This window comes from Prevotella dentasini JCM 15908 (genome assembly GCF_000614065.1).
Classification (GTDB): Bacteria; Bacteroidota; Bacteroidia; order Bacteroidales; family Bacteroidaceae; genus Prevotella; species Prevotella dentasini.
In genome coordinates, this window is the sequence record NZ_BAKG01000002.1 from 1 (window position 1) to 57,671 (window position 57,671).

A 57,671-nucleotide genomic window follows, 5' to 3' on the forward strand; every position below is an offset into this window, starting at 1 on the left:
AGTTCGTTCTATGACGGCTCTCTTCCTGGGCGGCAGTTTGCCGGAGACGCTCACCAATGCTCCTTTCATAAGGGTATCATAGTCAGCATGACTTCTGCCTCCGGCATGGTGGATTCACTGTGATATTCCCCCCTTGTTGGCCGGTTTGGCGTATATTTTGCCATCATCGCATCGAAAAACTTGCAGAAATCGTCTGCCATACAGAAAATTTCCGTAACTTTGTCCTTGGTGAACATTGCGATTTTTGCTTGTAACCCTTTGTGTTTCAGCACTATAAAGATACGACAAATTTCGTTAGTCATCAAATTTACAAGGACTTATAATTCATAGAACTCATATTTGAGTTAAACCAATGGACATACTACTGGAAGTGTATAATAAAAGAATATCATCTTCTCAAGCTTATGAAATGATTGATAAAATAAGAGATGATATAGATGATGGTGTGTATGGTAATTTATTGAAAATGAATAGAATAGATTTTGCATCTATTTTGGGAATGGATGAATATGAATATACTGCATATTGTCAAGGTGCACCTTTATCCATAATATCACAATGGAGATATTGTGGTTGGCCATGCAAATGTTGTAAAACGAACCTTCCCATAGATTATAAGCAATATCATTGGTTTGTTCAGGAACTTAATAATGGGGATTATGGATTAATAAAGATTTAGCAATAGATTTCATTGAGGGTGTGTTAGATTTGTTGAGACCTTGAACGACGAGTTGAAGAACATCTGTCAGATAGAACATACAAGACACCAATCCGTGGACTGATTCGTAACTAACCTTCTCACCGGGTTCATTGCTTATAACCTGCTGCCAAAGAAGTCATCCATAGACATTGACATTATAGGCAAAAGTAGGATAATTACATAAGAATTAGACCGAACTCATAGTATATAAACGTGCAAAGGGCATTGTACACATAGGCTTTGGTATTCTAAATTCGTTGAACTTACGTTATTTACTTTGTTCCTTAATGAGCCATTTCTCATAATCAGCATATAAAGGATTGGAATTGTACTTCCTTATAGTTTCATATATTTTGAATGCTATTCCAAAGGTATCATATCCATCGGTATTGTAACAAGTTGTTGCAAAAGAATACGGCACAAATTTATGATAACATACTGACTTTGGATTTACAATAATATCAAGTATTTCTCTGATTCTTGTATCATCTAAAAAGATTTTCCTTCCTAAGACTACATACTTGATGCAACCGTCAATGCTAAACTTGCCATTGTAATCCATAATGAATAATCTATGCTCATCCTCGTTCGCCCAATCCTTATGCTTCAAGAAAAACAGCTTTTTCCAGTTGTTTCTTATAAATTCCTCTGGCGTCTCTGCCTCATAGTTGATGTCTTTATCATCTGGTGTATTGAAGAGACTATATTCTACATCCTCAAATTTGTAAAAATGTCGGGACAAGATATCTTTGTTATTAGCAATGAAAGCCTCCTTGTCTATCACTATACAAACTCCGTTTGAATTATCTGCATAGTGAGTCCACATAGCAGGATGGTTACTACCTTCAAATTCATAACCTTGAATGTCATAGTTCTGAGAGAAGCTGATGATATGGCACTTCTCATTGATATATCTTTCTGTAGTGACCATTACCATAATGTTATTGTCCATACACATATTATTCACATTGCCTTCGTTCATATCGTTGAGCCTTGCAAAAGAAGATGGTTTTAGAGTCAAATCCTCCATTATCTTCTTAAAAGAGTATAGACTAGTGTAATGAAACAATGCCCCGTCAGACTTATGTGGAAACTCTTCTTGTCCGTAGAGATACGCTGGAAGTTTAGTAAGTAACATTCTTATTATCCTTAATTAACGTGAGTTCGACGAACTATAAGTTCTTGTAAATTTGGTGATTAGCGAACTTTGTTGTGTCTTTATTGTGTTGACATACAAATATTTACAAGCAAAAATCACTATAATCACCGAGGACAAAGTTACGGAATTTTTCTGTATTATTGATGATTTTGAGGTGAATTAGGCCATCGAGTTGAGTAAAAAACCTGCAATTGTCTTCCTGTGACGGCAATGGGACTTTGTTTTCCGTTGGGATAATGCTGCCCGGCAACTTCTCCGGCCTTCTTGTGCCCCAAAACAGATAGTAGGCAGTGAAATATAAAGGCAGATTTATGGCTCTTTTCTCATTTTTAATTATCTTTGCAGGACTAATTTCTGAACAGCAAGGCAAGGATGTATCGACTGAAGAGAATGATGGTTTGGATGCGGAGGGTGCACTACTCGCGCGGTTTCGGCGTGCAGTCGCCGTCCGACTATGCCTTCGTGCGGTACGTCGTCAACGAGCATTATCCCTACTACGCCTATTCAGATTTGCAGAAGGAATATCAGAAGTTTCCCAAGCTGTCGCACAAGATGGGGCGGCTCTATTTCCGGCTGGCCAATTATTTTCAGGCAGAGCGGTGGACGCCCCTCTCTGATATTCCCCTTCTATATGCCGCATATATCCGCCGCGGTTGCAGGAAGACCCGGATAGAGCCTTGGCGGCAGCAAGAAGCCGGGGGACGGATGGTTTGTTACTGGATGATGGGCGACGACCTGCAGCCTCTTGAGGATGTCTGCCGACAAGCAAGAGAGAACTCCGTGCTTATCGTCGAAGGTATTCGCCGGAATAGAACCACGAAGGAGCTTTGGCGGCGGATAGTCGACGACGACCATACCGGCGTAACTTTCGACCTGCATTATCTCGGCATCGTATTCTTCGACAAACGTCGTATCAAGCAGCATTATAAAATAAACTTCTAACTGCATCATGGCAAAATCGAAACTCTACACCAGACAGGGCGACAAGGGAACAACCACCCTGACCGACGGAAAAAAACTTGCCAAAGACGATCTCCGCATCTGTGCCTATGGGACGACAGACGAGCTGAACGCCACGTAGGACTCCTCCTCCCGCAGGTCCGGCAGGCCGATTTGCAAATCTTCCTGACCACCGTTCAGCAGCGGCTCTTCGAGATAGGCTCCGTGCTCTCTGCCGGCTTGTCTTCTGAACCTACTTTCGGCATACGCGCCTTGGAGGAAGAGATAGACCGCCTCGATTCCGCCCTTCCTCCCCTCCGCGACTTCATCCTCCCCGGCGGTTGCCCCGCAGCCTGTCAGGCACATGTCTGCCGCACGGTCTGCCGCCGTGCCGAGCGGCTCGTAGTTTCCCTTTCCCGCAGAGAGCCAGTTCCCCCTGCCGTCTCATCCTATATGAACCGGCTTTCCGACTATTTCTTCGTCCTTTCCCGGTATTTGAACTTTAAGGAGGGAGTAACAGAAAAAATATGGCAAAACTCTTGCAAATAGAAAATAATATATTACTTTTGCACGGAAAATTACGAACACAAAAAACTTTTAGCCTATGTATTGGACATTGGAATTAGCTTCAAAGCTCGAAGACGCGCCATGGCCCGCAACCAAAGATGAGTTGATTGACTATGCAACCCGTTCGGGTGCCCCCTTGGAGGTACTTGAGAATCTTCAGGAAATTGAAGACGAGGGCGAGATATACGACAGTATTGAGGATATTTGGCCCGACTATCCCTCCAAAGACGACTTCTTGTGGAATGAAGACGAATATTAGACAGAATAGTGAATAAATCAAGTCGCTTGCAGGAAACTGCAAGCGATTTTTTTGTAATAGTCCTCAAAGAGCGTTCTATAGAAACATAGTAAGACCTTGGTCTATAAGAGTTTGATAGTCAGCCTTTTGCTGCTCATAAAGCGAAAGTGCCGTTCTGACTCAGCCAAAGTGCCGTTTTCGCAGTACGAAAGTGCCACTTTCGTATTGGTAGCTTGGTATAGTCATATCATAAACATTTTAGATTCTTAATTTTTATAGATTTATTCTCTGCTCCGTTCTTTTTTAAAAAATATTCACAACGGACGTTTGGAGTTCTTTTTTAATCTTTTTATCTTTGCAAAGACTTTTGTTTTTTATTATAAACTTAAAATTTTATTACAATGCAAACCAAACAAAAATTAATTACAGCTTCAGTGTTTGTGCAAGGACTATTCCCTGTGGCTATAGCAGGAAGTGCATTTAAAGCATGTGCATAAGCAAGTAGGTGAAGGTGTGAGTCAACTTTATGATAATCTTAAAATAGAACAAAAATGAGTAGATTAAATCGTATAATTTTATCAGGTTTCCTCTTTGCAGTCTTAACGCTGGCTTGGGATACTATAGAAGACGGATGGAGTATGCGTAATCTCATCGTCTCTGTCATTCAGGGCATTTTGTTTGGCGGGCTGATGTCTTTGTTTGAGAAGTTGGGAGCGAAGAAGCAATAACAGCTGTTTGAACTTTCGTATTTGTTATTTATGGCATTTTATACCCGTATAACTTGCTGCTAAATATACAAACGCCGTGTAAGGCCCTAAGTGAGACGCCGCTCCCTTAGGGCCTTAATGTATCTTCGTGTACCATAGGCAGCGAGTCTCTGCCTTATGGCTCGCCTTTCAGGAAGCGGGTCTTTACATTCCGGGCAGACGACGGCGTCTGACGCCATGCGGTGTCCGCGCTCTGCCGTAGCGTGAATTTCGTACACACACGGGCCGTGTCCCCACTTTGTTGACATGCTATACAATAAATAATGGTATGGGTGCGTTATCCATACGTGTTCAAGCGCATATTCACCATATTGGCTTTTCTTGCCCCGGCTGTCGGTACGGCTTGGGCGCAGTACGACGTGGCTTTCAGCCATTATTGGGCAATGGAGCCTTCGTTTAATCCTGCGGCCGTAGGAAAGGGCAATAAACTGAACGTTACGGGAGCGTATGCCCTGAGTTTTGCCGGATACGAGAACAATCCCAACTCTTTCTACGTCGGTGGCGACATGCCGCTCTACTTTATGAAGCAATACCATGGAGTGGGGGCGAGCATGCTGAACGACAAGATAGGCTTCTTCACCCATCAGCGCATCTCGGCCCAGTATGCCTACCGCCGCGCCCTCTTTGGCGGAATGGTATCGGCAGGCGTGCAGCTGGGGCTGATTATGGAGACCTACGACGGCTCAAAGGCCGACCTTGAGCAGGCCGACCCGGCTTTCCCCCAGTCGCAGCTCTCGGGAAACAGCCTTGATATGGCTTCGGCCTCTACTATACGCGCAAGAACTGGTATGTAGGAGCATCGGTTCAGCACCTCAATGCCCCGTTGGTGGAGATGGGAGAGGTAAAGGATTTCCAGATAGACCGGACCTATTATTTGACGGGCGGATACAATATAAGACTTAGAAATCCGTTCCTATCTATACCGGCATCCGTGCTCGCACGCTACGACGGCAACGCCTATCGGGCCGATGTAACCGCGCGGTTGGTCTATAGCCACGAGAAGAAAGTTCTCTATGCCGGAGTCGGCTACAGCCCCACCAATTCTGTTACCGCCTTTGTAGGCGGAAGTTTCCACGGCATCAACGTCGGCTACAGCTACGAGATGTACACCGGCACTGCCGACCCCGGCAACGGAAGCCACGAGCTGATAGTAAGCTATTCGACGGACATCAACCTTCAGAAGAAGGGCAGAAACAAACATAAAAGCGTAAGATTCCTATAGAAAAAAGATACAATAGTATATGAAAATGAGAAAAAGCATCATCGCGCTCTGCTTGGGCGTAGTCCTACTTGCCTCGCTTTCCTCCTGTTTCGGCGGAAAGTCGGCTTCTACATCAGGCAGAGGCGGCGAGGTAACGGGGGTAGGCGGTGGACGCTCGTTCCGCGAACCGGCCCCGTATGGCATGACGCTCGTCAAGCGCGGCTGGTTGAGGATGGGTTTAGAGAAGCAGGACAGCCTCTGGGGAAAGCAAACCCCGGTGAAGGACATCTCTGTTGACGGCTTCTGGATGGACGAGACCGAAGTTACCAATTCCGAGTACAAGCAGTTTGTGGAATGGGTGCGCGACTCCATCCTCCGTACGCGTCTTGCCGACCCGTCGTATGGCGGCGACGAGAGCTACATGATAACCGAGGACAAGAACGGCGACCCCGTAACGCCCCATCTCGACTGGAGCAAGCGGCTGCCGCGCAAGCCTACCGAGGACGAGCTGCGTGCTTTCGAGAGCCTCTACGTTACCAATCCCGTAACGGGAGAGAAGAGCCTTGATGCCAAGCAGATGAATTATCGGTATGAGATTTACGACTATACGACGGCTGCCCTGCGCCGCAACCGGCTCAATCCGAGCGAGCGCAATCTCAATACCGACTATAGCGCAGACCCCAACGAGGTGGTTATGATTTCCAAGGATACCGCCTACGTCGACGATGAGGGCAATATTCACAGCGAGACTATCAACCGTCCGCTTTCCGGGCCGTGGGATTTCCTCAATACCTACATTGTCAACATTTATCCCGACACGACCTGTTGGGTGAACGATTTCCGCAATTCCGACAACGAGATTTACCTCCGCAACTATTTCAGCAACTCTACCTACAACGACTATCCTGTCGTTGGCGTTACGTGGGAGCAGGCCAACGCTTTCTGTGCTTGGCGCACTGACTATCTGCTGAAGGGGCTTGGCAGGGAGGCGCGTTTCGTTCAGCGTTACCGTCTGCCTACTGAGGCAGAATGGGAATATGCCGCACGCGGCAAGAATCAGGACGAGTTCCCGTGGGAGAATCAGGACGTAAAGAGCGGAAACGGATGCTTCTACGCTAATTTCAAGCCCGACCGGGGCAACTATACCAAGGATGGAAACCTCATAACGAGCAAGGCCGGCATATACAGCTCGAACTCTAACGGGCTTTACGACATGGCAGGCAATGTGGCTGAATGGACGAGTACCGTCTACACCGAGGCCGGTGTGGATGCCATGAACGACCTCAATCCGCAGCTGGAGTACAAGGCAGCCAAGGAAGACCCCTACCGCCTGAAGAAGAAGAGTGTGCGCGGCGGAAGCTGGAAAGACCCAGAGAGCTATATCCGCAGTGCATGGCGCACGTGGGAATACCAGAATCAGCCCCGCAGCTATATCGGTTTCAGGTGCGTGCGCAGTCTGGCAAGCTCGTCGAGTGAGGCCGCCAAGGAAAATAAGAAGAGCAGTAAGAAAAGGAGAAAATAAATGACACAGTATAGCAGTTTCAATATCGTCTACCACTTGCAGAAGTGGATGGATAGTGTACCGGGGCAGACCTTCCTGAACTATGCCTATAGTTGGGGTGCTTCCATCGTTATCTTGGGAACACTCTTCAAGCTGACCCACCTCCCGGGTGCCAACTTCATGCTGTACCTCGGAATGGGTACGGAGGTTCTTGTGTTCTTTCTCTCTGCCTTCGACCGTCCGTTCGACAAGACCGATGACGGTAAGGAAATTCCCACCCATATTATGGATGATGAGCCGGAGACGGCCGACGACGAGGAGAATCAGGCGGAGAAGGCTCTTTCCTCACCCGTACTGCAGCCGCAGACGCTCGCAGGTGGTGCAGCAGCGCAGCCGGTGCCGTCTGTCGACCAGATTGCAGCGGCAGTGGTCAGCCAGCAGAGCCGCGTGATAGCCGAGACACAGCAGCAGACGCCCGAAATGGTGGAGGCGCAGACCAACTATGTGGACGCACTGAAGAACCTGACAGAGATGCTCGGCAGGGTCAACGACCAGAGCCAGCGGCTCACGCGCGACAGCGAGGAGATGGAGAATCTCAACCGCACCCTTACCGGCATTACGAAGGTGTACGAGATGCAGCTCAAGAGTGCCAGTCAGCAGATTGGAACCATTGACCAAATCAACGACCAGACGCGGAAGATGGCCGAACAGATTGACCAGCTCAACAAGATTTATGCCCGTATGATTCAGGCGATGACCGTCAACATGCGTGCAGCGGCTCCGACAGCAGTTCCGCAGGATGTGGAATAATCTGTCCCCGAACTCCTCAAAACACAGAATTTCTAAATGGCAATAAAGAAGAGAAAGATTTCCCCACGCCAGAAGATGATTAATCTCATGTATGTCGTCTTGATGGCCATGCTTGCGCTGAATGTCTCTACCGAGGTACTCAACGGCTTCTCCATCGTGGAGGAAAGCCTGAACCGCACGACGGGGAACTCGTCGAAGGAAAACGAAGCCATCTTTGGCGAACTTGAGCAGATGATGCAGAAGAATCCGCAGAAGGTGAAGGAGTGGTTCGCCATGGCATCGACGGTCCGCGAGATGAGCGACTCTCTGTTCAACTATGCCCAAGAGTTGAAGATGCAAATCGTGAAGGAGGCTGACGGCGAAGACGGCAATCCGCTTCAGATAAAGAACAAGGATAATCTTGAGGCTTCGAGCTATGTGATGCTTAGTCCGGGTACAGGACAGGGACGCAGGCTCTTCGAGGCCATCAACAGCTATCGCAACCGTATTCTCCAGTTCGTTACCGACCCACGGCAAAAGCAGATTATCGCCAGTAACCTTTCTACCGAGGTGCCTCGGCACTCGATGGGTAAGAACTGGCAGGAATATATGTTCGAGGATATGCCGACAGCGGCTGCCATTACGCTTCTCTCCAAGTTGCAGAGCGACGTGCGCTATGCCGAGGGTGAGGTACTTCATACTCTTGTTGCCAATGTCGGACTGAAAGACGTGCGTGTCAATAAGCTTCAGGCTTTTGTCGTTCCGAGCCAGACCCGCCTCTACCCCGGAGAGACGTTGACCGCCCAAATGTTCATGGCGGCTGTCGACTCTACCCAGCAGCCGCAGGTCTACGTCAATGGTCAGCTCATTCAGGGCAATAAGATAACGGTCAGGGCTGGTGCGCCCGGCAAGCATACCATCAATGGCTATATACTTGTCCGCGACTTGATGGGCAACGTGCTCCGTCGGAACTTCTCGCAGGACTATTGGGTAACGGGTGGTCCGAACCCCGAACGGTATATCAGTCCCGACGGTATGCAGAAAACGCCTCCCTTCGACGGTATGGCTACCATCGCTGCTGACCTGATGAACGTGCTCTATGCAGGTTTCGACAATCCTATAACCATCAGTATTCCCAATACGTCCCAAGGCGATGTCCATGCTACGATGTCGGGCGGTACGCTCGTCTCGCGCGGTGGCGGACACTTTGTGGCCCGTCCGTCTGCGGTCGGCCAGCCTGTTACCATCTCTGTCTCGGCCAAGGGGCGGAGGGTAGGTGAATACAAGTTCCGCGTACGCCGCCTGCCCGATCCGGCACCTTACATAGCCATGGGCAGCGACCGGTTCAAGAGTGGCGTCCTTTCCAAGGCAGGCCTGATGGCGGCTCCGGGCATCCGTGCAGCCATTGACGACGGATTGCTTGATATTCCGTTTACGGTAACGAGCTTCCGTACGGTCTTCTTTGACAATATGGGCAACGCTGTTCCGTTGGCAAGCAATGGTGCGTCGTTCTCTGCCCAGCAGAAGGAACAGTTCCGTCATCTGAGCCGCAACAAGCGGTTCTATATCACCAACGTTGTTGTCCATGGCCCGGACGGTACCACCCGGACGCTCAACGGACGCAATATGGAAGTGATTGTGCAATGATGGTGAATGTGGAGTGAGAAATGAGGAATTAAGAATTAAGGGTGAAGAACAAGAGTTTGGGGCTGGCTCTATCTGCCTAAGACATGTCGGCAGTAGTTGCAAAGCCCGGACTTCAGACATCAAAGTTCAATATATAGATGAAAAGAATATTATTTATAGCCTGCGCAACTCTCTTGGCTCTGACGGCTTTTGCCCAGCCTGCTCAGCGCAGGAACCAACAGCAGAGGCCTAAGTCGCCTGCCAACACGATTACTACCCGTGCGCAAATCTCTTTTCCTACGTCGGCCCCGATGCAGGAGGATGTGGTTTGGCGTCGCGACATCTATCGGGAACTGATGCTGACCGAAGATGCCAATGCCGGGCTGTACTATCCTGTAGAGCCTGTGGGCACACAGATGAATCTCTTTACCAACATTTTCCGTCTTGTGCTTGCAGGTCCGCGGCATGGCGGTGTGCCTGCCTACACCTATCGGATGGACGGCAATGAGGTGTTCGACGATTCGTCGCGCGTGAAACCTTTGCAGCTTCTTGACAACTATCATATCTACTACGAGCGTACCGACCGGGGCATAAAACTCGACAATAGCGACATTCCCTCTGCCGAGGTGAAGGGCTATTATATAAAGGAGAGTGCCTACTATGATCAGGGAACTGCGACGTTCCACCGCAAGGTGATGGCTCTTTGCCCGATTATGTATCGTGCCGACGATTTTGGCGATGGTGAGGTGAAGTACCCGCTCTTCTGGGTGAAATACGACGACTTGGCCCCCTTCTTGGCCAAGCAGATGATTATGACGAGTAACCTGAACAATGCTGCCACGATGAGCGTGGACGACTATTTCACGAGAAACCAGTATCAGGGAAAGATATACAAGACCACCAACATGCTCGGACGGACGCTCTCGCAGTATTGTCCTACCGATTCGGCAATGGCTAGGGAGCAGAGGAAGATTGAGGGCGAACTCATCGCTTTCGAGAAGAATATCTTTGGCAACCCTGCCAAGCGAGACAGCCTTGACAGCATAGCCAAGGCGCAGGACGAGACGGTGAAGAAGGGCAGGCGAGTCCGTGCTTCCCGTCGTGGCAGTAGTGGAGGTGGTACGACCAAGACCGTCCGAAGCTCCCGTCGCAGTCGTTCGTCGGCTTCGTCGGGCAGTGGCTCTGCACGTGTAACAGTGCGTCGTGAGCGGCATTAGCCGTCCACGGCGCATTGCCGTTTTTATGAATTTCAAACTAACTGATAATCCTAATTGTTTCATTGGGCGTACATCCCTTCCGAAGGAGAGGATGGAAACCACAAAAAATCATCTTATGAAGAAGTTATTTACTTTGGCTCTTTTGGCTTTGGGACTTACGTTCTCTACAAATGCCAGCGCACAGAACAACCTGCACTTTGGTCTGAAGGCAGGTCTCAACGTTACCGACATGCACCTTGACAGCAAGGTTTTCGACAAGTCGAACCAGACAGGCTGGTTTGCAGGCCCTACGGTTAAGCTGACCTTGCCTATCGTCGGCTTGGGCGTCGACGCTGCTGCGCTGTATGACTACCGCTCTGCAAAGCTCAACGACGGCGTTGAGGAGCTGACGGTGAAGCAGCAGCAGGTTGCCATTCCCGTCAACCTCCGCTACTCCATTGGTTTGGGAAGCTCTGCGAGCGTATTCCTCTTTGCCGGTCCGCAGTGGGCGTTCAATGTGGGCGACAAGGATTTCAAATGGGCAAAGGGCAGCAGCTATGCCCTGAACAAGAGCAACTTCAGCGTTAACCTCGGTTTCGGCATTACTGCTATGAAGCATCTTCAGGTGAGTGCCAACTACAACATAGCCTGTGGAAAGACGGCTGAACTGAACGCTTTCTCCTCTACTCTTGATGCCGCAGGACAGCTTACGGGACTGAAGAAGTCGAAGGCCCGCAACAACTCATGGCAGATTGCCTTGCTTATTACTTCTAAGTAGAAGTTGCCATAACAGACAGCTCCCCATTGCCTTTTATGTTTATAAAAGGCAATGGGGAGTTTCGTTTCGCCTGTATTCTTGTATGGAGTATGCAAACTCCTTTATGCGTCCATCTTTTGGGCATGGCTGCAATCATCGTTGCGGTATATCCGTTATATTATTTACACGTAAGGAAATTATTCTCTGCACGAAAATAATTTCTTATTATACGTAGATAATTTTTTATTTACGTGTAGATAATAACGTCGTGTACGGGTATCAATAATCATCGTTGTGGAATACCGGCATTGGAAGATGTACCATAGCTGCATAAGAAAAGGCTAAGGAACGGGTGGTATCCCTTAGTCCTGCATGGGGAGCGGGCCATGTGCGGGCCGGGGCTTATTCCTGTCCCTGCCTTCCACTCGCTGATAGGATTGTGCAGCCCGTGTAGTAGGACAGCAGGTAGCGCGTGAAGTATTCCTCCATCTCCTTGTTGGAGACAGCCGAGGTGGTACTTCTCCAATTCGGGGGCATGGCTTTCAATGGTGAGGTCTTCGTTCTGCAATTCTCCGTTGCCAATGGCTTGCAGCATTGGCTTGTCGTGCTTGTCTACCAGAATCACCACAGGAACCCCTTCTTCTCACATGCTTTCTGAACGACGTGTTCCAAGCGAGTGCCCAATGATTTTGAAACGGAGCCGGAGGGAAAAGAAAAAGTCTTTCCGCTATCGCAAAAGTAGATGTGAGGTCTTGCTTTGTGGCTTAACGCTTCGGGCGTCGCTGGCAGGCCATTCCGAAGGCTTTGCAGAGCGATTGTCGTAAAAATCTTTATTTCTCCTTTGTATTTCTTTTGCTTTCGATTACCTTTGCAAGGCCGATGAAGCAAATCAACGTCATATTGCCCCTGCCCCTCAACGGGGAGTTTACCTACGCCGTGCCGGACGGCTTGGCCGACAAGGCGAAGCCGGGATGCCGCGTGCTCGTTCCGCTGGGGAAGAGCAGAAGGTATGTCGCATAGTCGCCTCCGCCCCTTCCCAAGAGGAGGGAGTGCAGATCGGGGAGGAGGATGCGAAGACGGAAAAGAAGAGGATTGAGCTAAAGGAGATTCTCTCCGTGCTCGACGGGAATCCGGTACTGCTGTCGCAGCAGATGAGGCTGTGGAACTGGATTGCCGACTACTACATGTCGCCCGTTGGCGACGTGATGAAGGCTGCGCTGCCCTCGGGGCTGAAACAGGTGGAAGGTTTCAGGCCGAAGACGGAGCGTTTCCTGATGCTTGCTCCGCAGTACAGGGACGTGCAGACGCTCCGCGTGCTGCTCGATACGCTGAAACGTGCTACGAAGCAGCAGGCTGTGCTGACGGCCTACCTGCAGCTCTGTGGCGTTGACAAGGACGCGGAAGTTCCCATGAGCGGACACGCCGAGGATGTGCCCAGTGCAGCGGACTCGGCAGACACAGACGCGAACCAATCCTGCGGCATGAGCGGAAACCTGTCTGCGAGATAGGCTACGACACGCTCCTCAATGCCTCGCACAGCACGGTGGCTGCCATCCGCTCGCTCATGGACAAGGGTGTCTTCCTGAGTGTCAACCGCGAGGTGGGGCGGATCAACGACGGTGGCAAGGCGTGCCCCGGGAATATCAAGCCTCTCAGCGAGGCGCAGGCCGATGCCTACAATCAGATTCTCGTACAGATGATGAACCACCCAGTTACGCTTCTGCACGGCGTAACGTCGTCGGGGAAGACCGAAATCTACATTCACCTTATTCAGAAGACGATAGACGAGCACAGGCAGGTGCTCTATCTCGTGCCCGAGATTGCGCTGACGGTGCAGCTGACGGAGCGGCTGAAGCGCGTATTCGGCAACCGTCTGGGCATCTACCACAGCCGGTACAGCGATGCCGAACGGGTAGAGATATGGCAGCGGCAGCTGTCCGGCCATCCCTACGACGTGATTCTCGGTGCGCGCAGTGCCGTCTTCCTTCCCTTTCAGAGGCTCGGTCTGGTCGTCATCGACGAGGAGCACGAGACCAGCTTCAAGCAGCAAGACCCTGCACCGCGCTACCATGCCCGTTCGGCAGCCATCGTTCTGGCGCAGATGTACGGTGCGAGGACGCTCCTCGGCACGGCTACGCCTTCAGCGGAAAGCTACCATAACGCCCGGCAGGAAAATACGGGCTTGTCGGTCTCGACCGTCGCTATCAGGACATCCGGCTGCCCGAGATAGAGGTGGTGGACATCAAGGACCTCCGCCGCCGCAAGATGATGTCCGGCCCGTTCTCGCCCCGGCTTCTGGCTGCCGTCCGTGCATCGCTGGAACGCGGCGAGCAGGCTATATTGTTCCAGAACCGCCGCGGCTTTGCCCCGATGACAGAGTGTCCCGTGTGCGGCTGGGTGCCAAAGTGTCCCAACTGCGACGTGTCGCTGACCCATCATAGGAACGCCGGCGTCATGTCGTGCCACTATTGCGGCTATGCCACCAACGTGCCCGAGCAGTGCCCCAACTGCGATAGCCGCGAGATAAGGGGGCGCGGCTATGGCACTGAGAAGATAGAGGACGCGATACGCAGCCTGCTGCCCGAAGCCCGTGTGGCGAGGATGGACTTGGACACGACGCGGACGCGCAACGCCTACGGACAGCTGATAGGCGACTTCGCCTCGGGCAGGACCAATCTGCTTATCGGCACGCAGATGATTTCAAAGGGACTCGACTTCGACAAGGTTTCGGTAGTCGGAATCCTCGATGCCGACTCCATGCTCAACTATCCCGACTTCCGCGCCTACGAGCATGCCTTTACGATGATGAGTCAGGTGAGCGGCCGCGCCGGACGGAAAGGGCGGCAGGGACTGGTCATTCTCCAGACGAAAAGCCCCGGTCTGCCCGTCGTCTCACAGATAGTCCACAACGATTACGAGGGCTTCTACCACGACCTCCTGACCGAGCGGCGCGACTTCCACTACCCTCCCTTCTACCGGCTGACGTATGTCTACCTGAAGCACCGCGACGACAATACGGTCAATTCCGCCGGCTTGGAACTCGGCTCCCGTCTGCGCGAAATCTTCGGCACGCGCGTCCTCGGTCCCGACAAGCCTGCCGTGGCCCGTGTCAAGACGCTCTGCATCCGCAAGATTATGCTCAAGCTGGAGAGCGGGCTCGACTATGCCCTCGCCCGGCAGTATCTCCGCGGCGCGCTTGCGACATGCTGAAAGACAGGCGGTACGGGGCGTTGCAGGTTTATTTCGACGTAGACCCGTTGTAGGCGGATTGCGCCCGTAAGGCGAAAGCGGCACTTTGACATGGTGAAAACGGCACTTTCGCAAGGTCAAAGTGCCGTTTTCACCATGTCAAAGTGCCTCAATGGAAATCCGGGGGCTGCCTCCTTGCTGAAAGGAGACAGCCCCCGGATTTCTTTATGGTGCGGAAAACAGTTTTCCGTCCTTCGCAATCCTACGGCAGCAAAGGCTTGAGTGTCGCCACGATACGGCGGAGTCCCTCTTCCAAGGTGGCCCGCGGACAGGCTATGTTGATGCGTATGTATCCCTCGCCGTCGCGCTTCCCGTACATCGTTCCGCTATTGACGAATACCTTCCCCTGCTTCATCAGCCGTTCGGAAAGCTCGTCGGAGGTCAGGCCCGTGGCCCGGATGTCTGCCCATACGAGGTAAGTCCCCTCAAGCCGCAGCACCTCTATTTGCGGCAACTCGCTTTGGAAACGGCTTTTCAGGGTCTTGTAGTTTTCGTAGAGGTAGGCGTTCAGCTGCATTATCCAGTCCTCGCTCTCGTTGTAGGCAGCCTCAAGGGCGGCCGGGCCGAACGGATTGACGTCGCAGACCTCGAAGATGTTGATGGCGCGGTCGATGCGTCTGCGCCATGTGTCGTTCTTGCAGACGATGTTGGCAATCTGCAGTCCTGCTATGTTGAAGTTCTTCGTGGGCGAGTTGAGCGTAATGCAGTTGTCGGCGCAGGCCTCGCTGACGGCGGCAAAGGGCGTGAATGTGTGGCCGGGCATGGTCAGTTCGCAGTGTATCTCGTCGCTGACGACCTTCACGTTGTGTCGCAGGCAGATGTCGTTCATCCGCTCCAGCTCCGCCTTCGTCCATACCCTGCCGCCCGGGTTGTGCGGATTGCAAAGCAGGAAGAGGACCGTCTTTTCGTCGGCACACTTCTCCTCGAAGTCTTGCCAGTCTACGGTGTACGAGTCGTCCTTGCGCTTCAGCGGGCTTTCCAGCACTTCGCAGCCCTGATTCCTTATCGACGAGAAGAAGCAGTTGTAGACAGGCGTCTGCACGAGCACCTTCTCGCCGTTCATCGCCAGTGCCTGATGGTGGCACTGATGGCAGGAACGACGCCGGTGGTGTAGACTATCCAGTGCCGGTCTATCGTCCATCCGTGCCGTCGGCCGAACCAGCTGATGATGGCGTCGTAGTAGCTTTCGGGCACCATCGTGTAGCCGAATACACCGTGTGCTGCCCGTTCCTCCACGGCCCGGCGTATGGCAGGCGCGGCAGGGAAGTCCATGTCGGCCACCCACATCGGGATGACGCCTTCTTCCTCCGCCTCGTCCCATTTGTAGCAGTGTGTGCCCCGTCGGTTCACTATCGTGTCAAAGTCGTATTTCTCCATATTCGTTAGTTGTTGAAAGTGTTGTTCCGGTCCTGCAAGCGGAGCGGTCCGGATGGTTGTGTCGTCCTGTTTTCAGGCTTGTCCGCGTTCCTGTATCACCGTCTCCTTTCCCTTGGCAAACTCGTCGTAGGTTATTTTGCCAACCTTGTCGGCTGTGATGCTGCCCGAAACGGGGTTCTTTATTTCGGTGATGCTGCCCTTTATCGTTGCGGAGATGTTGCGGCTGTCTTCAAAGGCGCGGTCGCAGGCAGCGTCGAAGGTGCAGTCTTCGAGCGTGATGCCGTCAAGATAGCAGAGCGGTTGTTCGCCGCTGATGTGGCAGCGCACGAGCCGGATGTTCTTGGAGTGCCATGCCAAGTACTCGCCGTCGAGCACGGAGTCGTAGATGGTAACGTTCTCGCACTCCCAGAAAGAGTCCTTCGTCTTTATCCGTGCGTTGTGAATCTCCACGTTCTGGCAGTACTGGAACACGTATTTGGCATCCGAGACAAGTCCGTCTGCGTAGATGTTCTTGGAAAACATGAACGGGTACGTGCCCTCGTGCAGCTCCACGTTCTTCAGCCGTAGCCCGTCTATTTTCCAAAACGTCTCGTCGGCATCGTTTATCTTCACGTTCTCGAGCGAGAGGTTCTTCATCTCGCGGAAGAACTTCGGCCCGTCGATGACCGAATCTTTCATGGTCATGTCGTTGGAGTACCAGATGGCCGACCGCGAACCCTCTGCGAAGTAGCAGTTACTGATAAGGCTCTTGTCCACGTGCCACCACGGGTATTTGCCATAGAAGCGCGAATTGACACACTCAAGGCTTTCACAACACTTGATACCCGACTCTCCGTCTGTTATCTCTATGTTTTCCAGTCGCAGATTCCTTGCGCCGAAAAGAGGACGCTCGCCCCCATACTTCTTGTTCCTTATTGTTTCCATTATGCAAAATCTATATCTTGCAGTGTGCAAAGATAATGCCAAGCAGGCAGAATATGGGAAAATGGTAAATATAACGGTAAATCTGGTATCGCCGGTCACGGCAGAGTGCCGATTCTGTCAGACGGAGAGGCATGGCAGCCTGCTATTTCCCTTTTTCCGGATAGGGGTTTTCGTATTTTTGCAGTTATCTAATTAGAAAGCCGCAAAGTAGGCGGCAATCTGCAACCGAGTAACAACAAATAAAATAGAACGACAATGAGATTCAAAGTTTTTGTATTATCTTTGCTCCTTGGAACAAGTTTCATACAGGTTTATGCCCAAAGCAGTAGCAGGTATGCGTCGGAAAGCAAAAACGAGTTCCGCATCGGATACAGCGACGGACTCACTCTGGGAACGGCAAGTTTCTGGGGTATTGGTCTCGGCGACGCACTTACGGGCACGACGCGCACCGACGAGCAGTCGGGCGGAGTGATAGGCCTTGGCTACCGCCGTCACATCAACCGTTTCCGTGTAGGCCTCGACCTTGGCTTTGCTTCCGTTACGAGCAAGTCGGACTATGCCGGCAGCAAGCAGAAGGACATCAAGGAGACACAGCAGAACTTCCTCGTCATGCCCGTAGCCGAGATGGTCTATTACAAGAAAGGCCTTGTGGAACTCTATGGCTCGGTAGCTGCCGGAGTGGACATTACCCGTATCAAGGAAACGGGACTGACTCCTGCGGGTAAGGAACACGCCGACACGAAGGCACGGACTTCTTCCAATTTCGCCTTTCAGGTGAACCCTATCGCACTCAGGATAGGCAACGGGCGTATCGGAGGATTCGTAGAGGCAGGTTTAGGCTACAAGGGCTTTGTTACGGCAGGTGTGAGCCTGAAGTTTTAGCCCTTTCCGTGCGCAGGACGAATATTAGGCAATGTCAATGGCAACAGAAAGAAAAGAACGTTTCCGTCAGCAGTTTCAGCAGTACTATCCTGTCCTTTGCAGGATAGCACACGGATATGTTGCCGACCCCGACGACTGCGAAGACATCGTGCAAGACCTCTTTGTCAGTGTCTGGAGCCGTGGGAAGGACGAGCTGCCCGACGACGAGCTGGGAGCTTACCTGAAGATGGCCGTACGCAACAACTGCCTTACCTTTCTGCGCAACCGCCGGTCATCGGATACCGTTTCGGTCGACGAAAAGCCATCGGCACTGGCGGATGCCGCCACCGACGATACCGCCACGACCGACTATGCGGCCATTCTCGGGCGCGTGCTCGACCAAATGCCACCGAAGTGCAGGGAAGTCTTCGTGATGTGCAAGCTGCAGAAGATGCGCTATAGAGAGATTGCCGACGCACTGAATATCTCGGAAAAGACGGTAGAGAATCATATCGGCAAGGCTATCAGAATCATTCGCGACTACGGTACGGCCCATCCGCTGTTACTCTTGCTTCTCGCCTCATTACAAATTATTGCTACTGACGTATGAAAACTAAGATGAATATAGACGAAATATTGGCACGCCACTTTGCCAATGAGCCGCTCGCGGATGCCGGGCAGGCTATATTGGACTCCTTTCAGTCCGAACATAAGCAGGAGTATGACCGTATGGTCAGGCTGATGCAGCGCATTGATGCCGGCAGGGAGCTTCCCGGGAAGCCCTTGGCGGTTGACGTGGAGGCTGCATGGCAGAAGGTGGAATGTCGGTTGGAAGAGGAACGGAAACCGCTTCTCGTGCGTTTGCGTCCTGTTCTCGGCATTGCCGCCTCTCTGTTGCTGCTGATAGGCGCAGCGGTGTTCTTCTATGGCAGACATTCGGGAACGCAGCTTTATGCCAATACGGGGAATACGGGCGATACCATCCTGCTGAAAGACGGCTCGAGGGTGGTGCTGTATCCTCATTCAGAGTTGTCTTTCACGACTGGCGACAAGTCCGGGCGAGTGGCAAGTCTGACGGGCAAGGCCTTTTTCAATGTCCGGCACACCGGTCAGCCGTTTACGGTGGAGGCCGACGAATTGGATGTCCGGGTGCTCGGCACGTCGTTTATGGTAGACGGAACGAAAGAGGGAAGCGAGCGTGTCAGTGTCTCCACCGGGCGCGTGCAGGTTGTCCTCAACGAGCAGACGGCTGTCCTCACGCGCGGCGAGCAGATTTCCGTCAGTGCGGGACAGCTCGGCAGCAAGACGAGGATGCCCGGGACAAGGGACGGCAGAAAGACCTTCGTCTTCAGGGATACGCCTATAAGCGAAGCCGTCAGGCAGATAGAAAAGGAGATGGACGTGGAGATAAGGCTGGAGGCAGACGTCGCTTCGGGCAACCGGGTTACCACGCGGCTCGACATCAGCGAGCCTTCTGAGGCCGTCAGGGAGCTTTCGATGCTCTGCAACTGCCGTTACGACTCCGTTTCTCCGCTGAAATACCGTATGTATAGGTAAATGTTCCCACGGACTTTCCGGGGGAGAAGGCCGCATCGGGCGGTCTGGCCGGGGGAATATATATAGAACAAGGAATTATTGCATAGGCTACTGTTGACAATCATCATGATGCTGCTGACGCTCTCGGTGAGCGCGCAGTCATCGGTGGCAGAGGAAGTTATCCGTGTGGAGGCTTCTTCTGCACCGTGCATCAATGGTTCGACCGAATAGAGAGGGAGGGCAGGGTGGTGCTTGCCTATAACCCTTCGATGATAGAGATGTCGCGCCCCGTCGCGCTTACGGTGTCGGGGCGGATGACGGTAAGGCAGCTTCTTTCCTATCTGCTCGCAGGCTACGACTATCGGATAGAGCCGATGCCGGGACGGAAGATACTGATTCAGGTTGCAGGGAAGACTGAGCGGACTGGCAAGGGCGAGGGGCAGGCCGCCCGCAACGGAACTCTGCCGCCCGGAGAGCGGACCGTCGAAGTGGCTGCCGGGACTGCATCGCTCCGCCAGTGGCTCGATGCCATTCAGCAACAGGCAGGAATCACCCTCCTGTTTACTCCTTCCGAGCTTGACATGAAGCGGCAGACGTCGTTCAGGGCAGGTGGTGCCATTACGGTGAGGAAGCTGCTCGGCATCCTGCTGAAAGACTATGTGTACAGCCTTGAGACGCTGTCGGCTGACCGTCTGCGCATAGCGGTGGACCATCCGCTGCGGTTCGACATAACGGGGACGGTGCGCGAGGCGGAGAGTAACGAGAAGCTGCTCGGCGCCACCGTCACGGTGATTGACTGCAACGGCCATAGCAACCATGCCGTTACCGACCGGAACGGATTCTTCAACGTCGCCGTGTGCGGCGGAAGCTGCACGCTGACGATTTCGTACGTGGGCTATGCCTCCTATACGGAGCGGTTCGACATAGCCGGAGACCGTCTCCTGTCCGTCCGGCTGGCACCGCTCCCCTACGAGATAAAGACCGTGCAGGTGCATCGGCGCAAGAGCATGGAGGAGATGGACGAGGTGGCGCCGTCGAACCTTGTCTCGTTCAGCAATGCCGACCTGTTTTCCCAAATCCGTATCCTGCCCGGCGTGTCGTCTGCCGTGCCGAACATGAACTTCAACGTAGCCGGCGGCTCTGCCGACGAGAACCTTTTTCTGCTCGAGGGCTTCCCGGTCTACAATCCCGGACATATCAACTCGATGCTGACGCTCTTCAACGGCGATGCCCTGAAAAGCGTATCTTTCTACAACAGCTTCATTCCCACGCAGTACGAGGGGCGGCTCTCCTCGGTTACCGACGTGCATCTCAGGGAGGGCAACAAGCGCGACTTTGCCAGTACGCTCTCGCTCGACATGCCTTCGGCCTCGGTGGTGCTTGAGGGGCCGATAGTCAGGGACAAGGTCTCCTGTCTGGTGAGCGGACGGCGCAGCTGGTTCGACTTATTCGGCAATATGATTTCGGACGAGGACTTTACCAACCACACCTTCTACGACTTCAATGCCAAGCTGTCCTGCGACCTCGACTCGGTAACCTCGCTGGAGGTGTCCGGCTACAACTCGTGCGACGACTATCACGTCTCCGACAACGGCAGGAAGGAGACGATGCTGCACTGGAACAACCAGCTCTTCTCGCTCCATTTCAGCACGCTCGTCAGCTCCAAGGTCGCCAATACCACCTCTCTCGCCTTCGGGCGGCATACCAACCGGGCCAATGCCGACACCTTCGGGATGGACAGCGTGGGCATCCTGCGCAGCCGCATCCGCAGTGTCTATGCCAATACGGAGTTTTCCTACAGTCCCGGTTCGCTCTATACGATGCGCTGGGGCATGAAGGGCGTGTTCGAGAAGTATGGTCTGGCCGCCTTCGGCATGTCGCTCCCCAACGAGTGGGAGCCGGTGAAGCAGCTGTCGCTCTTCTACGACAACCGCCTGCGCATATTTCCTTGGCTCTATGCGCAGGTGGGCGTCAACTACGTCTTCTACGTCCCGACCAACTACCGACGCTTCAGCAGCGTGCAGCCCCGGTTCTCGCTGAAGTTCGCCGCGGGCGGCAACGACCTGCTGCACTTCACCTTCTCGCGGATGGAGCAGTTCTATCACCACATCCGCCTGCTGGACGTCTCTACCCCGTTCGACTTCATGATGCCGAGCATCGCGGGCTTCAAGCCCAGCACCGCCACGCACTGCGAGCTGGGATGGAAGCATTTCAGCCGGCAGGGCATACTCGAGCTGTCGGCCTACTACAAGCGGCGCAACAATGTCCTCGCCTTGCGCCCCGACGTGTATATAGAGGACAGCGAGTGGGCGAAGTACATCATGGTGGGCAGGGGCGACAGCTACGGTGCCAGCCTCTATTACTACGACGGGTGGAAGCGGCTGAAGTGGCAGCTCTCCTATACGATTTCCAAGAGCCGGGAATGGTTCGACTATCTGCCGGACCGCCGCCGCGTGCCCTCGCTCTACGACGTTCCGCATGTATTCAACGGTGCCGTCTCCTGCGAGGTGGGCAGGCACTCGCTCCTCACCTTGGGCGGAAACCTCCATTCGGGGAAGGTGCTCATGGATGTCGTAGACGAGTCTGACGAAGCGTTCTCCACCTTCCGCAGCCAGCGCGACCCGCTCCGTTACCGCGTCGATGCCAGTTACACGTTCCGCAAGGAGTTCCGCCGCTCGAAGCTCCTCCTGCGCGTCGGGCTGTACAACATCCTCGGCAATCCGCCGGAAGACGAGATGTCGTTCTATTTCTCCTTCAAGATAAAGAACCACTGCATGCCTTTCGGCACCGTGTCGTTTAAGTTCTGAGCCGTCCGGCCCTTTCTTCCCGGGCAGCCTTGCCTGCCGCTTGGCTGCCAGTGTCCCTGCCTTGCAGGCGTGGCGGCGCGCTCTTTCCCCTTTCTCTCCCCGGCCGCGGCTGTATGTCTTCATGAAAGCCGGCCGCTGGGGACGTGCTTCCCCAATGACGGATACGGTGCTCTTGGGAGGAAAAATCGTTATATATTTGGAGAGAGAAAGTGCTTTTTCAGCAATCCGACGGCACCTCCCGGGAAAGACTTCCTGCGTTTTGGGAAAAAGGTACGTACTTTTCACCAAAAAAGTACCTACTTTTCGGGCAAAAAGTACGTACTTTTTCTGCAAAACGTACGTACTTTTTTTCAGCGTCGGAGGATGCTTTTGCAACGGCTTGGCAGTCAGCTTGTTATGTGAACGGCCGGAGAGGGCGGGATTTCCGGGAACCGATGCCGTCTTCCTCCCCCTCTTCTGAATTTCCGGGCCGTTCCCCCTTTCTCTCCTCTATGTCTTTTTTTCTTACAAAACGGGAATCTCCTGTGCATCGGGACGCCGGCCGCCGCACTGCCCTGTGCCGCTGGCCTGCCACGTTAATTTACTTATTTTTAGGTATTGCCAGTCCCGTACATTCGCATTATCTTTGCATCCGATAACTTATTTACTACATGAATTACCATAAATGACGTTGAAAAGGAAAGACCACATACGTGTTTTGGCACCCAAGGTGAATAGTGCGCTGTCTGTATTACGGACGGCGCACTTCTCTTTTCTGAACGGTTCGGAATATTATTCGTTTTTAATCTATCAATGAAATATGAGAAGCAAAAAGACAAGGACAAACTTCCTCCGCGTGCAGTGCGGTGCCCGTCATGGCGCGGGCGGGTAGGAAATGGCTGCCGGTGCTGCTGGCGTGGCTCTTCGGGACGCTGACAGTGGCGGCGCAGGAAGCCGTGGTTTACGGAACGATTACGGACGAGAAGACGGGCGAGCCGCTTGCAGGCGCATCGGTGTCGGCCGTGGAGGGCAGGGTCGGGGCGGTCTCTGACGCCGGCGGCTGCTATCGGCTGAGGATTCAGGCAGGGCGCATGCAGCTGACCTTCCAGTATATGGGATACAAGACTGCACGGCGCGACCTGACCGTGCACGACAGCCTGCGGTGCGACGTACGGCTGCGCACGGCCGAGAACGAGCTGGGCGAGGTGACGGTAACGGCACGCAGCGAGATGCGCCGGCTGAAGGAGTCGGCCATGCCCATCTCCGTCATAGGGCAGCGGCAGCTGCAGGGCACGGCCTCCAGCATCAACGACGTGCTCGCCCGTACCGTCGGCGTTACCGTGCGCAACACGGGCGGCATGGGCAGCGCGTCGCGCATCTCCGTCCGCGGACTGGAGGGAAAGCGCATGGGAATGTACGTCGACGACGCACCCATGTCGCAGCTGAGCAACTTCGTGGCCCTGAACGACATCCCCACCAACATGATTGAGCGCATAGAGGTGTATAAGGGCATCGTTCCCTACAAGTTCGGAGGCTCGGCACTGGGCGGGGCCGTCAATGTGGTGACGAAGGAATATCCGCCCGTCTACTTCGACGTATCCTACGAGATTGGCTCCTTCGGCACCCATCAGGTGTCGGCCGTGATGAAGCGCACCGACCGCAGGAGCGGCCTGCAGTTCGGCATCGGCGGCGTCTGCACGCTGGCCAAGAACAACTACAGGATGGCCTTGGACAACCTCGGCGGCCGCACGGTGGAGCGGAATCACGACCGTTTCGGCAAGATAATGGGCGGCATGTCGCTGAAAGCCACCAAGTGGTGGTTCGACGAGATGAAGCTGGAACTCGTCGCCATGAAGACCCGGCAGGAGATACAGGGTATCGACTTCGACGTGCGCGAGGCCTACAACCATTCGGTTAACTATATTACGGCACTGACGCTGAAGCGCAGGAATTTCTTCCTCGACGGGCTCGATCTCGACTTCGATGCAGGCTATGTCGCCGGCAGGTACGGACTGCGCGACAAGGCCATGCACCGCTACGACTGGGACGGCAGGGAGCTTCCGCCCGTATCGGCGTTCGGAGGCGAGCAGAACAGCTTCCCGTCCGACGGGCGCAACCGTTCGGGCGAGCTGACGGCGAAGCTCAACATGGGCTATACCGTCGACATGCACCACACGGTGAACCTCAACATCTACGCCGACCGTACCTCCCTCCATCCCAGCGACTCGCTGATGGACAGGGCACTGGGCTTCCGCTCCAACTTCCCGAGCAGGATGAACACCCTCACCGTAGGCTTTTCCTACGACCTGACGCTCTTCGGCGGCCGGTTTCAGAACGCCTTCACGCTGAAGAGCTTCCTCTTCTCGTCCGACTCGCGCAGCATCGACACCTATTCCGTAAACGAACCCGAGCCGGTAAGGGTATCCAAGAACTACCTCGGATTCAGCGACGCACTGCGCTACAAGTTCACCGACGATCTGATGCTCAAGGCCTCGTTCAACTCCGAGGTGCGCATCCCGACGAGCGAGGAGCTCATCGGAAACGGATACTCCATCCTCGCCTCGCCGGCACTGAAGCCCGAGCGCACGACGGGAGCCAACGTCGGACTGCTCTACCGGCGGGTGAAGGCAGACGGCGGACTCGTGGAGGTGGAGCTGAACGGATTCTACAATCAGCTGGAAGACATGATACGGTTTACGCCAGACATGATACCGACCATGGCGCGATACCGCAACTTCGGCAGCGTCCGTACCAAGGGCGTGGAGCTGGAGGCCAAGGGCGACGTCTGTCCGCTGCTTTACCTCTATGCCAACGGGACGTATCAGGACCTCCGCGACGTGCGGAAGACCATCCCCGGAACGGAAGTGGAGAACCCCACACACGGCATGCGCATCCCGAACGTGCCCTATCTGCTGGCCAACTTCGGCGCGGAGCTGCACCGGGAGAACCTCTTCGGCGGCCGAGGACAGAACACGCGCCTGCTCTTCGATGCCTCCTACGTCCACCGCTACTTCTACGATTTCGAGATGAGCAAGTATCAGGAGCGCAGGATTCCCACCTCCCTGACAATGGACGCAGCCGTGGAGCACAGCTTCGACAACGACCGCTGGACGCTCACCCTCAAGATGAGGAACCTTGCCGGACGCCGCGTCGTCTCCGAGCTGAACCGCCCTCTGCCGGGCCGCTACGTAGGCTTCAAGGTGAGATACCTGTTTAAGTAGAACTGGCTGGCAGTGGTGCCGGACAGCGGCGGCCAAGGGTGTCGTACACCATAGGCCGTAGGCCGGCAGGACAAAGCCCGCAACTGATGCAGACAGAAACATTCAACAATCAAAACAAATAAAGCAATGAGAAACTTAAAATCAATCCTTTCCGCCATCGCCATGATGGCACTCGTCTGCTCATGCAGCAGCGACAGCGACAACCCCGTGCCCAACCCGACACCGACTCCGCCGGCTGAGGCCTTCAAGGGCGTCATCTTCGCGACCAGTATCACCAATCCCGAGGGAAACAACGGCAGCGGCTACATGCAGGCATTGCCCGATATGCTGTCCGGGACCTACGACAACAGCAACGGTGTCCCCGTCGGCTTCGGCGTCAGTCCCATCCCTGTGGAGTCGGGCAGCGTCTATGTGTTGCCCGACTACATGGGCAACGCCAAGGCCGAGATAGTCCGCTATGGTATTGACGCTGCCGGGAAGTGGGAAAAGAAGGGCGTGCTGCCTATCCCGGCCGGTGCCGCAGCCTGCAACATCGTCGAGCTGAACAGCGAGAAAGCCTACGTCAGTCTTCAGGGACTGGGAATTGTGATGGCGTTCAACCCGGCTACGATGGCCCGGCTGGCCGACATCGACCTCAACAGCCTCAGGCAGGAAGACACGAGAGTGGCCCCGGCGGCGATGATTATCCGCAACGGCAAGCTCTTCGTAGGCCTGAATCAGATGAACGCCCAGTACATGCCTGCACGGAACAACATAGAGCTGGCCGTGATAGACACGAAGACCGACAAGGTGGAGAAGCACATCGTCAACACCACGCTGGGACTCTGTTTTGCCACGCGCCCCATCTCGCCCCGGTCCATCTTCATGGACGAGAACCGGGACATCTACATCAACTGCATCGGTTCGTTCGGCTTCATTCCCGAGTTTCATGGCGGCATCGTGCGCATCAAGAACGGCTCTACCGACATAGACCCCGGCTACAGCATCCGCTGCGACCAGACCGAGGTCTCGGGGCTTCCCGCTAAGTATGCCGACTTCTTCGGTGAGGTCTGCTATGGCGGCAACGGGCAGCTCTATGCCTACGCCAATTGCTATCTGCTCGACCCCAAGGGAATGGAGAATCCGTATCTCAGCCTGACCAACATCCCCGTCGTCATTGACCTGAAGCAGAAGAGCATCAGCGTCATCAAGGGCATGGAAATCTCCAATCCGCAGGGCATCGCCATCGGCAGATACAAGAACCTGATGGTCTTCGGCAGTGCGAACAAGAAGGCGAACGGCTTCTATACCTACAATCCCGCGACGAAGGAGGTGGCAGGCCCCGTCATGCAGGTGAAGGGCAACCCGACCTTCTTCCACAGCTTTGCGAAGTAAGCCCGTCAATAGCCCCGGCTGTTTGCTGACAGTAGGCGGCAAACAGCCGGTAAGGTGTTTCTTGTAAACGAATCATAAACGAAAGTCAACAATGGAAAAGGTAAAAGCTGCATTGACGAAAATACCCGAGACGATGCTCACCACCCTGTGGGCGAAAGCTGTGGAGACCGACCGGCCCGGTGGTCTGCTGCACGACGAGAAGGCGAAGGAGATAATCGGACAGATAGATTACGACTTTGCGAAGTTCCGGAAGGCCAGGCTCTCGCAGGTAGGATGCTGTATCCGTGCCCGGCTGATTGACGATGAGGCCCGGCAGTTCCTCGCCCTCCATCCCGACGCGGTGGTCATACAATTGGGTGCAGGGCTTGATGCCCGCTACGAGCGGCTGGGCAGTCCTACGGTCAGCCACTGGTTCGACCTCGACCTGCCGGAAGCCGTCGCCCTGCGCCGCCGGTTCTTCACCGAGTCGGAGCGGAACAGCTTCCTTGCCGAGTCGATGTTCGGTGAGGAATGGATAGAGCGCGTGCAGTCGTATGGCAAGCCCGTCCTCATCATTCTCGAAGGCGTGGTGATGTATTTCAGCCAAGACGAGATAGAGATGCTCTTCAGGCGTCTCTGCGACAGCTTCCCAGCGGCTGCCGTCCTGTTCGACATGCTTGCCTTCTGCGCCGTCGGCCGTGCCAAGCAGCACGACATGCTGCGCAGGATGGACGATGTTGCCGAGTTCAGATGGTCGCTGTTGGACACGAAGGATATGGAAGCGTGGGACAGCCGCCTGCACGTAGCGAAGGAATACTACATGAGCGACCACGGCGAAGGGCGGCTTCCGCTCGTCATCCGGCTGCTCTGCAAGATTCCCTACTGCTGGCGACGCCTCAATCAGCGCGTCGTCCGGCTTGAAATAGGGCGGTAGGCTCTGTCGGTTTGGGAGTTACGGGAGTTGGGGAGGGGATGCCAAAGCCTTTGCCCCCTATAATAGGATGAAGAGAAATATCCGGCAAGACCTTTGGCCCTGTTTCTCTGACTCCCTTAACTCCCTGACTTCTTCAGCTTCCGAACTTCCCCAAACCCTGTGCTTGCCGGACTTCCCGGACTCCTTTAGCTCCCTGACATTCCACAACTTCTTACCCTCCGAAACAATATTCCATCATTCCTCCTCTATAATGCAGACACAGAAAGACGAAATACGCAGGCTTTTACTCCTCGTTGCACGCGACGAGTTCCTGAAGAATGGCGTGAAGCGAACTTCCATGAAGACCATTGCCGACAAGTCGGGTGTGGCCGTAGGCAACATTTACAACTACTACAAGGGCAAGGACGACCTTCTGAAAGCGGTTCTCGCTCCGCTCTTCAAGGTCTGTAGAGACTACCGGGCTATGAACCTCGACGTTACCTATACGACGCTCGACCTCTTCCGCTACGAGGTTTACTACGAGATAATGCGGCAGCAGGTAGCCTCGTTCGTAAAGCCCTACCGAAAGGAACTCCGCCTGTTGATTTTTGAGACGGCCGGCACCTCGCTCGAAGGCTGTTTCAGCCAGTGGTTGGAAGGATTCTTCCAAGACGGGCAGAGGTACATAGCCCGGATGAAGCAGCTGCATCCGAGCATCACGGCCGACGTGTCTCCGCATTTTGTCCGTATTCTCTGCGAGCTGTGGAGCGGACTTATCAAGACCATCGTCGTGAACGAAGAAATCTCCGAGGACGGTCTGAACAAAATAATTTCCAACTATGTCCGCTTCGGTATCGGGGGATGGAAAAGCCTGATGGGCGTGGAGTAGGGAGACGGAGACTTCCGCATGCTGTTCTTTTCCCGGCAGGTTGCTGTCGCCCTTGGTTCTTCCCAGAGTCTTTCTTTTGGGCGTCCGCCCTTCGTTACTGCTGTTCTTTTTCGTTAGAAGTTACGTGAAGGTAAGTTACTCCCATGTAACTTCTTGTATCTTAGTGGCATAATCAGTCAGTCTGCATACATGAAGCCCTTTCAGAAATGTCCTTTCCTGTTTGGTAGGCTGGCTGCCAGAGACAATTTCATAGACCGTATCGAAGACCGTGCACTGCTCAAGCAGCTGCTTTCCTCGCATGTCAACACGATGCTTGTTTCGCCTCGCCGGTGGGGCAATTCGTCGCTGGTAAGGATGGCTACGGACGAACTCTGTACCGAACAGCCCGACCTTTAAAGCGAAACGGGCACTTTGACCAAGTCAAAGTGCCCGTTTCATGATGCGAAAGTGCCGTTTCGGATGAGCGAAAACGGCACTTTCGTCCTTTAAGTATTTATTTCCCTGATATACAGAGTCTTAGGTTGCTTTTTCGGAAACCCTCCGAAGTGGCACGAATGGGTCGCTTCGGAGGCATGGTCCTACTTCTTCATCATCTCCTCAACGGCACGTTCCAGTTGGCGGTCGCGTCCTTCGAGATAGTCGGCAGGCGTGTTGTAGACTTCTATGTCAGGATTCAGCTGCAAGTTCTCGCCGAACCGGCCCTGCATGTCCTGACAGCCCACTTGCGGAATACCGAATATCATTCCGTTGATGAGGCGTTCCCACCATACGGCGGTCATCGTTCCGGCTATCGGGGCACCTATGAGCTTGCCGATTCCGAGTGTCTTGTAGACCGACGGGAATCCGTGTCCGTTGCTGTAGTCGTCCTCGCAAATCAGTACGCACGAAGCTTTGTCCACTTGTTGAAGGGGTCGCTGCCGATGTATTTGCCCTGTGGCACGAAGTGCTGATACTCTTTTCCGCTAAGGAGCGTGCAGAGGTCGTCGTGCAGCCATCCGCCGCCATTGTGGCGTTCGTCTACGATGACGGCGTCCTTGGCGCGGTTCTCTGCACTGAGCAGTTCGCTGTAGACGGTGCGGAAGCTGTGGCTGTCCATCTCCCTGACGTGGACGTAGGCGATTCGTCCGTGCGAGAGGCTGTCTACCATGGCGCGGTTGCGGTCTACCCAGCGTCTGTAGAGCAGGTCTTCCTCCTGACCCTTGGAAATGGCTTTGACGGTAACGTCGAACCGCTTCTTGGTCTTGGGGTTGAAGACCGACACGCGGACGGGCTTGCCTGCCTTTCCGTCGAGCAGATAGTTGTAGTCCTTGTCCTTGAGGATGGGCTCGCCGTCAATCTTCTCTATGATGCAGCCGCGCACGACGTCGGTTTTCTTCACTGCGAACGGGCCGCGCTTGATGACCTCTTCCACCTTCAGGCCGTCGCCGTCGTAGGCCGGGTCGAGGAAGAGACCGAGCGAGGCGGTCTTCAGTGCAGCCCCGTAGGTGCCGTAGCGTGCGCCCGTGTGTGAGGCGTTCAGCTCTCCGAGCAGTTCGCTGAGCATGTCGCGGAAGTCGTAGTTGTTGTTGATGTAGGGCAGGAACCGCTCGTATGCCTTGCGGTAGCCGGCCCAGTCTACGCCGTGCAGCTTCGGGTCGTAGAACTTGTCCTGCACCTGCCGCCAAACGTGGTCGAAGATATACTGGCGTTCCTCGTTGGCCTTGAGGTTGAAACGTGCCTCATAGCTGATGTTGCTTGTGGCGTTCTTGGCGAGGTCTATCTTCTTGATGGCGTTGTCGGTGCAGAGGTAGAGATTCTTGAAGTTCTTGTCTGCCTCAAACGAACCGCCACCGACGTTCTTCAGTACCAGCTCAGTCTTGTCCTCTCTGAGGTCGTGCTTCCACAGGTCGTAGTCGTCCTCGAAGGCTGCCTGATAGTAGAGCGTGTCGCCGCCGGGGCTGAGGATGGCATCGCCCAAGTGGGATGAGTTGACCGTCAGGCGGACAATGCGGTCGCGGCAGTTGTCAAGGTCGAATACCAGTGCCTTTGTCTCGTCTTTCTTCTCCTTGTCTTTGTCCTTGCCCTTGGTATTCTTGGCAGCAGACTTCTTGCCCTTTGCCTTGCCCTTCTTGTCCTTCTCCTCTTTGGCCTTGGCTTCCTCTTTCTTCTTTTCGGCTTCGGCAGCGTCGGCAAGTTCCTTTTCCTCCTTGCTCATGCGGAACTTCTCGTAGGCGTCCAAGTCGAAGAACATGATGTAGACGTCGTCTTCCGTTCCCCAGCTGCCGTGGCTGCGGTATCCGGCGCGGTCGCTGGAGAAGGTCATGGCCTTGCCTCCGAGTGCCAACGGGCGTTGCCGTCCGAATAGCCGCTCTGGGTCAGGTCGGTCAGCTTGCCGCTGCCGCTGGCATCAACGAGTGCGATGTCGGGGCTGTTCCATCCTCCGTTGCCCATGTAGGGGGCAAGGAGCCAACGGCTGTCGGGGCTCCATGCAAACCAGAGGTCGCCGTCCTGATAGGAGTAGAGGTATTTCCCGTCCATAGCAGTCTTCACCTCCTTGGTCTTGAGGTCGAGCACTTTCAGTGTGGAACGGTCTTCGTAGAAGGCCACCTTCTTGCCGTCGGGGCTGTATTGCGGCATCTGCGAGGTCAGGGAAGAGTGTGTCAGCTGCTCTTCTGCCAGTTCGGTGGCATACGTAAAGTTCTTTTCCTTGTCATTCTTTATCTTCGTCTGGTAAATCTGCCAGACTCCGCCACGCTCCGAGCCGTAGGCGATGCTTTTGCCGTCGGGCGAGAAGCAGATGTTGCGCTCCTGTTCCGGAGTATCGGTTATCTGCTTGGTGGTCTTGTAGTCGGTTGAGGTAACGTAGACATCGCCGTGCAGCACGAAGGCTATCTCCTTGCCGCTGGGCGACACCTTTATCTCTGTAGCTCCACTGGTGCGCACCTGTCGGTCGAGCGTTTTCTCGGTCTGGTCGGTCGTGATGCTGATGCTGACCTTCCGTGGCTCTCCTCCCTGTGCCAGTGTGTAGACCTCTCCGTCGTATCCGTAGCACAGGGTTCCGTTCTTGGCTGCGGTCAGGAAGCGTACGGGATGGTTCTTGTGGCGGGTCAGCTGGGTTTTGCCAGTTCCGTCAGTATTGCTGCGGTAGACGTTGAAGGTGCCGTCTTCCTCGCTCAGATAGTAGTAGCTCTTGTCGTCGGAAGCCCATACCGGGGTGCGGTCCTCGCCATGGAAGGTGGTCAGCTTCGTGTAGTTGCCTTTTCTGAAGAGCCATATATCCCGGGCGATGGGCGATTGATGGTGCTTTCGGAAAGGGTCTTCGTAGCCCTTTTGGTCGTGGTACAGAATGTCGCCGTTGGCATTGACGGAGGCATCGCACATTGTGATGGCAGAGTAGAGTCGCGGGCGGCTGCCGTCGGTGCCGACTACGTAGGTCTGCGGAAACGAGTTGGAGGCGAAGATGATAGACTGCGCTGTCGGCATGCCTGTGGCAGAGAAGAGAATGTGCGTGTCGTCGCTGAACGCCATGGGCTGCTCGTTGCCGCTGTCGGTGGTCAGCCGTTGGGGCGTGCCGCCGTCTTTTCCCATCAGATAGATGTCCATGCTGCCCTCGCGGGTGGAGGCGAAGGCTATTTTGCTTCCGTCTTTGCTCCATACGGGATAGGCATCGTAGGCAGTGTTGGTGGTCAGCTGGCGTGCGCTGCCGCCGCCTGCCGGCACGGTGTAAATGTCGCCTTTGTAAGTGAAGGCGATGGTCTGGCCGTCGGGCGAGATGGCGCAGTGGCGCAGCATAGCGGATTGTCTTCGGCAGAAGCTGCCAGCGACAGGCCTAAAAGGAGGGTTGTAAGAATTTTTTTCATTGTTATAGATTTTGTTTTGCTGCAAATTTATATAATTATTCGGAGAAAACCATTGCCTTATGTGTTTTTTGTAGTAGAAAGGACAGATTTCGTTCCTAAATTAAAGTTAGGACGGGCAACATCGATTATGAGAAATATAAAATAGGCTATGAGCCGTTGTCCATAGTCCGCTATTCTGTTTATTGATTGTCAGTTGTCAATTTAATATATTTCATTGCCAGTTATCAGTCTGCTGATTTCTTTTCGTTAAGTTCATGGAACTTGACAATCGCGGCAATAGAAGTCTCACAGGTATGTGGAAATCGTAGTCTTAATGTTATGCCAAAATCCATTTGTCTTTATCTTTGTTCTTTTTTATTAATAATTATTTGTTGCTTTCAGAGTTAATTGCTATATTTGTAAATTACAATTATAGCCCGTTTGGCAAATTGTCATTATTTTATTAACTAAAAATTAAATCGGATGAAAAAACTATTTTTACTTTTATGTGTGATGTTCCTGACCTTTATAGGGCTTAGGGCGCAGACCGTTGTCAATGGTGTGCTGACATCTTGGGAAGATGCACAAGGGGAAATAATAATTCCTGACGACGTTACTGAGATTGCTGCAAACTGCTTCTATGAGGAAGGAGAACCCGATGACGAAGGTTGGGGGGCGTCAGATCCGGTGAGCAATACCAACATTACCCGGGTAAGCCTCAACAATGTAACGAAAGTCGGAGAAAATGCGTTCCGCGGTTGTACTGGCATTATCTCCATTGATGCTCCGAAACTACAGAATGTGGGCAAGGCAGCCTTCAGTGGATGCACTGAACTAACGGCAATAGATTTGCCGGTAATCGTGTCAATAGAAAAGGATGCGTTTGCCTCTTGCGATAAGGTAACGGCCATAAAGCTGGGAAATACCCTTACGGATATTTATAATAACCCATTCCGTGGTTGTAAGAGTGCTTTGACTCTCACGATGCCTGATGGTGGATTGAAGTATAGAGCTGTATCGAACGCATTGCTTCGTAAAGCAGATGCCACACTCGTAGCTTTTGCCGGGGGAGGAAAGGACGTGTCGCTCAGTGCCGATGATTGTAAGGCTGTCGGTGAAGATGCGTTTTACAATATAGCTTCTCTTGAAAAGGTTACGTTGCCCGGGGCCACAATCATTGGCAACAATGCTTTCGTGATGTGTTCCTCGCTCTCTGAACTCTATGTACCGAGACTTGTACGTGTTGTGGACGATAGTTATTTTACATTCAGTGGAGTGGGGGCCCTCAGCATTGTTGATATCCACCTGAGTGAGAGTTTCGAGACGTTGGGCTATAGTCTTGCAGACAAGGAGCAGACGACAATCTACGTTGCAAATGAAATTGTAAAGGAAAAACTGCAAAAGGATTTCAAGAAATGCAATATAGTTGTAGGTGAACCCGGAGCTGTTACGAAATATGAGGTGAATTATTCATGCTCGCCCGAGGGTTACGGAACAATTGAAGCATGGACAACGGGAGCTGTGCCGGTGGAAAGTGGTAACTCGCTCAACGAAGGTGTTATGCTCAAGGTAAAGGCAACACCATTTTTCGGAAACCAAATTGAAAAATGGGTAGTTAACGGGAAAGAAATCACAGAACCTATGCCGACGGAAGGGACAAATGGACAGATATATACAATCAATGCCTTGCAGGAGGCTGTAAACGTGGAGGTCATTTTCGCAAAAATGCCTGAAAGCTACACAGTATTTTTCAAAAGCAGGCAGCCTGACTATGGAACTATTACGTGCAAGACACAGGAAGGCAAAGAGGTGAATACCGCTGAGCAAGTGCCTGTAGGTACACAACTTACATTTACGGCAACAGCCTTTGAGGGTTATCACGTTACCGACTGGTATAGAGAAGTTACTGCACCAGACAATACTTCGTCGTTTGAGAAGATAGAGGAATTGTATGGCAAGACAACATATACCTGTGATGCTTACGATATGATGGACATACGGGTGGATTTCGAGCGTAATATTGGTACAAACGTAGTGAAATTTAGTTCGCTCAATGAGTTCGGAACACTCACCGCAACAGCCGATGGCAATGAAATAGTAACTGGAGCGGCCGTAGCAACTGGAGCGAAGGTTGTGTTCACTGCACATCCTAATGAAGGCTATCATGTAGACAGTTGGTTATTGAACAATGAAGTCATAGTGGGACTGACTGCAAATGAATATACGATAGAAAGTCTCAACGCTGACGTGGAAGTTTCGCTCGTATGCACACAGAGTCAGCAGGGAGGAGACGAACACAAACCAGTGGTTGAGGATGGACATCTTGTGAAGTGGCTCGCAGTCGGAGAAGCTGTCATTGGAGATAATATAATCGCCATAGACAATCGTGCGTTCGAAGGAGCAAACGAGATGACAAAGGTAATAATCGGTAAGAACGTGGAAACAATCGGCGAACTGCCGTTCCTATATTGTACGCGTCTGACTGATATTAAGGTGCAAGCCGACAATAAGAATTTCTGTGATGTAGACGGTGTTTTATATAATAAGGAGAAAACAGAGATTGTTGCCTATCCATCGGGACGTGAGGCACCCGAATATACCCTTGTGCAGACAACAGATAGGGTTCGTCCCGGTGCGTTTGCTGCGAACTTTAATCTTGCTGCCGTGAATGTGCCTTCGGGCAATACTGCCCTTGTTTCAGATGCAGGTGCACTATATTCTCGGGATGGTAAAACGCTTATCTTCCAACCTATTGCAGTAGGCGAGGAGCTCACGGTAAAGGACGGTGTGGAGACAATTGGTCGACTGGCAATAGCCTTTAGCCCTGTATTCAAGAAGATATTCTTGCCAACTTCGCTCAAGACAATAGATGTGTTGGGTATGAGTTACAACATGATACTGGAGCAGTTTGGTTGGAAAGAGGGTGTAACACCTGCTCTACAGACTATCGGGGACAATGCTTTTGAACGTAACATGTCGCTTCTTCAACTGCCGTATATAGAGACTCTGAAGAGTATCGGTAAGAATGCATTCCTCAACGACTTGCTCATGGAGGAGGCTCACATTCCCGCAGGCTGTACTTTGTCAACCGGGGCATTTGCACATTGTGTTGCACTGAAGAACGTATATGCGTATGCGATGCAGCCGCAAGTAATCGGAGAAGAAACATTTAGTGATATTGAAAATATTTCTACTGCTGTTCTGTATGTTCCCTTCGGTACGAAAGAACTCTACAAGGCTGCTGCAGGGTGGAGCCGCTTCATGATTATTGAGGAGTTTGGAACAAATGGTATCGGTGCAGCATCGGTTGCGAAAGATATAAGCATATCACGTGTTGGAGGCGGATATGTCATAGATGGCATCACCGTGGTGAGCATTATGCAGTATATACAACTTCTGGCACATGCCTTTCAACAGGTATCGCTATGAGTACAACGTTATTCGTGCCGGTTCAGACTACCATACATCCGCTGTTGTTGCGCATCGGGGATAAGACAAAGAAGGTGTGGTGAAGAATCTGCCGAACGGTTATTGATACATTGGAGGGCTGCATGCTTAGAGTGTGCAGCCTTTTTATGTCTTGTTGTCTCATTCCGTTGCTAAAATAAAGGTTCTATTAAGAAAGGAAACTTGGGTATAGAAAAAGGCAACCAACTTTTTCCGTTGGTTGCCTTTGCTTCTCTATTTCCTAAGAGGAAATACTATTGTGTTGTAGACTTCGACTTTTCGATGGTTGACTCGTTCGTCTGTTGGGGCTGTCAAAGGTTTATTTGTCTACCCGTAAACCAGTCTACTCGTCTACCTGCCAGTCTTTAGAGATTGGCGTTGTCGTTCTTCCACTGGTCAACGGCAGGGATAATGCCGAGGTCTACAATCTCGTCGCGCATCTTGCATAGATGTTCATAGGAAGCCTGAAGGGCTGCTATTTCCTCTTCTGTGCCTACAGGCGCGGTGTAGTGAACACCGGTAGCGTCGATGGTAGTAGGCATTGCCATCATTACGTTCTTGAATCCGAGCTTTTCGTCGTTGACGTAGCAGCCTGCCGGCAGGGTGAACTTCTCGCCGCCCATAGCAGCCTCAATCATCTTCACAGCATTGTAGGCAGGACTCTGGAAGGAACTCCGGCCGCGAAGTTTGATGATGTTGGAACCGCCCTGAATGGTATGGTGCTTGATTTCAGCCCAACGCTCTTCGGAAAGGTTCATCTCAGACAAAGGCTCGCCGTCTATTTTAACTCGGGAAGCGAAGACTGCCATCTGCTCACCGTGTCCACCGTAAGTGTGAGCACCGGTAACCTTGTCCTGCTGAACGTCGAACTCGTGGGCCAGAGCCTGCTGCAGGCGAGTGGAGTCAAGGGCGGCAAGGGATGTCAGCTGGTTAGGCTTCAAGCCGGAGTGGATAAGGGCAGTCAGCGCGGTAACGTCGGCTGGATTGAAGATGACTACCACGTGGTTTACGTCAGGACAATATTTCTTGATGTTCTCACCGAAGTCTGCCGCAATCTTGCAGTTGCCTTTCAGCAGGTCTTCGCGTGTCATTCCCTCTTTGCGTGGAGCACCACCGGAAGAAATGATATACTTTGCACCTGTGAAAGCCTCGGCAGGATCTACTGTATAAGAAAGGTTGGCACCCGGGAAGGCGCACTGTTCCATTTCGTCGAAGACACCGTGAACACCCGGTTCGTAGATGTCATACAGACAAATATTAGGAGTAAGGCCGAGCGTGAGGACGGTCTGAACCATGTTTGAGCCAATCATGCCGCCGGCACCGACGATAACGAGCTTGTCGTTAGATAAGTAATTCATAAGTTGATTTTTTATTTGAATAATACAATGTCTTCTTATTTCGGTACGGCAAAGTTACAAGAAAAAGGTCATATAGGGGAATTTATCCAGACCTAAAAGTGTTATTAAATATGAAAAGAAGCAACATTGTAAAGTCTATTTGATATTTAGAGTGTATTCTTGACAAGGTTGGCTTGGCAGTTTTGAATTATTTGCTTAACTTAGCAGCCTAAAGTTGGGTGTTTTGGATGCCCGGGCTATTACTGTACCTAAAACAAGCAATATGATGAAAACTATAAACGAACGCCTCGCTGATCTCCGTGCGCTGATGAGAGAAGAAGGCATTATGGCATTTATTTTTCCAAGTACAGACCCCCATAACAGCGAATATGTAGCCGGACACTGGAAAGGACGTGAATGGATTTCGGGCTTCAACGGGTCGGCAGGAACTGCTGTCGTAACGCTGGAGAGTGCCGCTTTGTGGACGGACTCGCGCTATTTTATCTCTGCTGCCGAACAGTTGGCAGATACGGAGTACGAACTGATGAGCTCCGTATGCTCGGAACGCCAACGGTGGAAGATTGGCTGGTACAGCAGTTGGCAGGCTATGAGAACCCCGTGGTGGGTGTGGATGGGAATGTCAACGCCTTTGCGGAAGTTTCGGAAATGATGGCGGAGCTGACGAAAAAGGCATCGTTTACCATTAGAACAGATTTAGATCCCTTGGCAAGGATATGGAGAAATCGTCCTGCCATCCCCGAAAGCCCTGTGTGTATTCATCCTTTGGAATATGCAGGCGAACCTGCAGCAGACAAAATCGGAAGAATACGGCAAAGGCTGGCCGCCTATTGTACTGACGGACTTCTCGTTACTGCACTTGACGACATAGCGTGGACGCTCAACCTGCGTGGCAGCGACGTGCATTGCAATCCCGTCTTCGTTTCCTATTTGCTTATTTCTCCTCGAAGCGTAACGCTTTATATAAATAAGGTGAAGCTCTCGCAGGAGGTTGAAGATTACCTTGCTTCCGAACAAATAACGGTAGAGCCTTACGAGGCTGTGGCGGAAGGATTGAGGAAATACGACGGCGACAAGCTGTTGATAGACCCTGCTGCTACCAACTATACTCTGGCTACGGCAATGGATGCGGAAATGGTGGTGTATGCTGCTTCGCCTATTCCGGCAATGAAGGCTGTCAAGAACGAAGCCGAGGTGGCAGGATTCCGTGCTGCCATGATCCGGGACGGGGTGGCGATGGTGAAGTTTCTTGCATGGTTGAAACCTGCCGTTGAGGCCGGAGGCCAGACTGAACTGACGCTTGACGAGCGGTTGACGGCTCTACGGGCCGAACAACCGCTATTCCGCGGAATATCTTTCGATACCATAGTCGGTTATGAGGCGCATGGTGCCATCGTCCATTACGAGGCGACTCCCGAGACGGATGTTCCCGTAGAGCCACGTGCTGGTGCTCATAGACAGTGGGGCGCAGTATGCAGACGGTACGACCGACATCACCCGGACAATAGCCTTGGGCGACCTCACCGACGAACAGCGGAAGGTGTATACGCTTGTTCTGAAGGGACATATACAGCTTGACAGATGTAAGTTCCCCGTGGGTGCATGTGGTTCGCAGATAGATGCGATGGCAAGGGAGGCTATGTGGCGTGATGGATACAACTATATGCATGGTACGGGACATGGGGTGGGAAGCTATCTCAATGTACACGAAGGGCCGCATCAGATACGTATGGAGTGGCGGCCGGCACCCATAGTGGCTGGAATGACCGTAACTGACGAGCCGGGCATCTATCTGGAAGGAAAGTTTGGAGTGCGTATAGAGAACACGCTCCTTGCCGTTCCCTATCGGACGACGGAGTTTGGCAGCTTTCTTGGGTTCGAGACGCTCACGCTTGCTCCCATTGATACTGCGCCCATTGTTATGGAAATGCTGACACCCGAGGAACGCGAGTGGCTCAATGTCTACCATCGCCGAGTCTTTGAGACGTTGTCGCCGCATCTTACAGAAATGGAGCGCGAGTGGTTGAGAGAAGCTACGAAGGCTATATAGTGGCTGATGCCGGCAGGAACGCTTCCTGCCGGTACTGGGAAATCTATGTTTTTATGGAAAATATACCGAAAGGATTACCCAACCTTGTATATGAGAGGAAACAGGAACTTGTAATTACGTCTGTGAAAACGAAATACCCGGTTCGTTTACTGGGGGGGGAGTTGCAAGCCCAAGACGACATCTTCGCAAGAAAGATGAATGTTCTTTTGTGACAAGATAAATTAATTATAAACCGTAAAAGTTGAAATTATGAAGAATTTGTACATTGACAAAGGAAAATTGTGTGCATCCCTATGGATTGACCTATGCAAAACAGCAAGACAAGTGGGCCAACGTTCTAAATTGCTGGCTTTTGTGATGGTGGTGTCAGTAAGTTCTTTGCACGTATGGGCACAAGAACCACTTGTTACCATAACAACGACTGACGATTCCGAATATGAAGGTTCGGTGGCGTTTACGGTAACAGGTTCGAAAGAAGATTTTGCCTCCTTGCGCATAGATGCCGGATATGGTAAAAAGCCGGCAAGCGAAGTAAACGAAGATGGCGAAATACCACTGAAAGGCAATCTTATAAGAATCTACGGTAAGATAGAAGGACTTGTTGCGCCCATGGACAGGACATATAATGTTGCTTTTTCTGAAAATGATTGCATCAAGCAATTGTCTTTTGCCCTTAACGAACTGCCGGAAGGAATAGACTTGTCTGCTAACAAAGCGTTGGAATATGTGAGTTTCATGGGCTGTGAAGTGCAGACTCTTGATTTTTCCAAGTTGCCCGTTACGCTCAAGACTATTTATCTGACGGGAAATAACCTTCCGGGTGTAGACCTTTCTGGGCTTCCCAATCTTGAAACGGTCTATATAGACGATAATCCACTGATAAGTTCTGTGGATTTTAAGGGAAACAAGAATTTGCAGCGCATAAATATATCGGGGAATCCTTTGATTGGGAGCGTGGACCTTTCGGAACAAAAGAATCTTACAGTCTTTGAAGCATGGGACTGCGGACTTACCGACATAGACTTCTCGCATGCTGATGGTTTGGAGAGTGTTTCGCTTAGGAACAATAAGCTGAACAATATTAAGTTTGGAAAAACGGACAATTTGCAGATACTCGATATCGCCAATAACAATATTAAAAGTCTTGAGACAGGCAAAATGCCGGAAATACAAAGTCTGAACGTTACAGCCAACAACGAAATGGAAGTATTGGATGTGAGCAAGTGTGAATATCTCCTTTGGCTCAATGTTGATTCTACACGGATTTCCACTCTTAACCTCGCTAACTGCACAGGTTTGGAAGTGCTGACGGCCGCAATGAGCCCTTTGAAGGAGCTTGACCTGTCAAATAATCCCAGTCTTGCACAGTTGTCAATAGAAAATTGCGGAACAATAGCAGAACTTGATATATCGGGTAAGCCCAATCTGAGGATGTTGATTGTGGCAGGAAACAAGCTCGGACAAGATGCGACGAAAAAGATAGCCATGGACTTGCCCGACCTGACTCTGCTGCCTGATGAGTATGGGACTTGGGGAGCATTTCTTAACAATACGCTGACAGAAAAGAATCTTGTCTCAAAGGAAAGTGTCAGAATAGCAAAGTCCAAAGGATGGGATGTCGTTGCACGAAACGGAAATGATGAGTTTGAAGACTATGAAGGTGTAGATACAGGTCTTGAAAAGGCAATGGCAAGCCCGACAAAGAAACTGAGAGTGATGTGTTCTGATAATTGTATAAGTATCGAAAATCTGCCACAAGGCTATCGCAAAGAGGTGAACTTATTCGATGCGAGCGGAAGAAAGATTTCTTCTGCCGTAACGGACAATACTTCTATTAGCTTTAGATTGCAGCCTGTTATGAAAGATTTTGTAATAGTAGAGTGTAACGGGGTAACGGCAAAGGGAATTATCCGATAGTCTAATATCAGTAAGAGATGGAATTAATGGCTATATTGCCGTCCATCTCTTACTCTTTATTTAGAAAAAAGCATAAAACTTTGGCAGTTAGGAAAATAAACTGTAATTTTGCAGCCACTAATGTGGTATCTTACCCTTTAGTTCATTTTCAACAATTAAACAATTAAAACAAAAAGCATGATTATTGTACCAGTAAAGGACGGTGAGAACATCGAAAGAGCACTGAAGAAGTTTAAGAGAAAGTTTGAGAAGACAGGCGTAGTGAAGGAACTCCGCGCACGCCAACAGTTCGACAAACCTTCTGTTAAGAAGCGCTTGAAGATGGAGCACGCTGTTTACGTACAGCATCTTCGCGACGCAGAAGAATAAAAAACTGCGTGAAAAATTTGGTAGTTTGAATAAATTTCCGTAAATTCGTTGCCGAAACAATTGAGCAGCGTGCTGATGATTGAACGGTTTCTTGAGTATCTTCGGTTAGAGCGGAACTATTCGCCACGGACGATAGATGGATACGGAAAAGACTTGAACGAGTTTGAGTCTTTTTTCAAGAATTTGGACAATTATCTCTCTTGGGAAACGGTAGACTCTGACGTCATCCGCGATTGGATGGTGCACATGATGGATAAGGGGAATACTGCGACGTCGGTGAACCGAAGGCTGAGTGCTTTACGGTCCTTTTACAAATACGCACTGAAACGGAAGTTTGTTGAGGTTGACCCTGCCCATGGTGTTCAGGGGCCGAAGAACAAAAGCCCATTGCCGCAATTCCTTAAGGAGTCGGAGATGGACAGGCTTCTTGACCCGAAAATGTGGACAGATTCTTATAAGGATATTCTCGCGCGTACATTAATATTAATGTTTTACGAGACGGGAATGAGACTTTCAGAATTGACTGGACTGAATTGTCAAGATGTTGATTGTTTAGCCCGAAACGTCAAAGTAACAGGCAAGAGAGACAAGCAGCGCATTATCCCGTTCGGTGAAGAACTTGACAGAGAGTTGAGGGTGTACAGCCAGCGGCGTGATGTTGAGATAGGCAAACAGGCAGAAGCTTTCTTTCTTACAGCTAAGGGAGAACGAATGACAGGTGCTCAGGTGAGGGCTATCGTGCGGAGGCAACTAGCACGTGTGTCAACCTTGAAGAAGAAAAGTCCTCATGTGCTTCGCCATACCTTTGCTACAGCAATGCTCAATCACGAAGCAGGATTGGAAAGCGTGAAGAAACTGCTTGGGCATGAGAGTCTCTCAACGACAGAGATTTACACGCATACAACTTTTGAGCAGTTGAAGAAAGTCTATAAAAATGCCCACCCAAGGGCGTAAACCTTATTAAATTACGGAGGTAACTATGGAAATTAAGATTCAGTCGATACATTTCGACACTACCGAGAAATTGGAGACCTTTATCAACAAGAAGGTCGAGAAGTTAGAAAAGTCTTACGAGGACATTCAGAAAGTAGAGGTGCAATTGAAGGTGGAGAAACCTGCCACAGCATTAAATAAGACAACCAGTCTGACCGTAACGGCTCCGGGTAACACTTTTTTTGTAGAAAAGACCTGTGATACGTTTGAAGAAGGGGTTGACTTGTGTTTGGATGCTATGAAGGTTCAGCTTACCAAGTTTAAGGAAAAGCAGAGAAAACATTGAAAAAAGTTTCCGATTTTTTTGGAAGATAAAAAATAAAGCAGTATCTTTGCAGCCGTTTTACGACAAGTGTGTTGATGCTCCGCCAAGCGGCTGCAAAGACTGCCTCTTTAGCTCAGTTGGCCAGAGCACGTGATTTGTAATCTCGGGGTCGTTGGTTCGAATCCGACAAGAGGCTCTTCTGTTGTAAAGAGACAAACGGGTAGTTTCCAGAGTGGCCAAATGGGGCAGACTGTAAATCTGCTGCTTCTAGCTTCGGTGGTTCGAATCCATCACTACCCACACTAAACAACGGTTTTTCATTCTTTTGAATTGCCGATTTGCGGAAATAGCTCAGTTGATAGAGCACTAGCCTTCCAAGCTGGGGGTCGCGGGTTTGAGCCCCGTTTTCCGCTCAAGGTTTGCTGTAATAGCTCAGTGGTAGAGCACTTCCTTGGTAAGGAAGAGGTCCTGAGTTCAACTCTCAGTTACAGCTCACGTTTCGTGTCAGTTCTATATTTAGTTCTGGAGAAAAACAAGAAATAACATTGATAATTCATTAATAATAAAATAACAAGCTATGGCTAAAGAGACATTTCAGCGTACCAAGCCGCATGTTAACATTGGTACCATCGGTCACGTAGACCACGGTAAGACTACTTTGACAGCTGCCATTTCTAAGGTTCTTTCTGAGAAGGGATTCGGCAACCAGGAAATTAAGTCTTTCGACCAGATTGATAACGCTCCTGAAGAGAAAGAGCGTGGTATCACTATCAACTCTTCTCACATTGAGTATGAAACTGAAAAGCGTCACTACGCACACGTAGACTGCCCGGGTCACGCTGACTATGTGAAGAACATGGTAACTGGTGCTGCCCAAATGGACGGTGCTATCTTGGTTGTAGCTGCTACTGATGGTCCTATGCCTCAGACACGTGAACACGTTCTGCTCGCTCGTCAGGTAAACGTACCTCGTTTGGTTGTATTCCTGAATAAGTGCGATATGGTTGAGGATGAGGAAATGCTCGAACTTGTTGAAATGGAAGTTCGTGAAATCCTTGAGCAGTATGAGTTTGAAGAGGATACTCCGATTGTTCGTGGTTCTGCCCTTGGAGCACTGAACGGTGTTGACAAGTGGGTGGAGAAGGTAGTAGAGTTGATGAATATCGTTGACGAATGGGTTCAGGAACCTCCACGTGCTACCGATAAGCCATTCCTGATGCCTATTGAGGACGTGTTCTCCATCACTGGTCGTGGTACTGTAGCTACAGGCCGTATTGAGACTGGTGTTATCCACGTAGGCGACGAGGTTGAGTTGCTCGGTCTTGGCGAGGATAAGAAGTCTGTTGTTACAGGCGTTGAGATGTTCCGTAAACTCCTTGACGAAGGTCAGGCTGGCGATAATGTAGGTCTTCTCCTCCGTGGTATTGACAAGGCAGAAATCAAGCGTGGTATGGTATTGTGCCATCCGGGGCAGATTAAGCCGTTTAAGAAGTTCAAGGCTTCTGTTTATATCCTAAAGAAAGAGGAAGGTGGTCGTCATACTCCATTCGGTAATAAGTATCGCCCTCAGTTCTACCTCCGTACTATGGATTGTACTGGTGAGATTTCTTTGCCGGAAGGCGTAGAAATGGTTATGCCGGGCGATAACGTAGAAATCACTGTTGATTTGATTTATGCTGTAGCCTTGAATAAGGGTCTTCGTTTCGCTATCCGTGAAGGTGGTCGAACTGTAGGATCTGGTCAGATTACAGAGGTTTACGAAGACTAATTCTTCAAACTAAATATAGAAAGTTCCCATTAAGTGGGAACTTCTATACGGGTTTAGCTCAGTTGGTAGAGCACTGGTCTCCAAAACCAGGTGTCGAGGGTTCGAGTCCTTCAACCCGTGCAAAAAGAAGATAATATGTTTAAAAGGATTATAACTTATATAGTTAATTACTGCAAGGATTGCTACGACGAACTTGCGCATAAGACCACATGGCCCTCACGTGGCGAACTTACACATAGTGCAATGGTTGTATTATCTGCTTCCCTTATCATTGCCCTTGTTGTCTTCGCATTTGATTTTGTATCACAACACGTGATGGAGTTTGTCTATCCTCAATAAACGTATAGGTAAGGAAATGGCTGATACAGATATGAAATGGTATGTACTTCGTGCTATCAGTGGTAAGGAGGCAAAGGTAAAGGAATATATCGATGCTGAATTGCGACAGAATCCGAAGTTGGCTGACCGTGTCTCGGAGGTTTTATTGCCTATGGAGAGCCACGCCAGTATCCGTAATGGCAAACGAGTTGTTACCGAGAAGTTGAGTCTTCCCGGTTATGTGCTTGTTAAGGCTGCTATGACACCAGAAATTGCATCTGCATTGCGTTTCATGCCTAACGTTCTTGGCTTCTTAGGTGGCATGTCGGAGCCTTCTCCGGTGCGTCAGGCAGATATCAATCGTCTGTTGGGCAATATGGAGGAGACGGAACTGGACGATGTTCAAGATGTTCCGTACACTGTCGGAGAATCGGTAAAGGTTACCGATGGCCCGTTCAGTGGATTCCATGGCGTCATTGAGGAAGTAAGTGCGGATAAACATAAGCTGAAGGTTATGGTGATGATTTTTGGTCGCCAGAATCCTTTAGAATTGAGTTTTATGCAAGTTGCAAAAGAAGAGTAATTATTGTTACGGATAGTTCTCTTTCTTTTATAATAATCAATTTTTAATATTAACAAACGAAATGGCTAAAGAAGTTGCTGGATTAATCAAATTACAGATTAAAGGTGGCGCTGCAAATCCTTCCCCCCCTGTAGGCCCGGCTTTGGGTTCTAAGGGTATCAATATTATGGGGTTCTGCAAGGAATTCAATGCCCGTACCCAGGATAAGGCTGGTAAAGTTCTTCCAGTCGTCATCACATACTACAACGACAAGTCGTTCAGCTTTGTCATCAAGACTCCTCCTGCCGCTGTTCAGCTGATGGAGGCTGCTAAGGTGAAAGGTGGTTCTGGCGAGCCAAACCGCAAGAAAGTTGCATCTGTAACTTGGGAGCAGGTAAGGACTATTGCCGAAGACAAAATGCCGGATCTTAATTGTTTTACGGTTGAGAGTGCAATGAAGCTCATCGCTGGTACCGCACGTAGTATGGGTATCGCTGTAAAAGGGGACTTCCCTGGTAAATAATTTTAAACTTCAAAAGTAAAAATGAGTAAACTGACAAAAAATCAGAAATCAGTAGCTGAGAAGGTTGAAGCAGGGAAGGCATATACATTGGAAGAGGCTTCTAAGTTGGTAAAGGATATTACTACTACCAAGTTTGATGCTTCTGTTGATATTGATATGCGGTTGGGAGTTGACCCTCGCAAGGCGAATCAAATGGTTCGTGGCGTTGTGTCTTTGCCTAACGGTACCGGTAAGATAACTCGCGTTCTCTGCCTCTGTACTCCTGATCAGGAAGCTGCCGCTAAGGAAGCTGGTGCTGATTACGTTGGTCTTGATGAATATGTTGAAAAGATCAAGAGCGGCTGGACAGATATTGATGTAATTATTACGATGCCGTCTTGCATGGGTAAGATTGGACCTTTGGGTCGTGTACTCGGTCCCCGTGGTTTGATGCCGAACCCTAAGAGTGGTACTGTAACAATGGATGTTGCCAAGGCAGTTAAAGAAGTAAAGCAGGGTAAGATTGACTTCAAGGTTGACAAGTCCGGTATTATCCATACTTCAATAGGAAAGGTCAGCATGACCCCGGAGCAGATTCTCGGCAATGCCAAGGAGTTTATCTCTACGGTTATTAAATTGAAGCCAGCTGCTGCTAAAGGTACATATATCAAGAGTATCTTTATTTCGAGCACAATGAGTAAGGGTATCAAGATTGATCCTAAATCAGCTGAATAACTCTAAAAGTTTTGTAAAATGAAGAAAGAAGTAAAAGATACGATTATCACTGAACTCGGTGAGAACTTGAAAAACTTTCCGCATTTTTATCTGGTAGATGTTTCTGGATTAAATGCTGAAGCTACAAGTGCTCTTCGTCGTAAGTGTTTCAAGAGCGAGATAAAGATGGTTGTTGTGAAGAATACCCTTCTTCACAAAGCTTTCGAAGCTTCTGAAATTGATTTTGAGCCTCTCTATGGTTCTTTGAAGGGCAGTACGGCTGTTATGTTTACAATGACAGCAAATGTACCGGCTAAGTTGCTGAAGGAATATAGCAAGGAAGGTATTCCTGCCCTTAAGGCTGCTTATGCTGAAGAGTCTCTCTTTGTCGGTGCAGACAAGCTCGAAGAACTTGCAGCTCTTAAGAGCAAGAACGAACTTATTGCCGATGTTGTGGCTTTGCTGCAGTCTCCGGCAAAGAACGTTGTTTCTGCTCTTCAATCTGGCGCAAACACCATTCATGGTGTGCTGAAGACTTTAGGCGAGCGTCCTGAATAAAACCAATAAAGTCAACAAGTACATTAACAAACGAAACAAATAAATATTAGAATAAAATGGCAGACATTAAAGCTATTGCAGAAGAATTAGTAAATCTTACTGTTAAGGAAGTAAATGAGTTGGCAACAGTCCTGAAGGACGAGTATGGAATCGAGCCTGCTGCTGCAGCTGTTGCAGTTGCTGGTCCTGCTGCTGCTGGTGGTGCAGCTGCTGCTGAAGAGAAGACAGAGTTTGATGTAGTCCTCGCTGATGCAGGTGCAAGCAAGCTGAAGGTAGTTAAGGCCGTTAAGGAGGCTTGTGGCCTTGGCCTGAAGGAAGCTAAGGATCTTGTAGATGGTGCTCCTTCTACTCTGAAGGAAGGTCTTTCTAAGGATGAGGCTGAAAACTTGAAGAAAACTATTGAGGCTGAAGGTGCAAGGTAGAGCTGAAGTAATCGCTTCTGCAAGGGCAGAAACTGATAATAAATTATGTACACGTACTATTATTAAGAGTAATAGCCCGTATTTAAAACAATATGGTTAGGATTTACCAAGTAGGTGAGTCCTAACCTTTTTGTGTCTTTTGACACTTTTATTGAATTTCTTGTCCATTGACCCGACTGGGTCTTATAAAACTGACTCTATTTCAAAATCATTATATGGCAACAGAGAATAAACCAAGAATAAACTTCGCTAGCGTTCAGAATCCGTACCCGTATCCGGATTTTCTCGACCAACAGTTGAAGTCCTTCCGCGATTTCTTGCAGTTGGACACCCCGCCCGAGGAGCGCAAAAATGATGGTCTTTACAAGGTTTTTGTAGAGAACTTTCCAATTACCGATACACGTAATAATTTCGTGTTGGAGTTTCTTGACTACTATATAGATCCACCGCGCTATACCATTGACGAATGTCTGGAGCGTGGTCTAACTTATAGTGTGCCCTTGAAGGCGAAGATGAAGCTGTATTGTACAGACCCCGATCATGAGGATTTTGGAACATTCATTCAGGATGTCTTCCTTGGTACAATTCCCTATATGACCAGTAACGGTACCTTTGTTATCAATGGTGCCGAACGTGTCGTTGTGTCACAGTTGCACCGCTCTCCCGGTGTATTCTTCGGACAGGGAGTCCACGCTAACGGTACGGTGCTTTATAGTGCACGTATTATTCCATTCAAGGGATCTTGGATAGAGTTTGCTACGGATATAAACAATGTAATGTATGCATACATTGACCGTAAGAAAAAATTACCGGTAACAACAATGCTTCGTGCCATCGGTTTTGAAAGCGACCGTGATATTCTTCAAATTTTTGACCTTTGTGAAGAGGTGAAAGTGAATAAGAAGAACATCAAGGCTGTTTTGGGTCGTAAACTTGCTGGCAATGTAATGAAGAGCTGGAACGAAGACTTTGTTGATGAAGATACGGGAGAAGTTGTTTCTATTGAGCGTAATGAAGTAGTTGTTGAGCGTGAGACGGAAATTGATGAGGACAACATGGATGCTATCCTTGACAGCGGTGTCTCTTCCATTCTTCTTCACAAGGACGAGGATGCTGCCAACAAGTACTCTATTATTTTCAATACTCTGGCGAAGGATCCGAGCCACTCAGAAATAGAGGCTGTCAATTATATTTATCGTCAGTTGCGTAATGCTGACGCTGTTGACGATGCCAGTGCACGCGAAGTGTTCCAGAATCTTTTTTTCTCAGACAAGCGTTACGACCTTGGCGAAGTAGGTCGCTACCGTATCAATAAAAAGCTTGGTCTTGATACTGATACGGATGTTCGTGTACTTACGAAGGACGATATTATTGAGATTATCAAGTATCTCATTAATCTGATTAATTCCAATGCTACTGTTGATGATATTGACCATTTGTCCAACCGTCGTGTGCGTACTGTTGGCGAGCAGTTGGCTAATCAGTTCTCCATCGGGTTGGCACGTATGAGCCGCACTATCCGCGAGCGTATGAATGTTCGTGATAATGAAGTGTTCCAGCCGACCGACTTGATTAATGCAAAGACTATTTCAAGCGTCATCAATTCGTTCTTTGGTACAAATCCGTTGAGCCAGTTTATGGATCAGACCAATCCTCTTGCTGAGGTAACGCATAAGCGGCGTCTTTCTGCTCTCGGTCCCGGTGGCCTCTCACGTGAGCGTGCAGGCTTTGAGGTTCGAGACGTACACTATACACACTATGGCCGCCTTTGTCCAATTGAGTCTCCTGAAGGCCCGAACATCGGTCTGATTTCTTCTCTCTGTCTATATGCGAAGATTAATGACCTTGGTTTCATCGTAACCCCTTATCGTAAGGTAGAGAATTCTATAGCGGATTTGGATAATAGCCATGTCGTTTATCTTACCGCTGAAGAGGAGGAAGAGAAACTTATCGGTCAGGGTAATGCGCCTTTGAATCCAGATGGTTCCTTTATCCGTGATAGAGTGAAATGCCGTCAAGATGCAGACTACCCTGTAGTAGCCCCCAATTTGGTTTCTCTGATGGACGTTTCCCCACAGCAGATAGCTTCTGTTTCTGCAGGTCTTATCCCGTTCTTGGAGCACGATGACGGACACCGTGCACTGATGGGATGTAACATGATGCGTCAGGCTGTACCTTTGCTCCATAATGATGCACCTATTGTGGGTACAGGCTTGGAAAAGCAGGTGTGCGAGGACTCTCGCACAATGATTATGGCAGAGGGCGAAGGCGTTATAGAATATGTTGACGCAACAACTATCCGTATTCTCTATGACCGTACGGACGATGAAGAGTTTGTCAGCTTTGAGCCGGCATTGAAGGAATATCGTATTCCTAAGTTCCGCCGTACCAACCAGAATATGGTAATAGACCTTCGTCCAATCTGTGATAAGGGACAGCGCGTAAAGAAGGGCGACATTCTCACCGAGGGTTATGCGACAGAGAATGGTGAGTTGGCACTTGGCCGTAACCTGCTCGTTGCCTACATGCCTTGGAAGGGATACAATTATGAGGATGCTGTTGTCATTTCCGAGCGTATGGTACGTGAAGACGTATTGACTTCAGTTCACGTAGATGAGTATTCTCTCGAAGTTCGTGAAACCAAGCGTGGCGTTGAGGAATTTACGGCAGACATTCCAAACGTTAGTGAGGAAGCTACCAAGGACCTTGACGACAATGGTGTTATCCGTATAGGCGCACGTGTAGAACCGGGCGACATTATGATTGGTAAGATTTCTCCGAAGGGGGAGAGTGATCCTTCACCAGAGGAGAAGCTGCTCCGTGCTATTTTTGGCGACAAGGCTGGTGATGTGAAGGATTCTTCCTTGAAGGCCAATCCGTCCTTGAGTGGTGTTGTTATAGACAAGAAACTCTTTGCTCGTGCCATCAAGACCCGTGAAAGCAAGCGTCAGGACAAGGTTACTCTTGCCAAGATTGACGAGGAACAGGAGGCTAAGATTAATGACCTGAAGGACTTGCTCGTTGATAAGCTCTTGACTCTTACCGAAGATAAGGTTTCTCAGGGTATCAAGGATTATTCTAATGCCGAGATTATTACAAAGGGCAGCAAGTTCAGCATGGCTGCTCTGAAGAATCTTGATTATGAAGGAATCCAGTCAAATGGTTGGACTGACGACGAGCATACCAATACGCTGATTCAGCACCTGATTATGAACTTCATTCGCAAGTACAAGCAGATGGATGCGGAGCTGAAGCGTAAGAAGTTTGCCATTACTATCGGAGACGAACTCCCATCGGGGGTTCTCCAGATGGCTAAGGTTTATATTGCCAAGAAACGTAAGATTCAGGTAGGAGATAAGCTGGCAGGTCGTCATGGTAATAAGGGTATCGTGTCTAAAGTTGTACGTACCGAGGATATGCCATTCTTGGAAGATGGCCGTCCTGTAGACTTGGTCTTGAACCGATGGGTGTGCCTTCTCGTATGAACCTTGGTCAGATTTTCGAGGCTATCCTTGGTGCTGCTGGTCGTAACCTTGGCGTCAAGTTTGCTACTCCTATTTTTGACGGTGCCAAACTTGCCGACTTGAAGGAATGGACAGATAAGGCAGGTTTGCCCAATCTCTGTTCTACATATATCTATGATGGCGAGACGGGTGAGAAGTTCGATCAGCCTGCGACTGTGGGTATTACTTACTTCTTGAAGCTCGGCCACATGTAGAAGACAAGATGCACGCGCGCAGTATTGGTCCGTACTCTCTTATTACCCAGCAGCCGCTTGGTGGCAAGGCGCAATTTGGTGGTCAGCGTTTCGGAGAAATGGAAGTCTGGGCTATAGAAGCATTTGGAGCATCTCATGTCCTTCAGGAGATTCTGACAATCAAGTCCGATGATGTTGTGGGGCGTTCAAAGGCTTACGAGGCTATCGTCAAGGGCGAGCCAATGCCGAATCCGGGTATTCCGGAGTCGTTGAACGTGCTTCTGCACGAACTCCGTGGTCTTGGCCTGAGTATCAAACTTGATTAATACGTACACCCCAAAATAGAAGTAAAACATGGCTTTTAAGAAAGATAATAAAGTTAAGAGTAATTTCAACAAGATTACGATTGGTCTGGCTTCACCCGAGGAGATTCTTGAAAACTCGTATGGTGAGGTTACCAAGCCGGAGACCATTAACTACCGTACCTATAAACCGGAGCGCGACGGCCTTTTCTGCGAGCGTATCTTCGGTCCTACCAAGGACTACGAATGTGCCTGTGGCAAGTATAAGCGTATTCGCTATAAGGGTATCGTCTGCGACCGATGTGGTGTAGAGGTTACCGAGAAAAAGGTACGTCGTGAGCGTGCCGGACATATTGAGCTTGTTGTGCCAGTTGCACATATCTGGTATTTCCGAAGTCTTCCAAACAAGATAGGCTATCTGTTAGGTATTCCAACAAAGAAGTTGGATGCTGTGGTCTACTACGAAAAGTACATTGTCATTCAACCGGGTGTAGTAGAGGGGATGAAGAATTCCGAGACAGAGGAAGAGCTGAATGGCTCGCACAAGTTCGATCTTCTTTCTGAGGAAGAGTATCTTGATATTCTTGACAATCGTCTACCCGAAGGCAATGAGCGTCTTGATGATTCGGATCCGAAAAAGTTCATCGCCAAGATGGGTGCAGAGGCTGTCTACGATCTCTTGACGGGCATTGATCTTGACCGTCTTGCAGGCGAACTTCGCGACCGTGCAACTACCGATTCCAGTCAGCAGCGCAAGACCGAAGCTCTGAAGCGGCTTCAAGTAGTGGAGGCTTTCCGTCAGTCGGAGGGTATCAATAGGCCGGAGTGGATGATTATGAAGATTATTCCTGTAACCCCGCCTGAGCTTCGTCCGTTGGTTCCATTGGATGGTGGCCGTTTTGCCACTTCTGACCTCAACGATCTCTATCGTCGTGTAATCATTCGTAATAATCGTTTGAAGCGACTGATGGAAATCAAAGCCCCAGAGGTAATTCTCCGTAACGAGAAGCGTATGCTTCAGGAGGCTGTTGATTCGCTCTTTGACAACAGTCGCAAGTCTTCGGCTGTCAAGAGTGAAAGCAACCGTCCGCTAAAGTCTCTTTCCGATTCTTTAAAGGGCAAGCAGGGGCGTTTCCGTCAGAACCTCCTTGGTAAGCGTGTCGACTATTCTGCACGTTCAGTTATCGTCGTTGGTCCTGAATTGAAAATGGGTGAGTGCGGTTTGCCGAAGCTGATGGCTGCCGAACTCTATAAGCCGTTCATCATCCGTAAACTCATTGAACGCGGTATAGTGAAGACGGTGAAGAGTGCAAAGAAAATTGTAGACCGTCGCGAGCCGGTTATTTGGGATATTCTCGAAAATGTAATGAAGGGACATCCCGTTTTGCTTAACCGTGCCCCGACACTCCACCGTCTCGGTATCCAGGCATTCCAGCCAAAGCTCATAGAGGGCAAGGCTATCCAGCTCCATCCATTGGCTTGTACGGCGTTTAATGCCGACTTTGACGGCGACCAGATGGCTGTTCACCTTCCGTTGAGCAATGAGGCTGTACTTGAAGCGCAGATTCTGATGCTTCAGAGTCATAATATCCTCAACCCTGCTAATGGCGCACCTATTACCGTTCCTTCACAGGATATGGTGCTTGGTCTTTATTATATTACCAAGATTCGTCCGGGTGCCAAAGGCGCAGGCCTGACTTTCTACGGTCCGGAAGAGGCCATCATTGCCTATAACGAAAAGAAATGCGACCTCCACGCTCAAGTAAAGGTTGTTGTAGACGATTTGGTGGACGGAAAGATAGAGAAGCGTCTTGTTGAGACCTCTGTTGGTCGTGTTGTTGTCAACCAGATTGTGCCTACCGAGATAGGCTACTTTAATGGTATTATCTCCAAGAAGTCGCTACGTGGTCTTATTGCCGACGTTATTAAGGCAGTTGGTATGGCACGGGCCTGTGCATTCCTTGATGGTATTAAGAATCTTGGTTACCGCATGGCATACGTTGCAGGTCTTTCTTTCAACCTTGACGATATCATTGTGCCTGTTGAAAAGAAAGACATTGTAAGCAAGGGACAAGACGAGGTTGATCAGGTAAGGGCTAACTACGAAATGGGCTTCATTACCGATAAGGAACGTTACAATCAGGTTATTGATGCGTGGACACACGTCAACAACAACCTGAAGCAGAGCGTGATGAAGCACATGATTGAGGACGACCAAGGATTCAATGCCGTATATATGATGCTCGACTCTGGTGCCCGTGGCTCTGCCGACCAGATTGCACAGCTTGCAGGTATGCGCGGCTTGATGGCAAAGCCCCAAAAAGCAGGTGCCGAAGGTGCGCAAATCATTGAGAACCCTATCATCTCCAACTTTAAGGAGGGTATGTCCGTGTTGGAATACTTCATTTCTTCTCACGGTGCACGTAAAGGTCTTGCCGATACGGCTATGAAGACTGCCGATGCCGGATACCTCACTCGTCGTTTGGTAGACGTATCCCATGATGTCATCATTAACGAGGAGGATTGTGGTTCTCTCCGTGGTCTTGAGTGCCGTGCATTGAAGAATGGTGATGAAATTATTGCCAGTCTCTATGAGCGAATCCTCGGCCGTGTGTCTGTTCACGATGTGATTAATCCGACAACGGGCGAGCTGATTGTTGCTGCCGGTGAAGAAATTACCGAGCCTAAGGCGAAAGCCATAGACGAGTCTCCGTTGGAGATGGTTGAGATTCGTTCTGTACTGACCTGTGAGAGCAAAAAGGGTGTATGTATGAAGTGTTACGGCCGCAACCTTGCTTCTGCCCGTATGGTACATCTTGGTGAGGCTGTCGGTGTCATTGCTGCCCAAGCCATCGGTGAGCCGGGTACACAGCTGACTCTCCGTACTTTCCACGCCGGTGGTGTGGCTGGTAACGCTGCTGCCAATGCGACGATTACAGCCAAGAACGAGGCGAGGATAGAATTTGACGAGCTTCGCACCGTGCCGTTTGTGGACGATGAGGACAAGGAGTGCCAGAAGGTTGTAAGCCGTCTTGCCGAAATCCGCTTTGTCGACCCGAACACGGGTATCGTTCTTGTCAACGACAACGTGCCTTATGGTAGCTCGCTGTATTTCAAGAGTGGCGATGTTGTCAAGAAGGGCGACGTTATCTGTAAGTGGGACCCGTTCAATGCCGTTATCGTCAGCGAATATGCCGGTGTGCTCCGTCTTCACGATGTGGTTGACGGTGTTACCTATAAGGCTGAGACTGATGAAGCTACCGGTCTTACCGAGCGTATCATTACCGAGTCCCGCGACAAGGCAAAGGTTCCTACGGTAGACATCGTGAAGCCGGGTGCGAAGAAAGGTCCCGACAATCAGTACGCTTCCGAAGATATTCTCGGCACATACAACCTTCCCGTAGGCGGACACTTGGAGCAGATTGTTCAGGATGGTGCAGAAATCAAGACGGGTACAACTCTCGTCAAGATTCCGCGTACCGTTGGTGGTGCCGGTGATATTACTGGAGGTCTTCCACGTGTTACCGAGTTGTTCGAGGCTCGTAACCCGTCGAATCCGGCTATTGTTTCAGAAATCGATGGCGAGGTTACAATGGGCAAGGTAAAGCGTGGTAACCGCGAGATTATCGTAACGTCCAAGACAGGCGAGCAGCGCAAGTATCTTGTAAGTCTTGCCAAGCAGATTCTGGTACAGGAGCACGATGCCGTCCGTGCCGGAACACCTCTATCTGATGGTATCACAACACCTGCCGACATTCTTTCCATCAAGGGTCCTACGGCTGTACAGGAGTATATCGTCAACGAGGTGCAGGATGTTTACCGTCTGCAAGGTGTGAAGATTAACGACAAGCACTTCGAGATTATCGTTCGTCAGATGATGCGCAAGGTCCGCATCGACGATCCGGGCGATACAACATTCTTGGAGCAGGAGCTTGTTGATAAACTCGACTTTGCGGATGAGAACGACCGTATCTGGGGTAAGAAGGTTGTTACCGACCCGGGCGACTCTGAGACCTGCTATAAGGGACAGATACTCTCTGTCCGCAAGTTGCGCGACGAGAACTCTGCCCTCAAGCGACGCGACCTTAAGCTCGTTCAGGTGCGCGATGCAGTACAGGCTACAGCTACCCAGATGCTTCAGGGTATCACCCGTGCAGCCCTTGGAACGAAGAGCTTCATGAGTGCCGCCTCTTTCCAAGAGACGACCAAGGTGCTCAACGAGGCTGCTATCCGCGCTAAGAGCGACCAGCTCGAAGGCATGAAGGAGAATGTTATCTGTGGCCATCTTGTTCCTGCCGGTACCGGCCTTCGCCAGTGGCAGAAACTCATCGTCGGTTCAAAGGAAGAGCACGTGCGTATGGAAGCCAATAAGAAAAATGTTCTTGACTTTGCAGACCAAGAGGTGGAAGTTGTGAAGGATTAACCCTCCTTCCTTTATATAATTATGATTAAGGGGTTCACGGTTATTCCGTGAACCCTTTTTTGTTTCTGTGGGTTGTATGGGATATGGGTCTGAGTACTGTCCTGTAAAAATGTGTAAGTCCCTTTTCTGGATAATGCCATGCCGGCAAACGAATATAGGGACAACCACCGTGTCTATCCGTTAAGCACGTAACGAATACGGACAGAGCGGTATGTGGTAATGCAGACAAGGCATGGTCTGTTCCCCTTACGTTAATGTGAGATTATGCAAATGTGAGGATGCGAAAGTAATTCTTTCCGTTATTCTTTAGATTCTCCGTTAAAATGTTGATGCTGTGGTGCCCTATGAGGATGGCATTGTATGGTGAAGGCTCGTTCGGCTAACGGCAACGCCTGTTTCATCGTGCGAAACGGGCACTTTGGCAAGGTGAAAACGGTACTTTTGTTGGCTGATTCCTATCTGTTTGTAAGTCAGTAGTTTATGGATTTGTTGCAGAAATGATGGCAATGGAGGATAATTTGAGAGTATTCTATCGAGTTGCACGGCTGTGCAGAGGCTCCTTGTCTGTCTATGCCATGACTTAGCAAGTGGAAATGCCTGTTTCGTTCATGCCCAATGAAGTTGATGGGTGGGGTATAGCTGTGTGGTTGTTTTCTTCCGTGCATCTCTTTTTTCAATACCGTTGAAATGATGGAAAAGTAATTGTGTCGGACGCGATATAATGTTAACGGATGTTGGATTGGACTATATCGCAGGCGATATATCTTAAGATGAGTTAATTGTTTGTTTGTATCGCTTGCGATGTAAAAATATTATTCTACCTTTGCATTATCAAAAGAAGACTGACAGTAGTCTTGACAACATGACAGACAGATAAATTAGAAAAATCAAAAATAAAACAATTATGGACGCGAAGAAATCTATTGAAGCATTACAGTTCTTTATCACAGGCCTTACAAACGGTGCTTTTGCGCACCTCGTACAGGGCAAGCATTTCGAGTCGTTGGGATTCAGCAAACTCGGTGAGAAGTACATCGGCCACTACGATGAGGAAATGGGATGGGTGAAGAAGTTCATGGAGCGCATCAACGATCTTGGAGGAACGGTGAAAATCGAGAATCAGACAGGCCGCAATCTTGTAAAGGATCCTGTAGAGTATATCAAGGCCGACCTCGAAATCCAAAAGAAAGGTGTAGCAATGCTTTACGACTGTGTGAAGGGACTGGCTGACGACCCCACTACCTACGACGTAATGAAGGCTTATCTCGCTGATGAGGAGGAAGACCTCTATTGGAGTCAGGAGCAGTTGGAGATGATAGAGATGATTGGCCGTCAGAACTGGTTGGTAAAGCAGCTCTAAGTCAAACGTAACTTTGTCCTTCTGCTGCATAAAGCTTGCCGAGATTGTGAATATGACACATCGGGGCAAAGGTCAGACACTGGCAGCGGCAGGACGAATTTATAGTAGACATAGACAAACAATGCAGGAAAGCTATATTCGGATGCAATAGGTCTTGGACCATGAAGTATCACTAAACGATGTAAAATATAAAAAGCGAAGCAAATTATGGCAACAATTTTCGATTTCAATCTGAAAGACAAAAAAGGCAACGAGGTAAGTCTCGATACATATAAGGGCAAG

General features: G+C 50.5%; 36 protein-coding genes, 5 tRNA genes and 10 pseudogenes (1 of these 51 running past the window's edge). 44 read left to right on the top strand and 7 right to left on the bottom strand.

The features are described from left to right. Positions 1-74: 74 nt before the first annotated feature. Positions 75-236: pseudogene (locus JCM15908_RS15415) on the bottom strand (IS982 family transposase); the annotation flags it as partial. Between the two features lie 116 nt (positions 237-352). Between JCM15908_RS15415 and JCM15908_RS14505 the strand changes: the two are divergent. Both JCM15908_RS14505 and JCM15908_RS14235 read left to right on the top strand, forming a co-directional pair. After that, positions 353-679 (top strand): hypothetical protein, encoded by a 327-nt coding sequence (locus JCM15908_RS14505; protein WP_148295483.1) that lies wholly within the window; start codon positions 353-355, stop codon positions 677-679. A 31-nt stretch (positions 680-710) separates the two neighbouring features. Then, positions 711-884: pseudogene (locus tag JCM15908_RS14235) on the top strand (transposase); the annotation flags it as partial. Between the two features lie 84 nt (positions 885-968). On the opposite strand, the gene JCM15908_RS00915 reads toward JCM15908_RS14235, so the two are convergent. Next, complete coding sequence (locus JCM15908_RS00915; RefSeq protein WP_025001903.1) at positions 969-1,838, bottom strand: DUF2971 domain-containing protein; 870 nt, start codon at positions 1,836-1,838, stop codon at positions 969-971. Positions 1,839-2,231: 393 nt separating this feature from the next. Between JCM15908_RS00915 and JCM15908_RS00920 the strand changes: the two genes are divergently transcribed. The 10 genes and pseudogenes from JCM15908_RS00920 to JCM15908_RS00965 all read left to right on the top strand — a co-directional run bounded on the left by JCM15908_RS00920 (position 2,232) and on the right by JCM15908_RS00965 (position 11,457). Next, complete coding sequence (locus tag JCM15908_RS00920; RefSeq protein WP_025001904.1) at positions 2,232-2,801, top strand: hypothetical protein; 570 nt, start codon at positions 2,232-2,234, stop codon at positions 2,799-2,801. Positions 2,802-2,808: 7 nt separating this feature from the next. Beyond that, positions 2,809-3,347: pseudogene (locus JCM15908_RS11495) on the top strand (cob(I)yrinic acid a,c-diamide adenosyltransferase). A 55-nt stretch (positions 3,348-3,402) separates the two neighbouring features. Next, a complete protein-coding gene (locus JCM15908_RS00930) occupies positions 3,403-3,624 on the top strand; it encodes a DUF2795 domain-containing protein (RefSeq protein WP_025001905.1) in 222 nt (73 codons plus the stop codon). A gap of 530 nt (positions 3,625-4,154) precedes the next feature. Then, positions 4,155-4,331: a hypothetical protein gene (locus JCM15908_RS14760; RefSeq protein ID WP_159101288.1), complete on the top strand. Its 177-nt coding sequence runs from the start codon at positions 4,155-4,157 to the stop codon at positions 4,329-4,331. 326 nt (positions 4,332-4,657) lie between these two features. Then, positions 4,658-5,592 (top strand): annotated as a pseudogene (locus JCM15908_RS11500) (PorP/SprF family type IX secretion system membrane protein). A gap of 19 nt (positions 5,593-5,611) precedes the next feature. Beyond that, positions 5,612-7,093 (top strand): T9SS ring complex lipoprotein PorK/GldK, encoded by a 1,482-nt coding sequence (porK, locus tag JCM15908_RS00945; RefSeq protein ID WP_025001906.1) that lies wholly within the window; start codon positions 5,612-5,614, stop codon positions 7,091-7,093. After that, positions 7,094-7,882, top strand: coding sequence for a type IX secretion system motor protein PorL/GldL (porL, locus tag JCM15908_RS00950; protein ID WP_025001907.1), 789 nt, complete (start codon positions 7,094-7,096; stop codon positions 7,880-7,882). Between the two features lie 36 nt (positions 7,883-7,918). Next, positions 7,919-9,508 (top strand): type IX secretion system motor protein PorM/GldM, encoded by a 1,590-nt coding sequence (gene porM, locus JCM15908_RS00955; RefSeq protein WP_025001908.1) that lies wholly within the window; start codon positions 7,919-7,921, stop codon positions 9,506-9,508. Between the two features lie 137 nt (positions 9,509-9,645). Next, positions 9,646-10,704, top strand: coding sequence for a type IX secretion system ring subunit PorN/GldN (gene porN, locus JCM15908_RS00960; protein WP_025001909.1), 1,059 nt, complete (start codon positions 9,646-9,648; stop codon positions 10,702-10,704). Positions 10,705-10,819: 115 nt separating this feature from the next. Continuing rightward, positions 10,820-11,457: pseudogene (locus tag JCM15908_RS00965) on the top strand (porin family protein). 269 nt (positions 11,458-11,726) lie between these two features. Here JCM15908_RS00965 and JCM15908_RS14510 read toward each other — a convergent pair. Further along, positions 11,727-12,068, bottom strand: a complete 342-nt coding sequence (locus JCM15908_RS14510; RefSeq protein ID WP_148295484.1) for a hypothetical protein — start codon at positions 12,066-12,068, stop codon at positions 11,727-11,729. 251 nt (positions 12,069-12,319) lie between these two features. Here JCM15908_RS14510 and priA point away from each other — a divergent pair. Continuing rightward, positions 12,320-14,703: pseudogene (gene priA / locus JCM15908_RS11510) on the top strand (replication restart helicase PriA). Positions 14,704-14,891: 188 nt separating this feature from the next. Here priA and JCM15908_RS11515 read toward each other — a convergent pair. Together JCM15908_RS11515 and JCM15908_RS00990 are read right to left on the bottom strand one after the other, a co-directional pair. Next, positions 14,892-16,066, bottom strand: a pseudogene (locus JCM15908_RS11515) (MalY/PatB family protein). A 72-nt stretch (positions 16,067-16,138) separates the two neighbouring features. Beyond that, on the bottom strand, positions 16,139-16,990 hold the full coding sequence (locus tag JCM15908_RS00990; RefSeq protein WP_025001911.1) for a DUF3737 family protein: 852 nt from the start codon (positions 16,988-16,990) through the stop codon (positions 16,139-16,141). Positions 16,991-17,245: 255 nt separating this feature from the next. Between JCM15908_RS00990 and JCM15908_RS00995 the strand changes: the two genes are divergently transcribed. From JCM15908_RS00995 to JCM15908_RS01035, 9 genes are all read left to right on the top strand, one after another. Further along, positions 17,246-17,872 carry a hypothetical protein gene (locus JCM15908_RS00995; protein ID WP_025001912.1) on the top strand — a complete coding sequence of 209 codons (627 nt, stop codon included), beginning with the start codon at positions 17,246-17,248 and terminating at the stop codon, positions 17,870-17,872. A gap of 37 nt (positions 17,873-17,909) precedes the next feature. Then, positions 17,910-18,461 (top strand): RNA polymerase sigma-70 factor, encoded by a 552-nt coding sequence (locus tag JCM15908_RS01000; protein WP_025001913.1) that lies wholly within the window; start codon positions 17,910-17,912, stop codon positions 18,459-18,461. An 8-nt stretch (positions 18,462-18,469) separates the two neighbouring features. Further along, on the top strand, positions 18,470-19,408 hold the full coding sequence (locus tag JCM15908_RS01005; RefSeq protein ID WP_159101290.1) for a FecR family protein: 939 nt from the start codon (positions 18,470-18,472) through the stop codon (positions 19,406-19,408). A gap of 185 nt (positions 19,409-19,593) precedes the next feature. Further along, a complete protein-coding gene (locus JCM15908_RS11525) occupies positions 19,594-22,194 on the top strand; it encodes a TonB-dependent receptor (protein ID WP_234396345.1) in 2,601 nt (866 codons plus the stop codon). A gap of 854 nt (positions 22,195-23,048) precedes the next feature. Then, positions 23,049-25,394, top strand: a complete 2,346-nt coding sequence (locus tag JCM15908_RS11530) for a TonB-dependent receptor (RefSeq protein WP_051530734.1) — start codon at positions 23,049-23,051, stop codon at positions 25,392-25,394. Between the two features lie 126 nt (positions 25,395-25,520). Beyond that, positions 25,521-26,768 (top strand): DUF4374 domain-containing protein, encoded by a 1,248-nt coding sequence (locus JCM15908_RS01020; protein WP_025001915.1) that lies wholly within the window; start codon positions 25,521-25,523, stop codon positions 26,766-26,768. A 91-nt stretch (positions 26,769-26,859) separates the two neighbouring features. Further along, positions 26,860-27,681, top strand: a complete 822-nt coding sequence (locus JCM15908_RS01025; RefSeq protein WP_025001916.1) for a class I SAM-dependent methyltransferase — start codon at positions 26,860-26,862, stop codon at positions 27,679-27,681. A 250-nt stretch (positions 27,682-27,931) separates the two neighbouring features. Next, positions 27,932-28,549, top strand: a complete 618-nt coding sequence (locus JCM15908_RS01030; protein ID WP_025001917.1) for a TetR/AcrR family transcriptional regulator — start codon at positions 27,932-27,934, stop codon at positions 28,547-28,549. 189 nt (positions 28,550-28,738) lie between these two features. Further along, positions 28,739-28,945: a hypothetical protein gene (locus JCM15908_RS01035; RefSeq protein ID WP_025001918.1), complete on the top strand. Its 207-nt coding sequence runs from the start codon at positions 28,739-28,741 to the stop codon at positions 28,943-28,945. A gap of 182 nt (positions 28,946-29,127) precedes the next feature. On the opposite strand, the pseudogene JCM15908_RS11535 reads toward JCM15908_RS01035, so the two are convergent. Then, positions 29,128-32,388 (bottom strand): annotated as a pseudogene (locus JCM15908_RS11535) (S41 family peptidase). A gap of 462 nt (positions 32,389-32,850) precedes the next feature. Between JCM15908_RS11535 and JCM15908_RS11540 the strand changes: the two are divergent. Then, the gene (locus JCM15908_RS11540; RefSeq protein ID WP_084607792.1) at positions 32,851-35,796 is read left to right on the top strand and encodes a leucine-rich repeat protein; all 2,946 of its coding nucleotides are present in this window, start codon (positions 32,851-32,853) and stop codon (positions 35,794-35,796) included. Between the two features lie 383 nt (positions 35,797-36,179). On the opposite strand, the gene JCM15908_RS01050 is transcribed toward JCM15908_RS11540, so the two are convergent. Further along, a complete protein-coding gene (locus tag JCM15908_RS01050) occupies positions 36,180-37,172 on the bottom strand; it encodes a malate dehydrogenase (protein ID WP_025001919.1) in 993 nt (330 codons plus the stop codon). Between the two features lie 265 nt (positions 37,173-37,437). On the opposite strand from JCM15908_RS01050, the pseudogene JCM15908_RS11545 reads away from it, so the two are divergent. From JCM15908_RS11545 to JCM15908_RS01155, 21 genes and pseudogenes are all read left to right on the top strand, one after another. Continuing rightward, a pseudogene (locus JCM15908_RS11545) lies at positions 37,438-39,219 on the top strand (aminopeptidase P family protein). Between the two features lie 354 nt (positions 39,220-39,573). After that, complete coding sequence (locus JCM15908_RS01065) at positions 39,574-41,136, top strand: leucine-rich repeat domain-containing protein (RefSeq protein ID WP_159101291.1); 1,563 nt, start codon at positions 39,574-39,576, stop codon at positions 41,134-41,136. 177 nt (positions 41,137-41,313) lie between these two features. After that, positions 41,314-41,505 (top strand): 30S ribosomal protein S21, encoded by a 192-nt coding sequence (rpsU, locus tag JCM15908_RS01070; protein WP_025001921.1) that lies wholly within the window; start codon positions 41,314-41,316, stop codon positions 41,503-41,505. A gap of 69 nt (positions 41,506-41,574) precedes the next feature. Continuing rightward, a complete protein-coding gene (locus tag JCM15908_RS01075) occupies positions 41,575-42,459 on the top strand; it encodes a tyrosine recombinase XerC (protein ID WP_025001922.1) in 885 nt (294 codons plus the stop codon). Between the two features lie 25 nt (positions 42,460-42,484). Further along, positions 42,485-42,784, top strand: a complete 300-nt coding sequence (gene hpf / locus JCM15908_RS01080; protein WP_025001923.1) for a ribosome hibernation-promoting factor, HPF/YfiA family — start codon at positions 42,485-42,487, stop codon at positions 42,782-42,784. A gap of 101 nt (positions 42,785-42,885) precedes the next feature. Continuing rightward, a tRNA-Thr gene (locus JCM15908_RS01085) sits at positions 42,886-42,959 on the top strand. A gap of 22 nt (positions 42,960-42,981) precedes the next feature. Then, positions 42,982-43,063 (top strand) — tRNA-Tyr (locus JCM15908_RS01090). A 40-nt stretch (positions 43,064-43,103) separates the two neighbouring features. Continuing rightward, positions 43,104-43,176, top strand: a tRNA-Gly gene (locus JCM15908_RS01095). A gap of 8 nt (positions 43,177-43,184) precedes the next feature. After that, positions 43,185-43,256: transfer RNA gene (locus JCM15908_RS01100), tRNA-Thr, on the top strand. Positions 43,257-43,340: 84 nt separating this feature from the next. Continuing rightward, complete coding sequence (gene tuf, locus JCM15908_RS01105; RefSeq protein WP_025001924.1) at positions 43,341-44,531, top strand: elongation factor Tu; 1,191 nt, start codon at positions 43,341-43,343, stop codon at positions 44,529-44,531. Positions 44,532-44,578: 47 nt separating this feature from the next. Then, positions 44,579-44,651: transfer RNA gene (locus JCM15908_RS01110), tRNA-Trp, on the top strand. 15 nt (positions 44,652-44,666) lie between these two features. Then, complete coding sequence (gene secE / locus JCM15908_RS14250) at positions 44,667-44,870, top strand: preprotein translocase subunit SecE (RefSeq protein ID WP_084607793.1); 204 nt, start codon at positions 44,667-44,669, stop codon at positions 44,868-44,870. A 16-nt stretch (positions 44,871-44,886) separates the two neighbouring features. Then, positions 44,887-45,432, top strand: a complete 546-nt coding sequence (nusG, locus tag JCM15908_RS01115) for a transcription termination/antitermination protein NusG (protein WP_025001925.1) — start codon at positions 44,887-44,889, stop codon at positions 45,430-45,432. A 61-nt stretch (positions 45,433-45,493) separates the two neighbouring features. Next, positions 45,494-45,934, top strand: a complete 441-nt coding sequence (gene rplK, locus JCM15908_RS01120) for a 50S ribosomal protein L11 (protein ID WP_025001926.1) — start codon at positions 45,494-45,496, stop codon at positions 45,932-45,934. Between the two features lie 21 nt (positions 45,935-45,955). Continuing rightward, positions 45,956-46,648: a 50S ribosomal protein L1 gene (rplA, locus tag JCM15908_RS01125; RefSeq protein WP_025001927.1), complete on the top strand. Its 693-nt coding sequence runs from the start codon at positions 45,956-45,958 to the stop codon at positions 46,646-46,648. 18 nt (positions 46,649-46,666) lie between these two features. Beyond that, positions 46,667-47,185 (top strand): 50S ribosomal protein L10, encoded by a 519-nt coding sequence (gene rplJ / locus JCM15908_RS01130; RefSeq protein WP_025001928.1) that lies wholly within the window; start codon positions 46,667-46,669, stop codon positions 47,183-47,185. Positions 47,186-47,241: 56 nt separating this feature from the next. Beyond that, a complete protein-coding gene (gene rplL, locus JCM15908_RS01135) occupies positions 47,242-47,607 on the top strand; it encodes a 50S ribosomal protein L7/L12 (protein ID WP_025001929.1) in 366 nt (121 codons plus the stop codon). A 215-nt stretch (positions 47,608-47,822) separates the two neighbouring features. Further along, positions 47,823-51,630, top strand: a pseudogene (rpoB, locus tag JCM15908_RS11550) (DNA-directed RNA polymerase subunit beta). A gap of 28 nt (positions 51,631-51,658) precedes the next feature. Continuing rightward, positions 51,659-56,029, top strand: coding sequence for a DNA-directed RNA polymerase subunit beta' (rpoC, locus tag JCM15908_RS01145; RefSeq protein WP_025001930.1), 4,371 nt, complete (start codon positions 51,659-51,661; stop codon positions 56,027-56,029). A 904-nt stretch (positions 56,030-56,933) separates the two neighbouring features. After that, positions 56,934-57,389, top strand: a complete 456-nt coding sequence (locus JCM15908_RS01150; protein WP_025001931.1) for a ferritin-like domain-containing protein — start codon at positions 56,934-56,936, stop codon at positions 57,387-57,389. A gap of 207 nt (positions 57,390-57,596) precedes the next feature. Next, a protein-coding gene (locus tag JCM15908_RS01155; RefSeq protein WP_025001932.1) for a glutathione peroxidase crosses the window boundary here: on the top strand, positions 57,597-57,671 show its beginning. Its footprint extends 474 nt past the window's final position; 75 of the gene's 549 nt are visible here — the first part of the coding sequence; it begins with the start codon at positions 57,597-57,599; its stop codon lies off the right edge, out of view.

Excerpts from the sequence above, each read along its gene's own strand:
- JCM15908_RS14505 (WP_148295483.1), top strand. The coding sequence starts at position 353 with ATGGACATACTACTGGAAGTGTATAATAAAAGAATATCATCTTCTCAA.
- JCM15908_RS00915 (WP_025001903.1), bottom strand. The coding sequence starts at position 1,838 with ATGTTACTTACTAAACTTCCAGCGTATCTCTACGGACAAGAAGAGTTT.
- JCM15908_RS00920 (WP_025001904.1), top strand. The coding sequence starts at position 2,232 with ATGTATCGACTGAAGAGAATGATGGTTTGGATGCGGAGGGTGCACTAC.
- JCM15908_RS00930 (WP_025001905.1), top strand. The coding sequence starts at position 3,403 with ATGTATTGGACATTGGAATTAGCTTCAAAGCTCGAAGACGCGCCATGG.
- JCM15908_RS14760 (WP_159101288.1), top strand. The coding sequence starts at position 4,155 with ATGAGTAGATTAAATCGTATAATTTTATCAGGTTTCCTCTTTGCAGTC.
- porK (WP_025001906.1), top strand. The coding sequence starts at position 5,612 with ATGAAAATGAGAAAAAGCATCATCGCGCTCTGCTTGGGCGTAGTCCTA.
- porL (WP_025001907.1), top strand. The coding sequence starts at position 7,094 with ATGACACAGTATAGCAGTTTCAATATCGTCTACCACTTGCAGAAGTGG.
- porM (WP_025001908.1), top strand. The coding sequence starts at position 7,919 with ATGGCAATAAAGAAGAGAAAGATTTCCCCACGCCAGAAGATGATTAAT.
- porN (WP_025001909.1), top strand. The coding sequence starts at position 9,646 with ATGAAAAGAATATTATTTATAGCCTGCGCAACTCTCTTGGCTCTGACG.
- JCM15908_RS00990 (WP_025001911.1), bottom strand. The coding sequence starts at position 16,990 with ATGGAAACAATAAGGAACAAGAAGTATGGGGGCGAGCGTCCTCTTTTC.
- JCM15908_RS00995 (WP_025001912.1), top strand. The coding sequence starts at position 17,246 with ATGAGATTCAAAGTTTTTGTATTATCTTTGCTCCTTGGAACAAGTTTC.
- JCM15908_RS01000 (WP_025001913.1), top strand. The coding sequence starts at position 17,910 with ATGGCAACAGAAAGAAAAGAACGTTTCCGTCAGCAGTTTCAGCAGTAC.
- JCM15908_RS01005 (WP_159101290.1), top strand. The coding sequence starts at position 18,470 with ATGAATATAGACGAAATATTGGCACGCCACTTTGCCAATGAGCCGCTC.
- JCM15908_RS11530 (WP_051530734.1), top strand. The coding sequence starts at position 23,049 with ATGGCGCGGGCGGGTAGGAAATGGCTGCCGGTGCTGCTGGCGTGGCTC.
- JCM15908_RS01020 (WP_025001915.1), top strand. The coding sequence starts at position 25,521 with ATGAGAAACTTAAAATCAATCCTTTCCGCCATCGCCATGATGGCACTC.
- JCM15908_RS01025 (WP_025001916.1), top strand. The coding sequence starts at position 26,860 with ATGGAAAAGGTAAAAGCTGCATTGACGAAAATACCCGAGACGATGCTC.
- JCM15908_RS01030 (WP_025001917.1), top strand. The coding sequence starts at position 27,932 with ATGCAGACACAGAAAGACGAAATACGCAGGCTTTTACTCCTCGTTGCA.
- JCM15908_RS01035 (WP_025001918.1), top strand. The coding sequence starts at position 28,739 with ATGAAGCCCTTTCAGAAATGTCCTTTCCTGTTTGGTAGGCTGGCTGCC.
- JCM15908_RS11540 (WP_084607792.1), top strand. The coding sequence starts at position 32,851 with ATGAAAAAACTATTTTTACTTTTATGTGTGATGTTCCTGACCTTTATA.
- JCM15908_RS01050 (WP_025001919.1), bottom strand. The coding sequence starts at position 37,172 with ATGAATTACTTATCTAACGACAAGCTCGTTATCGTCGGTGCCGGCGGC.
- rpsU (WP_025001921.1), top strand. The coding sequence starts at position 41,314 with ATGATTATTGTACCAGTAAAGGACGGTGAGAACATCGAAAGAGCACTG.
- hpf (WP_025001923.1), top strand. The coding sequence starts at position 42,485 with ATGGAAATTAAGATTCAGTCGATACATTTCGACACTACCGAGAAATTG.
- tuf (WP_025001924.1), top strand. The coding sequence starts at position 43,341 with ATGGCTAAAGAGACATTTCAGCGTACCAAGCCGCATGTTAACATTGGT.
- secE (WP_084607793.1), top strand. The coding sequence starts at position 44,667 with ATGTTTAAAAGGATTATAACTTATATAGTTAATTACTGCAAGGATTGC.
- nusG (WP_025001925.1), top strand. The coding sequence starts at position 44,887 with ATGGCTGATACAGATATGAAATGGTATGTACTTCGTGCTATCAGTGGT.
- rplK (WP_025001926.1), top strand. The coding sequence starts at position 45,494 with ATGGCTAAAGAAGTTGCTGGATTAATCAAATTACAGATTAAAGGTGGC.
- rplA (WP_025001927.1), top strand. The coding sequence starts at position 45,956 with ATGAGTAAACTGACAAAAAATCAGAAATCAGTAGCTGAGAAGGTTGAA.
- rplJ (WP_025001928.1), top strand. The coding sequence starts at position 46,667 with ATGAAGAAAGAAGTAAAAGATACGATTATCACTGAACTCGGTGAGAAC.
- rplL (WP_025001929.1), top strand. The coding sequence starts at position 47,242 with ATGGCAGACATTAAAGCTATTGCAGAAGAATTAGTAAATCTTACTGTT.
- rpoC (WP_025001930.1), top strand. The coding sequence starts at position 51,659 with ATGGCTTTTAAGAAAGATAATAAAGTTAAGAGTAATTTCAACAAGATT.
- JCM15908_RS01150 (WP_025001931.1), top strand. The coding sequence starts at position 56,934 with ATGGACGCGAAGAAATCTATTGAAGCATTACAGTTCTTTATCACAGGC.